At 38.7% G+C, this 57266-nt stretch carries 50 protein-coding genes and 1 riboswitch; of the genes, 25 read left to right on the forward strand and 25 right to left on the reverse strand.

Annotated elements, in window-relative coordinates:
- The coding region (locus tag AC27H3_RS15730) for a 2OG-Fe(II) oxygenase (protein ID WP_487107656.1) at positions 1-212 on the forward strand (212 nt) is incomplete at its 5' end.
- A gap of 10 nt (positions 213-222) precedes the next feature.
- On the opposite strand, the gene AC27H3_RS15735 is transcribed toward AC27H3_RS15730, so the two are convergent.
- Positions 223-903: a Fe2+-dependent dioxygenase gene (locus tag AC27H3_RS15735; protein WP_487107658.1), complete on the reverse strand. Its 681-nt coding sequence runs from the start codon at positions 901-903 to the stop codon at positions 223-225.
- A 60-nt stretch (positions 904-963) separates the two neighbouring features.
- The gene (locus tag AC27H3_RS15740) at positions 964-3306 is read right to left on the reverse strand and encodes a TonB-dependent receptor (RefSeq protein WP_487107659.1); all 2343 of its coding nucleotides are present in this window, start codon (positions 3304-3306) and stop codon (positions 964-966) included.
- A gap of 519 nt (positions 3307-3825) precedes the next feature.
- Between AC27H3_RS15740 and recQ the strand changes: the two genes are divergently transcribed.
- Entirely contained in the window at positions 3826-5622 is a 1797-nt protein-coding gene (recQ, locus tag AC27H3_RS15745) for a DNA helicase RecQ (protein ID WP_487107661.1), read from the forward strand.
- 227 nt (positions 5623-5849) lie between these two features.
- A complete protein-coding gene (locus AC27H3_RS15750) occupies positions 5850-7115 on the forward strand; it encodes an alpha/beta fold hydrolase (RefSeq protein WP_487107663.1) in 1266 nt (421 codons plus the stop codon).
- Between the two features lie 123 nt (positions 7116-7238).
- Here AC27H3_RS15750 and AC27H3_RS15755 read toward each other — a convergent pair whose 3' ends face one another.
- The 3 genes from AC27H3_RS15755 to AC27H3_RS15765 form a co-directional block, all read right to left on the reverse strand.
- Positions 7239-7808 (reverse strand): GNAT family N-acetyltransferase, encoded by a 570-nt coding sequence (locus AC27H3_RS15755; protein ID WP_487107664.1) that lies wholly within the window; start codon positions 7806-7808, stop codon positions 7239-7241.
- A 188-nt stretch (positions 7809-7996) separates the two neighbouring features.
- Positions 7997-8629, reverse strand: coding sequence for a hypothetical protein (locus AC27H3_RS15760; protein WP_487107666.1), 633 nt, complete (start codon positions 8627-8629; stop codon positions 7997-7999).
- Between the two features lie 268 nt (positions 8630-8897).
- Positions 8898-10082, reverse strand: coding sequence for an acetyl-CoA C-acyltransferase (locus AC27H3_RS15765; protein ID WP_487107668.1), 1185 nt, complete (start codon positions 10080-10082; stop codon positions 8898-8900).
- A gap of 290 nt (positions 10083-10372) precedes the next feature.
- Between AC27H3_RS15765 and AC27H3_RS15770 the strand changes: the two genes are divergently transcribed.
- The 10 genes from AC27H3_RS15770 to AC27H3_RS15815 all read left to right on the forward strand — a co-directional run bounded on the left by AC27H3_RS15770 (position 10373) and on the right by AC27H3_RS15815 (position 21165).
- Positions 10373-10765: a MerR family transcriptional regulator gene (locus AC27H3_RS15770; RefSeq protein ID WP_085305238.1), complete on the forward strand. Its 393-nt coding sequence runs from the start codon at positions 10373-10375 to the stop codon at positions 10763-10765.
- A gap of 72 nt (positions 10766-10837) precedes the next feature.
- Complete coding sequence (locus AC27H3_RS15775) at positions 10838-12007, forward strand: isovaleryl-CoA dehydrogenase (protein WP_487107670.1); 1170 nt, start codon at positions 10838-10840, stop codon at positions 12005-12007.
- A 238-nt stretch (positions 12008-12245) separates the two neighbouring features.
- Entirely contained in the window at positions 12246-13853 is a 1608-nt protein-coding gene (locus AC27H3_RS15780) for a carboxyl transferase domain-containing protein (RefSeq protein WP_487107672.1), read from the forward strand.
- 12 nt (positions 13854-13865) lie between these two features.
- The gene (locus AC27H3_RS15785) at positions 13866-14729 is read left to right on the forward strand and encodes an enoyl-CoA hydratase/isomerase family protein (protein WP_487107674.1); all 864 of its coding nucleotides are present in this window, start codon (positions 13866-13868) and stop codon (positions 14727-14729) included.
- A 5-nt stretch (positions 14730-14734) separates the two neighbouring features.
- A complete protein-coding gene (locus AC27H3_RS15790; protein ID WP_487107676.1) occupies positions 14735-16747 on the forward strand; it encodes an acetyl/propionyl/methylcrotonyl-CoA carboxylase subunit alpha in 2013 nt (670 codons plus the stop codon).
- Positions 16747-17664, forward strand: a complete 918-nt coding sequence (locus AC27H3_RS15795) for a hydroxymethylglutaryl-CoA lyase (RefSeq protein ID WP_487107678.1) — start codon at positions 16747-16749, stop codon at positions 17662-17664. Before AC27H3_RS15790 ends, AC27H3_RS15795 begins: the two co-directional genes overlap by 1 nt.
- A 101-nt stretch (positions 17665-17765) precedes the next feature.
- On the forward strand, positions 17766-18464 hold the full coding sequence (locus tag AC27H3_RS15800) for a CoA transferase subunit A (protein ID WP_487107680.1): 699 nt from the start codon (positions 17766-17768) through the stop codon (positions 18462-18464).
- A gap of 13 nt (positions 18465-18477) precedes the next feature.
- Positions 18478-19134, forward strand: coding sequence for a 3-oxoacid CoA-transferase subunit B (locus AC27H3_RS15805; RefSeq protein WP_487107682.1), 657 nt, complete (start codon positions 18478-18480; stop codon positions 19132-19134).
- Between the two features lie 157 nt (positions 19135-19291).
- A riboswitch (cyclic di-GMP riboswitch) is annotated at positions 19292-19385 on the forward strand.
- A 66-nt stretch (positions 19386-19451) separates the two neighbouring features.
- The gene (locus AC27H3_RS15810; protein ID WP_101685966.1) at positions 19452-19811 is read left to right on the forward strand and encodes a DUF3718 domain-containing protein; all 360 of its coding nucleotides are present in this window, start codon (positions 19452-19454) and stop codon (positions 19809-19811) included.
- 202 nt (positions 19812-20013) lie between these two features.
- Positions 20014-21165, forward strand: a complete 1152-nt coding sequence (locus AC27H3_RS15815) for a patatin-like phospholipase family protein (RefSeq protein ID WP_487107684.1) — start codon at positions 20014-20016, stop codon at positions 21163-21165.
- Positions 21166-21251: 86 nt separating this feature from the next.
- On the opposite strand, the gene AC27H3_RS15820 is transcribed toward AC27H3_RS15815, so the two are convergent.
- A complete protein-coding gene (locus tag AC27H3_RS15820) occupies positions 21252-23219 on the reverse strand; it encodes a monovalent cation:proton antiporter family protein (protein WP_487107686.1) in 1968 nt (655 codons plus the stop codon).
- A gap of 308 nt (positions 23220-23527) precedes the next feature.
- Between AC27H3_RS15820 and AC27H3_RS15825 the strand changes: the two genes are divergently transcribed.
- Positions 23528-24424 carry a GGDEF domain-containing protein gene (locus AC27H3_RS15825; protein ID WP_487107688.1) on the forward strand — a complete coding sequence of 299 codons (897 nt, stop codon included), beginning with the start codon at positions 23528-23530 and terminating at the stop codon, positions 24422-24424.
- A 196-nt stretch (positions 24425-24620) separates the two neighbouring features.
- Here AC27H3_RS15825 and AC27H3_RS15830 read toward each other — a convergent pair whose 3' ends face one another.
- From AC27H3_RS15830 to AC27H3_RS15850, 5 genes are all read right to left on the reverse strand, one after another.
- Positions 24621-25259: a hypothetical protein gene (locus tag AC27H3_RS15830; protein WP_487107690.1), complete on the reverse strand. Its 639-nt coding sequence runs from the start codon at positions 25257-25259 to the stop codon at positions 24621-24623.
- Between the two features lie 40 nt (positions 25260-25299).
- Positions 25300-26640, reverse strand: coding sequence for a DEAD/DEAH box helicase (locus AC27H3_RS15835; RefSeq protein WP_487107692.1), 1341 nt, complete (start codon positions 26638-26640; stop codon positions 25300-25302).
- 126 nt (positions 26641-26766) lie between these two features.
- Entirely contained in the window at positions 26767-28173 is a 1407-nt protein-coding gene (locus AC27H3_RS15840; protein WP_487107734.1) for an alanine/glycine:cation symporter family protein, read from the reverse strand.
- Between the two features lie 286 nt (positions 28174-28459).
- A complete protein-coding gene (pntB, locus tag AC27H3_RS15845; protein ID WP_487107694.1) occupies positions 28460-29863 on the reverse strand; it encodes a Re/Si-specific NAD(P)(+) transhydrogenase subunit beta in 1404 nt (467 codons plus the stop codon).
- Between the two features lie 11 nt (positions 29864-29874).
- On the reverse strand, positions 29875-31413 hold the full coding sequence (locus AC27H3_RS15850) for a Re/Si-specific NAD(P)(+) transhydrogenase subunit alpha (protein ID WP_487107696.1): 1539 nt from the start codon (positions 31411-31413) through the stop codon (positions 29875-29877).
- A 297-nt stretch (positions 31414-31710) separates the two neighbouring features.
- Here AC27H3_RS15850 and AC27H3_RS15855 point away from each other — a divergent pair, with 297 nt between their 5' ends.
- Positions 31711-32232 carry a gamma carbonic anhydrase family protein gene (locus AC27H3_RS15855; RefSeq protein WP_085305208.1) on the forward strand — a complete coding sequence of 174 codons (522 nt, stop codon included), beginning with the start codon at positions 31711-31713 and terminating at the stop codon, positions 32230-32232.
- Between the two features lie 253 nt (positions 32233-32485).
- On the forward strand, positions 32486-32767 hold the full coding sequence (locus tag AC27H3_RS15860; RefSeq protein ID WP_487107697.1) for a hypothetical protein: 282 nt from the start codon (positions 32486-32488) through the stop codon (positions 32765-32767).
- A gap of 290 nt (positions 32768-33057) precedes the next feature.
- On the opposite strand, the gene AC27H3_RS15865 is transcribed toward AC27H3_RS15860, so the two are convergent.
- From AC27H3_RS15865 to rnm, 11 genes are all read right to left on the reverse strand, one after another.
- Positions 33058-34899 (reverse strand): putative bifunctional diguanylate cyclase/phosphodiesterase, encoded by a 1842-nt coding sequence (locus AC27H3_RS15865; protein ID WP_487107699.1) that lies wholly within the window; start codon positions 34897-34899, stop codon positions 33058-33060.
- Positions 34900-34920: 21 nt separating this feature from the next.
- Positions 34921-36060: an FIST signal transduction protein gene (locus AC27H3_RS15870; protein ID WP_487107700.1), complete on the reverse strand. Its 1140-nt coding sequence runs from the start codon at positions 36058-36060 to the stop codon at positions 34921-34923.
- Positions 36061-36359: 299 nt separating this feature from the next.
- Entirely contained in the window at positions 36360-36908 is a 549-nt protein-coding gene (locus tag AC27H3_RS15875; protein ID WP_487107702.1) for a YcgN family cysteine cluster protein, read from the reverse strand.
- Between the two features lie 45 nt (positions 36909-36953).
- Entirely contained in the window at positions 36954-38009 is a 1056-nt protein-coding gene (locus tag AC27H3_RS15880; protein WP_487107704.1) for a lytic murein transglycosylase, read from the reverse strand.
- Positions 38009-38314, reverse strand: a complete 306-nt coding sequence (locus AC27H3_RS15885) for a YcgL domain-containing protein (protein ID WP_487107706.1) — start codon at positions 38312-38314, stop codon at positions 38009-38011. The genes AC27H3_RS15880 and AC27H3_RS15885 overlap by 1 nt, the downstream gene beginning before the upstream one ends.
- A 75-nt stretch (positions 38315-38389) precedes the next feature.
- Entirely contained in the window at positions 38390-39541 is a 1152-nt protein-coding gene (gene rnd / locus AC27H3_RS15890) for a ribonuclease D (RefSeq protein ID WP_487107708.1), read from the reverse strand.
- A 235-nt stretch (positions 39542-39776) separates the two neighbouring features.
- A complete protein-coding gene (rluB, locus tag AC27H3_RS15895) occupies positions 39777-40640 on the reverse strand; it encodes a 23S rRNA pseudouridine(2605) synthase RluB (protein WP_101685965.1) in 864 nt (287 codons plus the stop codon).
- 150 nt (positions 40641-40790) lie between these two features.
- Positions 40791-41354, reverse strand: a complete 564-nt coding sequence (gene scpB, locus AC27H3_RS15900) for an SMC-Scp complex subunit ScpB (protein ID WP_487107710.1) — start codon at positions 41352-41354, stop codon at positions 40791-40793.
- Between the two features lie 80 nt (positions 41355-41434).
- Complete coding sequence (locus AC27H3_RS15905) at positions 41435-42235, reverse strand: segregation and condensation protein A (protein ID WP_487107736.1); 801 nt, start codon at positions 42233-42235, stop codon at positions 41435-41437.
- A 152-nt stretch (positions 42236-42387) separates the two neighbouring features.
- Positions 42388-43008: an L-threonylcarbamoyladenylate synthase gene (locus tag AC27H3_RS15910; RefSeq protein WP_085305187.1), complete on the reverse strand. Its 621-nt coding sequence runs from the start codon at positions 43006-43008 to the stop codon at positions 42388-42390.
- A gap of 86 nt (positions 43009-43094) precedes the next feature.
- On the reverse strand, positions 43095-43985 hold the full coding sequence (rnm, locus tag AC27H3_RS15915) for an RNase RNM (RefSeq protein ID WP_487107712.1): 891 nt from the start codon (positions 43983-43985) through the stop codon (positions 43095-43097).
- Between the two features lie 358 nt (positions 43986-44343).
- Between rnm and AC27H3_RS15920 the strand changes: the two genes are divergently transcribed.
- Genes AC27H3_RS15920 through trpA form a run of 6 tightly spaced genes read left to right on the forward strand, consistent with a single transcriptional unit; the run spans position 44344 to position 51356 of the window.
- Positions 44344-46083 carry an anthranilate synthase component 1 gene (locus tag AC27H3_RS15920; protein ID WP_487107714.1) on the forward strand — a complete coding sequence of 580 codons (1740 nt, stop codon included), beginning with the start codon at positions 44344-44346 and terminating at the stop codon, positions 46081-46083.
- Positions 46083-46805 (forward strand): aminodeoxychorismate/anthranilate synthase component II, encoded by a 723-nt coding sequence (locus tag AC27H3_RS15925; protein ID WP_487107716.1) that lies wholly within the window; start codon positions 46083-46085, stop codon positions 46803-46805. Before AC27H3_RS15920 ends, AC27H3_RS15925 begins: the two co-directional genes overlap by 1 nt.
- Complete coding sequence (trpD, locus tag AC27H3_RS15930; RefSeq protein WP_487107717.1) at positions 46792-47892, forward strand: anthranilate phosphoribosyltransferase; 1101 nt, start codon at positions 46792-46794, stop codon at positions 47890-47892. Before AC27H3_RS15925 ends, trpD begins: the two co-directional genes overlap by 14 nt.
- Complete coding sequence (gene trpCF, locus AC27H3_RS15935) at positions 47892-49280, forward strand: bifunctional indole-3-glycerol-phosphate synthase TrpC/phosphoribosylanthranilate isomerase TrpF (RefSeq protein WP_487107718.1); 1389 nt, start codon at positions 47892-47894, stop codon at positions 49278-49280. The genes trpD and trpCF overlap by 1 nt, the downstream gene beginning before the upstream one ends.
- Before the next feature lies 1 nt (position 49281).
- On the forward strand, positions 49282-50529 hold the full coding sequence (trpB, locus tag AC27H3_RS15940; RefSeq protein ID WP_487107720.1) for a tryptophan synthase subunit beta: 1248 nt from the start codon (positions 49282-49284) through the stop codon (positions 50527-50529).
- Complete coding sequence (gene trpA, locus AC27H3_RS15945; protein WP_487107722.1) at positions 50529-51356, forward strand: tryptophan synthase subunit alpha; 828 nt, start codon at positions 50529-50531, stop codon at positions 51354-51356. Before trpB ends, trpA begins: the two co-directional genes overlap by 1 nt.
- A 195-nt stretch (positions 51357-51551) precedes the next feature.
- On the opposite strand, the gene glnS is transcribed toward trpA, so the two are convergent.
- On the reverse strand, positions 51552-53234 hold the full coding sequence (glnS, locus tag AC27H3_RS15950) for a glutamine--tRNA ligase (RefSeq protein WP_487107724.1): 1683 nt from the start codon (positions 53232-53234) through the stop codon (positions 51552-51554).
- 313 nt (positions 53235-53547) lie between these two features.
- Here glnS and AC27H3_RS15955 point away from each other — a divergent pair, with 313 nt between their 5' ends.
- Both AC27H3_RS15955 and AC27H3_RS15960 read left to right on the forward strand, forming a co-directional pair.
- Positions 53548-54477, forward strand: a complete 930-nt coding sequence (locus tag AC27H3_RS15955) for an alpha/beta fold hydrolase (protein WP_487107726.1) — start codon at positions 53548-53550, stop codon at positions 54475-54477.
- Positions 54478-54577: 100 nt separating this feature from the next.
- Complete coding sequence (locus AC27H3_RS15960) at positions 54578-55312, forward strand: substrate-binding periplasmic protein (RefSeq protein ID WP_487107728.1); 735 nt, start codon at positions 54578-54580, stop codon at positions 55310-55312.
- Positions 55313-55447: 135 nt separating this feature from the next.
- Here AC27H3_RS15960 and AC27H3_RS15965 read toward each other — a convergent pair whose 3' ends face one another.
- Entirely contained in the window at positions 55448-55804 is a 357-nt protein-coding gene (locus AC27H3_RS15965) for a DUF3718 domain-containing protein (protein ID WP_487107729.1), read from the reverse strand.
- A 166-nt stretch (positions 55805-55970) separates the two neighbouring features.
- On the opposite strand from AC27H3_RS15965, the gene AC27H3_RS15970 reads away from it, so the two are divergent.
- The gene (locus AC27H3_RS15970) at positions 55971-56459 is read left to right on the forward strand and encodes a VOC family protein (protein WP_487107731.1); all 489 of its coding nucleotides are present in this window, start codon (positions 55971-55973) and stop codon (positions 56457-56459) included.
- Between the two features lie 103 nt (positions 56460-56562).
- On the opposite strand, the gene AC27H3_RS15975 is transcribed toward AC27H3_RS15970, so the two are convergent.
- Positions 56563-57120 (reverse strand): DUF4136 domain-containing protein, encoded by a 558-nt coding sequence (locus AC27H3_RS15975; protein WP_487107732.1) that lies wholly within the window; start codon positions 57118-57120, stop codon positions 56563-56565.
- Positions 57121-57266 lie beyond the last annotated feature (146 nt).

The following is a 57266-nucleotide window of genomic DNA, read 5'->3' on the forward strand; positions in this document are numbered from 1 at the left end:
TGCGGCACAGTGATCCCGTGCAAAAAGGCCGTTATTACAAATTAAACTTTGTTTTAGTTCAGCCTAAAGCGGGTGGCGTGTTTGAGTGTTCAAACTGCATTTTAAACCTGTTTAACAGAGTTTATTTATTTCGTCCTGATAAGTATGAGCACAGTGTTTCAAAAATTGAATCGGGTAAACGCGTGTTGTTGAGTTTTGCTTTGAATATTTAACCAAAGCTTATTATAGCTGGGCAAACTGACGAATTAAGTTATGGTAAACATTATGCAAATTGTCTAACTCTGTACGTGAGGTTTTATTCTCTTTGATCAAGGCTTGAATAGTTTGATCTAACTGGTAGAGATTTTGGCGAATAGTGGCGTCAGATATCATGCTCTGCATCCAGGTAATGGCGGCTATTCTCTGCCCTTGCGTAACTGCGGTAACTTTATGCAAGCTACTTGAAGGGTATACCACCGCGTAACCTGCCGGCAATTTGATTGACTGCTGACCGAATTCAGTAGAAATAATTAATTCGCCACCTTGATACTCTTCAGGCTCACTTAAAAATGTGGTCATTGACATATCACTGCGCAATACTTCTGAGCTATCAGGCATTCTCATAATTGCTGCATCTACATGATAACCATATTCTTGAGTTTCGCTAAAGCGATTAAAGCAAGGTGGGAATATTTTATTAGGTAAAGCGGCTGATACTATTTTTGGCGTTTCACCAATACGCGACAACAGCTGATTAGCTAATTGGCGCACATTGGTATCATTGGCATCAGCCTGATTGTTATTTTTTACCGAAGCCGCCATACCCATCGCCGTTTTACTACCGTCACCCCAAGGGGCGTTAGTAAGTTGTTGACGAAAAGCACTTACGTCTTCTTTAGATAATATTTTTTCTATAACAATCATAACTACACTTTACCTATTTAACTCAATTTATATATGTTTCTTACATGAGTTAAGGTTTATTTAAAACTCATATGTTGCCGTAAGTTTTGTGCTTGAAGCGCTACCTAAGTACATAAATGCACCCGAACGATAAGCGGCTGTAAAGTATTCTTCATTAAAAACGTTACCAATATTTAATCTAAAGGTTAAATCGTCGGTTGCGTAATAATTAGCAAACAAGTTAACAACTTGATAGCTTGGTACAACAATGCTGTATTGTTCGTTTTCGCTGTCGTAACCTGCGGCTGTATCAGGTTGGCCTGCATACATTTCACTTTGATAAGCGTAATCGCCGCCAACAACAAACGATTCATTAAGTTGATATCTTAACTGCAAATAAACACTTTTTTCAGCAAAGTTACTTAATGCTAAGCCAATGCTTTCATCGTTTATTGAGTCTAACACTTCAGAATCCATAGATGTAGCAGAGAACTGAACACTTAGGTTTTCAGTAATATCGCCTACAAAGCCAATTTCAATACCTTTTACTCTATTCTCACCGGTATTTAATGTTCCTAATGTTGCGTAGTCATCATCACCTACACTTTCCATTACATCATCTTTTGTAATTTGGAAAATCGACGCGCTGAACATAAAGTTATCGTCTAACAACATTAACTTAGTACCAAGCTCAATGTTTTCAACACGCTCTGGATCTGAATCAGGAACTTGTGTCGCACTACCACAAACACCGCCATAGCCACAGTTTGCGCCTAGGTCAGTTTCACCACCATTAATATTGGTTGCAGTACTGTAATTGGCATAAACATTAACGTCTTCTGAGAAATCATAGATTATGCCAAAGTTGCCATTGTACATAGTATCTGAGTATGCATAAAGTGCTGATGTACCACCACTTGTTGCTTCATTACTGTAGTCAAAGTTATCTAACCTTGCACCGTAAAAAATATCAAGTTTATCGGTTAAATGTACTGTGTCTAACATGTAAGCTGAAATAGTTTCAATATCTAGCACCGCATCGTTATCGCCACGGCTATATGTTCTACCCATTAATTGATCTAAGTTATCAAGCTGTTGGCCTTCAGCGTCGATAATACAATAACCAGGGCTATCACCACGTCGACCCGATGTTATACAGTTTGTAGGGTTTTCATAATTAATGTCATACACACCATTTTTAACGCTTTCATCAGTGTATTCAACACCAAAAACAAAGTTATGTTCTAAATCTAAAACGTTGGTATTCCAGAACAAGTTAAACTGTGTGCTAGCATAAGAAACGTCTTGATAACCTTGGTGCGTACTTAAACCTATAGTTGCTGCACCAGGCGCTACCGGATCACTATCTGCACGTGTAGTACCACTTGCGCCGGTAGTTATATAACCATTTTTTGTATCGCCAAAACGCGTAGCATTATAAAGGGTAACATTGTCGTTAATTTCATATTCTGTACGTAAGGTAAAGGTTTTTACTTCAGAAGTTAAAAAGTCTGACTCTTGTGAATAAACCGGGATATCTTTAACAGGTTTACGTGCATCACGGTCGAAATAACTACCTAAGTCAGGTACATCTTCTGCATCTAAATAATAGCCATCTGCAGTAATCGATAAGGCTTGTGTTGGAAGATAAACAGCAGAGATTTGTACGCCATTTCTTTCATTAGAAACGCCTTCACGGTCTGGCTTATCTTCATCAGAAATTAACGCATTCAATCTAACCGCACTGTTCTCTGTTAACGGTAAGTTATAATCGAGTGTTACGCGTTTATACTCATCAGTACCTATACCGGCATCAACACGACCAAAGTTATAATTTACAGAAGCTTTCTTAGTAATACTGTTAACAGCACCGCCTGAAGAGCCTCGACCTGCAAACGTTGAACTTGGCCCTTTGGTAATTTCAACACGCTCGGTAGCAAAGCTTTCTCGCGTGCTCATACCGGGATCTCTTAAACCATCAACAAAAACATCACTGCGCGCTTCATGACCACGAATAATATAACGATCACCAAAAGCGTTACCGTTTTCGCCTGTACCTAAAGTAATACCCGCTTGTGCTGAAAGTATATCTTTAAGATCAGTTTTACCGGCTTCAATAATTTGGTCTTGCGTTAAAACGGTGATCATTTGCGGCGTATCAACAAGTTCAGCAACACGACGAATATCGCCAGACTCATCATGTAAATAAACAGAGGTTTTAGCACCATGAACTTTAATTAATTCAATTGCTTCATCTGACTTATTAATTTCTTTAGATTCGCAAACAACAGCACTGTCTTTATCACAGTTTTCTACGTTGTTTGCTGCATATGCGTTTGTACCGCTAAATACCAATGCCGCCGCTACTGCTTGAGCACCCAATGTCATTTTATTTCTTTGTTGAAGTTTTTGTTGAGAGTTCATGTTTTTTATACTTTTATTGAGAGTCTTAATTAGTGAGAACAAGATACTAACTAACAATAAAGACTAATGCAAATGATAATCAATCTTATTTGCGTTAGTTTTTGAGCTTTTTATGATGAATGTTGTATAGCTACTTAACTTGCTCTTTTTATGTGCAATTTTATAAGCACTTATCGACAATCTTTAAAGAGTAGCTCATGGTTAGCAAGCTATACACCACTAACTAAGCGATAATGGTTAACGATACTCCATTCATATGAACTTCAATTAACGGACTATAATTACGCTTTAAGCTTGGCTGTGCTTTATTGGCGAATAGATAACGCACAAGAACCTATGGTTTTTACGGAAAGGTTTTATTTGCATAAAACATATCTAAACCTAGTGCTTTAGATGTTTTACATCGCTATTAAATGATATAAAACAATGTAAAATCATATAAAACAATAACTAACTTATCAGTTTAGCTTTATTAATTAACTCGGCTACTAAACACTAATTAGCCCAAAAGGACTTAACGTGAATATCAATACCGCAAAATCAGTGCTACAAAATACTTTCGGTTATGCTGATTTTCGCCATCAACAAGCAAACATTATTAATGAATTACTCAATGGCGCTGATGTATTCACCCTCATGCCAACAGGTGGCGGAAAATCATTGTGTTATCAAATTCCAGCAATAGTATTGCAAGGTGTTGGCATTGTGGTATCACCTCTTATTGCCTTGATGAAAGATCAAGTAGATGCTTTAAAATTACAAGGGGTAAAGGCTGAGTTTTTAAATTCATCACAAAATTATGAAGAGCAACGCCGCGTTGAGCAGCTTATTGTCTCGGGTAATATCGACTTAGTCTATGTTGCGCCAGAAAGGCTCTTAAGTGACTATTTTCTTTCACTGCTTGACCAAGCCCCTATCGCCTTATTTGCTTTTGACGAGGCACATTGTGTATCGCAGTGGGGACACGATTTTAGGCCTGAATATCAACAACTATCCATCATAAGTACTCGCTACCCTAACACGCCAAAAATTGCGTTAACCGCGACAGCAGATCTAAAAACCCGTGAAGAAATCGTACAGGTTTTAAACCTAGCTAATGCGAAAATTTTTGTGCATAGCTTTGACAGACCCAATATTCAATATCGTATTAGTGAACATAAAAACAGTAAAGAACAGCTTTTAAAGTTTATTAATAGCGAACACGAGAACGACGCCGGCATTGTCTATTGCCTGTCACGCAAATCTGTTGAAACAACCGCTCAGTGGTTATGCGAACAAGGAAAAACAGCGTTACCTTATCATGCAGGCTTAGCCACTGAAGTTAAAGATAATAACCAGCAACGTTTCCTCAGAGAAAACGGCATTATTATTGTCGCCACTATTGCTTTTGGTATGGGTATTGATAAACCCGATGTACGCTTTGTAGCGCATTTAAATTTACCTAAAAGCATAGAAGCTTATTATCAAGAAACAGGACGCGCGGGCCGAGATGGTATGCCAGCTAACACTTGGCTGGCCTATGGAATGCAAGATGTTATAAAACTAAAGCAAATGGCGAGTCAAAGTGATGGTAATGAACAGTTTAAGTTTATAACACAACGCAAAATAGACGCCCTACTGGGCTACTGTGAAGTTAGCTCATGTCGCAGACAAGTATTGTTAAATTACTTCGGTGAAACCTTAGCTGAGCCTTGTGGCAATTGTGATAATTGTTTAACGCCTCCAACAACTTGGGATGGCACCAGCGCGGCTCAAAAAGCGCTTTCTACGGTTTATAGAACCGGTCAACGATTTGGTGTGGGTCATCAAATTGATGTACTTACCGGGAAAGTAACCCCGAAAATTACCAGTTTCAAGCACGATCAACTCTCTACTTTTAATATAGGTAATGAACTTAAAGCCATGCAATGGCAAACGGTGTTTAGGCAACTCATTTCCATGGGATTTTTAGCGGTTGAAATGGATTATGGCGTATTAAAGCTCACCGAGAAAGCAAGGCCGCTATTAAAAGGTGAATGTAGCATTGAGCTTAAAGTACAAAAATATAAAAACACTAAACCGGCTCAAAACAAAAAACAAAGTATTGAGAATGATTTAACAACATCAGAATTGGCTAGTTTCGATAAGCTTAAGCAACAGAGAGCACTTTGGGCAAAAGAGCGAAACGTACCAGCCTATGTGGTTTTTCATGATGCCACATTAATAGATATTGCCCGAACAGCCCCTAAAACCTTGAGTCAGTTACTTGCCGTAAATGGGCTAGGTAAAACTAAACTTGAGCTATATGGAGATAAAATTATTTCGTTATTAAGCTAAATGTTAAGCTAAGATTTAATATAAGTTTTAACTTTATTTGAACTCAAGTGTTAACCTTATTTGAATTCAAGATTTAAATAAGGTTATCTTCTATATGACGCTATCAATTTGTCCTGGCGATGTAAGAAGGCTTAACAGGCTGATAATAAACGAGCAAATTAAAGCTACTAATAACCTATAATTCAATAACTTGCTATTGAACCGATAACAAAAAGAGTAAATGATTTATGCATTATTCTCAGCTATTTAAAAACACAGGCATTTATACCAGCCCAAGAATAAATTTAAAGATATCTCTGGCTTCATACTTTAAGAATTCTGCAGCCTTTATCTGTTTAATATTGTTAACCGCTTGCGGCGGAGGCTCTGAAGAAAGACCTTGCGCTCGCTCAGAAGATGCATGCCTTATAATTGATCCGCCTCCAGTTGAAATATGGTGGGATGCACTAATAACTGACTTCTCTGAAGATCCCGACAGACCAATCATTAGTTTACTTGGCGAAAAAACTATCATACTTGCACTCGGTGATAATTATATTGAAGCAGGCGCCACAGCAATTGATCAACAAGATGGTGATCTAACAGCAGCAATTGAGATTAATGGCCAAGTAAATAACGCAGAAATAGGTGATTACCTTGTTAGATATTCAGTAACCGACAGCTCGAGTAAGTTGGCGATAGAAAAAATCAGGATGGTTCGTGTAATTGGAAATACAGCAGAAAACTTTTCTCGTCGCCCTATCGGTAGCACCATTGCAAACTTCAGTTACCTAGAACACCTACCTGTTGATTATGGCCAAACAGCTATGCAACCCCCCTTAATGATCTATTTACATGGCGGCGGCGGAAATTTAGAGTTTACCGATACTACAGATCCAACACTCGCACTTGAAGCCGTGATTGATAATTACGGTATTCCAAAACTTATTGAAGATGGTCAATGGGATAGCACGTTACCATTTGTCGTATTAGCCCCACATTTAGGTTCGGTGCCAAGCGCAGGATACAAAGAAAGATTAGACGCTTTTGTTGAATATGCTATTCGTGCCTACGATATTGACAGTGCGAGAATATATTTAACAGGCTATAGTCAGGGCGGTTTTTTAAGTGCAGCTTACGCTAAAGATTTTCCTGAAAAAATTGCCGCAGTTGCTGCAGTGTCGCCTGCTTTTGCTGATGAAGTAGATCCTTTAGCAAATAATTTTTGCGATATTGAACGTGTGCCTTTATGGCTGTTCCACGCCACTAACGACGAAGTCATTCCTTTTAATAATACCATTAAGGTTTACCGTGCTATTTTAGATAATTGCCAAGCACTAACATTACCCAAGCTATCACTTGTTATTGGCGCAGAGCACGCTATTCATCATGCTGTATTCAATCTAGAAGCATTAGAGGGCGGATTTGCTCAAGCGGTTTATGACCCTAGATTTGACACTTATGGTATGAGTATTTATCAATGGTTACTTAGCCACAATCTAGAAAATAGATAAAATAACCGACAAAGTAATAGTAGGAGTAGTAAGAGGAGAAACTAAGCAGTTTAACTCATGTGGCTTGCCTCAAAAGTCTTGAGAATATCTCTTGCGCATGAGTAACTGTTTTAAGTTAAAAAGTTACTTATCCTCATTACTAGAAATTTTTATTACTTTAGGGCGATAAAGAAACCCAAGCACACCGCCAAAAAGGTGCTTATACATAGCTTGAATTTCTTCTTGGTTGATATTGCCGTTAAGGGTTAGCATTTCAAGCCGCTCTTCAGGCTCTTTAACAATGTAGCCTGAAGCACTAAAACCATTTTTTTGATAGAAGGCTTTGCGCTTTACTCTTTGTTGGTAGTTTGCCGAGTCTTGGGTAAGCTCTTCTATATTAAGTACAATTCTATTTCTGGCGAACTTTTCTTTCATTGCATCTATAACTTTGCTGCCATAGCCGTTAGAACGATAATCTGCAGAGATCGCAAAAAAGTGCACAAACACTATATCTTTGTACGCTGTGATATAAAGCAAGCCAATCCATAGGTTATTTTCATAAAGCACGCTAAAGCCTGGTTTGCCTTTTCTCATCATAAATTTGAGCATCCATGATGGAACATGTCTAACCGTAGTAAAGGCTTCTTTATAAAGCTCGATTACCTCAGCAAAGTTAGCATCAGATTTAGAGAGCGGCTTAAATTTAATGCTCATGATTTTCCTTCCACTGTTTTTTCATTCCAACTTAAATAACTAATGCTGAACCCGTGCTGATTTAATGCAGAGTTAATGCCCAATTACCATTATAGGTTCGATCATTAAAGGTTGAAGAAGAGCTCGACTGTACACTTCTATTAATTCTAACCAAGCGCGAACCTTGTACATGAAATTGTGAGGTAATTTCACTCTCTGCAGTCATAGAGAAAAAGATATATGCACTGCCCACTTAAACGAGTTTCAACAGGCACACCTTGCGCATTAATCAATACTTTATAACTACCTTTAAATTTATCGACATAACCGCGAGTTTTCTTATCATCAATAAAGCTCTCTAATGGTAATTCAAAATCTAGTACCCTGACTTGTTGACCCAAATATTCTATTTCGGTCTCGCCTCTTAATTTACCTTTGGCAATAGCATCTAAAATTTTCTGTGCCGATGAAAGTATTGGAATTAAAGATGATGCTGACAATATTTCTGCGCCATTTAACGCCGGTGTATCTGCATTTTCGTCAGCTAATTTAAGTTTGTTTTCTTGTGCTATTCGCACTAAAACATCTTTTGAATATCGAATATCTAAGCCTGCATTACTTTCAGAAAGTGTCGATTTTATCGCGCCTGTTTTTAGTTTTTTATCTTTACCTTCCCCCCTAGATTCTTCAAACGAAACGTTAAGGTCGCCTGAAATTGGATGACTACCATCGAGTTTAACCAAGGCTTGTTGTAAGTCTGACAAACTATCGGCCCGAACATTCTGAGTAAAAGTAATGGCTAACAAGGCTAAAAGTGATGCTTGAATATAATTAAATCTCATAAATTCCCTATTATTAATTTGGAGCAGCGTATTTAATTAATACTCAGTGTTTATACCTAAATCTGCCTAAACAATTCAACAACTATTGCTTCAACAAATGTTACTAAGTATTTCTTTTTATTTAAAATGCTTGTTTAATGGCTGAGCTTAATAAAGGTTGGAGTACCAAAGTCAGTGTATTGCACTTTAGAATAAAGCACATTTTATTACATTTGGTATAAGATCAAAAAAGCCCACATCAAGTGGGCTTTTACAGTAAAACTAATGTTTACATCATTTCAACAGCAATTGCGGTTGCTTCACCGCCACCTATACATAAAGATGCAAGACCTTTACTTAAACCACGGTTTTTCAAAGCGTGAATTAATGTCACCATAATGCGAGCGCCACTAGCGCCTAACGGGTGTCCTAATGCACAAGCACCGCCGTTAACGTTAACTTTGTTAACATCTAAATCTAATGCTTTAATACCTAACATAGTCACCATGGCAAACGCTTCGTTAATTTCAAACAAATCAACATCTGCAGTAGTCCAGTTTGCTTTCGCTAATACTTTTTTCATTGCGCCAACCGGTGCAACGGTAAACTCTGCAGGTTTTTGTGCATGCATAGCATGAGCAACAATTTTACATAAAGGCGTTAAACCACGCTTTTGAGCTTCTGATAATTTCATCATTACTAAAGCAGCAGCACCATCAGAAATAGAGCTTGAGTTAGCAGCGGTTATCGTGCCGTCTTTTTTAAATGCTGGTCGTAAGCTTGGTATTTTATCTGGGCGCGCATTACCTGGCTGCTCATCAATTTCGAATACTGAATCACCGCGACGCGACTTAATCGTTACTGGTGAAATTTCGTTAACAAATGCGCCATCAGCAATAGCGGTATTTGCTCGTTCAAGTGAGCGAATAGCGTAAGCATCCATTTCTTCACGCGTAAATGCAGACTCATCAGCAGTAGCTTGTGCGAAACACCCCATAGCAACGCCGTCGTAAGCATTTTCTAAACCGTCAGTCATCATATGATCAAGCACTTGACCATGACCCATTTTAATACCTGAACGACCATTAGGTAATAAATGTGGTGCGTTGGTCATACTTTCCATGCCGCCAGCAATAGCAACATCAATAGAACCAGCTAATAAGGCATCGTGTGCCTGCATGGCCGCTTTCATACCAGAGCCACAAACTTTGTTAATCGTTGTACAAGCTGTTGTTAAGTCTAATTCAGCTTCTAATGCTGCTTGACGCGCTGGCGCTTGTTTTAAACCTGCAGGTAAAACACAACCCATGATCACTTCATCAACCTGATCATTAGATAATTTAGCTCCATCCATAGCACCACGAATTGCAGTTGCACCTAATGTAGTAGCACTAACTGCTGATAAACCGCCCATAAAACCGCCCATAGGGGTACGTTTTGCAGCAACAATAACGATAGGATCTTGAGTAGACATAAGCTCTCCGACAAAGTGTTGTTCGATAAATATTGGTATTAATCGATAAAATTTGCCAACACTTTACCGCAAAACTTAGTTTACGCCAACGTAAACTTTGTGGTTCTTTAGTGTTAGCGCTATCTTAAATCGCTAATCCGACAAGCGTTCTTTACAACAGCACTTTTCGTTACTCATTAACATTGAATAAAAAAGTTAAGATTAGAAATCAAGCTTACACTTTACGTTAACGTAAACTTATTGTAAGGTGTCATACAGATAACAATTACAAATAACTTTGAGCAATAATAATGAGCGATATTACCCCTGTTACCTACTCTATAGGTGAGTTAGCCAGAGAGTTCGATATTACTACCCGTAGTATCCGTTTTTACGAAGATCAAGGGTTAATATTGCCAACGCGTAAAGGTCAAACAAGAATATACAACCAAAGAGACAGAGTTAGACTAAAGTTAATTCTACGCGGCAAACGCTTAGGGTTTTCATTAGCTGAAACAGGTCGATTATTCGAGCTTTACGATGCTGATAAATCCAGTGCTACGCAATTAAAAACAATTATGGATTTAATTTCAAACAAAAAAAATGATTTGAATCAACAGTTAGAAGATATTCAAGCCGTGTTAATCGAATTAACCGGTTTAGAAACTAACTGTCAAAAAGCGCTCGAGTCAATTGATAAATAACGAGCGATAAATTAATTACACCGTACGCCAATATAAAGCGTTAAACGATAAACACATATTAAAGGTACTACTATGATTTCTACTTTCTCATCAATGAATTTTAACCTCGGTGAAACCGTTGACATGATCCGCACTTCGGTTAACGCCTTTGCTCGTGACGAAATTGCCCCTCGTGCAGCACAAATAGACATCGATAACGAATTTCCAATGGATTTATGGCGCAAGTTTGGCGATTTAGGTTTATTAGGTATGACCGTTGATGAGCAATACGGTGGCTCTGGTTTAGGTTATTTAGAACACATGGTGGCAATGCAAGAAATTTCACGTGCTTCTGCCTCTGTAGGTTTAAGTTACGGCGCTATGTCTAACCTTTGTTTGAACCAATTAAACAAAAACGGTAGCCACGAGCAAAAAGAAAAATACTTACCAAAACTCTGTTCTGGTGAACATATTGGCGCATTGGCGATGTCTGAGCCTAATGCAGGTTCTGACGTAGTTAGCATGAAGCTTTCCGCTAAAAAACAAGGCGACAAGTACATTCTTAACGGCAACAAAATGTGGATCACCAATGGTCCTGACGCTAACGTATTTATTATCTATGCAAAAACAGATACTAACGCCGGCTCGAAAGGTATTACTGCCTTTATCGTTGAACGCGACTACCCAGGTTTTTCTCGTCATCAAAAATTAGACAAATTAGGTATGCGTGGCTCTAACACTTGTGAATTAGTGTTCCAAGATTGTGAAGTACCTGCAGAAAACATTTTAGGTGAAGAAGGCAAAGGCGTTCGCGTACTAATGTCTGGCTTAGATTACGAACGTTTAGTACTTACCGGTGGCCCATTAGGCATTATGGATGCTTGTATGGACCTAGTTGTACCTTACATTCATGACAGAAAGCAATTTGGCCAAGCCATTGGTGAGTTCCAATTAATTCAAGGCAAAATTGCCGACATGTACACACAAATGAATGCCGCTAAATCTTATGCTTATTTATGTGCCATGGCAGCTGATCGCGGTGAAACTACCCGTAAAGATGCTGCAGGTGTAATTTTATACTCTGCAGAACTTGCCACTAAAATGGCCTTAGATGCGATTCAGTTACTCGGTGGTAACGGTTACATCAATGAGTTTCCAGCGGGCCGTTTATTACGCGATGCTAAGTTATATGAAATTGGCGCAGGTACCTCAGAAATTCGTCGTATGCTAATTGGTCGCGAGTTATTTAACGAATCAGTTTAATTTAACTTTTTATGGCCAATGCGCGTGACTTTAATACGCACGCCATTGGCTTTAAAAGCTGATTTAAAAGAATGAAAACAAGCTAAACCAGTGACTATTGCTATTGAACGCTCATAAAGTTGAGCATCAAATTAAATGTAAATTTTAAACATTAGTGCATCGACAACAATATCAATATGCTCTGTTAAATAGAAACACGCTAACGAAGCACAAGATTAACAAAAAATAAGGTTATAACGTGGCTAAGATAATATCGAAAATTAATCCCCGCAGCCCTGAGTTCATCGAAAACGCTGCGCATATGCAAGTGCAAGTTGATGACTTAAAAGTCAAACTCGAAGAAATAAAGTTAGGTGGCGGTGAACGTAGCCGCGAACGTCATTTATCTCGTGGTAAATTATTACCTAGAGATCGTGTATACGCCCTACTTGACCCAGGCTCAGCCTTTCTTGAATTATCACAATTAGCCGCTTACCAAGTTTACGACGATAACGTCCCTGCTGCCGGCATTATTACAGGTATTGGCCGTGTTGGTGGCCAAGAATGTATTATTGTTGCCAACGATGCGACAGTAAAAGGCGGTACCTATTATCCGCTAACGGTTAAAAAGCATTTACGTGCCCAAACTATCGCACAAGAAAATAACTTACCTTGTATTTACTTGGTTGATTCAGGCGGCGCAAACCTGCCAAACCAAGACGATGTTTTTCCAGATAAAGAACATTTTGGTCGTATTTTCTTTAATCAAGCAAATATGTCAGCGCAAAGTATTCCGCAAATTGCTGTGGTTATGGGCTCATGTACCGCCGGTGGCGCTTATGTTCCAGCTATGGCTGATGAATCAATTATTGTTAAAGAACAAGGCACAATATTCCTTGCAGGTCCGCCGTTAGTCAAAGCGGCAACGGGTGAAGTAGTTAGTGCAGAAGACTTAGGCGGCGCAGATGTGCATTGTCGTACGTCAGGTGTTGCTGATCACATGGCACAAAATGATCACCACGCGTTAGAAATTGCCCGCAGTGCAATCGGTAATTTAAACCGTGTTAAACCTGTTCAAATGGCAATTAAAGAAGTGGTTGAACCGGCTTATGCCACCGAAGAAGTTTACGGTATTGTGCCAAAAGATGCTCGCCAACCTTTTGATGTGCGTGAAATTATCGCGCGCGTTGTTGATGGCAGCGAGTTTGACGAATTTAAAGCACTTTACGGCACCACCTTAGTTTGTGGTTTTGCTCGCATCTTCGGTTATCAAGTCGGCATTGTCGCCAATAATGGGATTTTATTTGGCGAATCAGCACAAAAAGGCGCTCACTTTATCGAGCTTTGTGCTCAACGAAAAATACCGTTAGTATTTTTACAAAACATCACTGGTTTCATGGTAGGTAAACAATATGAAGCCGGCGGTATTGCTAAGCATGGCGCGAAAATGGTTACTGCCGTTGCAACTGCCCAAGTACCTAAATTCACCATTTTAATTGGCGGTAGTTTTGGCGCAGGTAACTATGGCATGTGTGGTCGTGCTTACGATCCTCGTTTCTTATTTATGTGGCCAAACTCACGTATTTCAGTCATGGGCGGCGAACAGGCAGCTGGCGTATTAGCGCAAGTTAAACGTGACCAAAAAGCTAAACTTGGCGAACAATGGAGCGAGCAAGAAGAAGCGAGCTTCAAACAACCTATTATCGATACTTACGAGCATCAAGGCCACCCTTACTATGCTTCAGCCCGTTTATGGGATGACGGTGTTATCGATCCGGCTGATACGCGCCAAGTGCTTGGCTTAGCTATTTCTGCATCACTTAACAAAACCATTGAAGAGACCAAATTTGGTCTGTTTAGAATGTAGGGTAAATTGAATATGATTTCACATAGCAATATAAAAAGCCCTAGCGAACAAGTGTTATTTGCGGTTGATGATGCTGGCGTTGCCACCGTTACCTTAAATAACGCTGAAAAACACAATGCATTTGACGATAGTATTATCGCTGCACTCGACAACTTATTTACCGCCATAGCAAAATGCGATGACATCAACGTTATGGTGTTAGCATCATCAGGTAAAAGCTTTTCTGCCGGTGCAGATTTAGGCTGGATGAAGCGCATGGCAAGCTATTCTTATGACGAGAATTTGGCTGATGCTAATGCTCTTGCTCAAATGTTAAAAAGCTTAAATTTTTTACCGCAAACCACGATTGCAAAAGTACAAGGTGCGGCTTTTGGCGGCGCTGTTGGCCTTGCTAGTTGTTGCGATATTGTACTTGCTAGTAACAAAGCCAGCTTTTGTTTAAGTGAAGTAAAGCTTGGCTTAATTCCCGCCACCATTAGCCCTTATGTGGTGAATGCTATTGGCCAAAAAGCCAGTCGTCGTTATTTTCAAACAGCCGAACGTTTCTTTGCTGATAAAGCGCAACAACTTGGTTTGGTTGATGAAATATACCCGTTAGATGAATTAGATAACGCGGTCTCAACAATGGTAACAATCTTATTAACTAATGGCCCGTTAGCGGTTCGACAAGCAAAACAATTAGCGTTTGATGTGGCTTATCAAGACATTAACGAAACATTAATAAAAAACACCAGCGAACGCATAGCTGCTATTCGTGTGTCAACTGAAGGTCAAGAAGGCTTAACGGCTTTTTTTGAAAAACGCCAACCTACTTGGCAAATTGCTAACCAACATTCTGCAGAGCCAGCTACATCAACAAATAAAGGCGAAGGATAATATTCATGTTTACTAAAATACTAATTGCTAACCGTGGTGAAATCGCCTGTCGTGTTATTAAAACTGCCCGTAAAATGGGTATATTAACGGTTGCCGTTTATTCTGATGCCGATGCTGATTCTTTGCACGTAAATATGGCTGATGAAGCGGTTCATATTGGAGGCTCGCCATCTCGCGAAAGTTACTTATTATCTGAAAAAGTTATTGAAGCGGCAAAACGTACGGGCGCACAAGCAATACACCCAGGTTATGGTTTTCTTTCTGAAAATGCTGACTTTTGTCGCATGTGTGCTGCAGAAGGCATTACTTTTATTGGTCCTCCTGTTGCGGCTATTGAAGCGATGGGCTCAAAGTCTGCCGCTAAAAATATTATGGAAAAGGCACAAGTACCTTTAGTGCCAGGTTATCATGGCGACGACCAATCTGAAGCGGTTATTAAAAAAGCAGCCGACGACATGGGCTACCCGGTATTGCTTAAAGCAACTGCCGGTGGCGGTGGTAAAGGTATGCGCCAAGTATGGAGTGAAGACGAATTCTCTGAAGGTTTTGCAGCGGCAAAACGTGAAGCTAAATCTTCATTTGGCGACGATACCATGTTGGTTGAAAAATACTTAACACAACCACGCCACGTTGAAATTCAAGTGTTTTGTGATAATCATCAAAATGCGGTGTATTTATTTGAACGTGATTGTTCAGTACAGCGCCGTCATCAAAAAGTAATTGAAGAGGCTCCAGCCTTTAGCATGAGCGAAGAGCTACGTGCGCAAATGGGTGAGTCTGCAATAAAATCAGCTCAAGCCATTGGTTATCAAGGTGCAGGTACGGTTGAATTTTTACTTGATATTGACGGTTCATTCTACTTTATGGAAATGAACACTCGTTTGCAGGTAGAGCACCCCGTTACCGAATTAATTACTGGCCAAGATTTAGTTGAATGGCAATTACGTGTCGCCGCAGGTGAAGTGTTACCGAAAACTCAAGATCAGCTTAAAATTAATGGTCATGCTTTTGAAGCGCGTATATATGCTGAAGATCCAAACAACGACTTTTTACCCGCAACCGGCACCTTAGACTTTTTACAACCGCCTGTTGAAAGTGAGTTTGTGCGTGTAGATACTGGCGTGCGTCAAGGCGACGATGTTAGCGTATTTTACGACCCTATGATTGCCAAATTAATCGTATGGGACGAAAGCCGTGAAAAAGCTTTACAACGTATGGCAAAAGCCTTGTCGGAATACCGCATTAGTGGCGTAACCACCAATATTGATTTTCTCTATAATTTAGCTACTTGTGCTCCGTTTGTTAATGCCGATATAGATACCGGTTTTATCGAAAAAAACCAAGCGATTATTTTCCACGACAATGAGCAATCCCTAACCGGTGAATTGCCAATGGCTGCGCTTTATTTAGTGTTAGCACAAGCGCAACAAGCACAATTAAACGCCGCTAACACTAACGACCCATTTTCACCGTGGAATATGACTAATGCATGGCGCTTAAACGAAGCTAATATTCATCATATGGTATTAGCGCATAATGGTGTTGAATACCCAGTTGTTGTTGAACAAAAGCGACAAGGCAGTGGCAGTTATTACTTAATCACGGTTGATGGTAAAACACTTGATTGTCAGGGTCGCATTGAAAACGATACTTTGCATGCCAGCATAGATGGTTACCGCAGCCATGCAACCATCGCTAAAAATGCCAATCAAATTAGTCTGTATCGTCAAAATGGCGTGTTTAATTTCACCCATATTTTACCTGATTGTGGCGATAACACCGCTGATGATAGCCACGGCGGTTTAGTTGCGCCAATGAATGGCACCATGGTGTCGGTATTAATCAAAGCCGGCGACACGGTTAAAGCTGATCAACCCCTAATGATCATGGAAGCCATGAAAATGGAACACACCATTCGTGCGCCAAGTAACGGCACTGTTGACGCTATTTATTATAACGATGGCGATATGGTTGACGGTGGTGCTGAACTAGTTGCTTTTAGCGCCGAGGAAGCATAATGACAAGTATATTTACACCAACACCGCCGTCTTCAGTAAAAATAGTAGAAGTTGGCCCGCGCGATGGTCTGCAAAATGAAAAAGTGCAAATAAGCGCCGAAGATAAAATCGCGTTAATTGAACAATTAGCCAATGCAGGCGTTAGCTATATTGAAAGCGGTAGCTTTGTGTCACCTAAATGGGTACCACAAATGGCAACCTCTACTGATGTTTTCAACGGTATTAAGCGCAAAGCTGGTGTTACTTATGCGGCACTAACACCGAACATGAAAGGTTTTGAAGCTGCTGTAGCGGTTAATGCCAGCGAAGTCGCTATTTTCGGCGCAGCTTCTGAAGCCTTTAGTCAAAAAAACATTAATTGCTCAATTGAAGAAAGCTTACAACGCTTTGAACCTATTATGCAGGCAGCCAAAGCCGCTAACATTCCTGTACGTGGTTATGTTTCATGTGTCGTTGGATGCCCTTACGAAGGTGAAATTGCTCCAGAACAAGTGGCAAAAGTTGCCGAAAAGTTATACCAAATGGGCTGTTACGAAATATCACTTGGCGACACTATTGGCGTAGGCACGCCTGCCAGTGTAAGCAAAATGTTACAGGCGGTTAGTACTAAGGTACCGGTTGAAAAACTAGCCGTACACTTTCATGATACCTATGGCCAAGCGTTAACCAATATTTACAGTGCATTACAAGCTGGCGTTAAGGTAGTCGATAGTGCTATTGCAGGTCTTGGAGGATGTCCATATGCTAAGGGCGCATCAGGAAATGTTGCAACCGAAGATGTGGTTTATATGCTCAATGGTTTAGGCATAACCACTAATATTGATTTCGACAAACTGCTTAAAGCGGGTTGGTTTATTAGCGACAAACTAGGTAAAGCTCCGATATCTAAAGTTTCGGTGGCATATCGCGCAAAATAAGCATGCGATATAGCACCAGTTAATTGTACTAACGTAAATAACAATAATATTTTCGTTGGCTTGAAAGTAAAAAGACATTAATTTTTATTGAGGATCAAACAATGGCAGGATTTGACAAAGTAGTGTCAAGCTATGAAGAAGCAATGGAAGGTCTAGAAGACAACATGACCGTTATTGCAGGTGGTTTTGGATTATGTGGTATTCCTGAAAACCTCATTAGCGAAATAAAACGTAAAGGTACAAAAGGTTTAACCGTTGTTTCAAACAATTGCGGTGTTGACGATTTTGGTCTTGGTATTTTACTGCCTGATCGTCAAATCAAAAAAATCATTGCATCTTATGTTGGCGAAAACGCAGAATTTGAACGTCAAATGATGAATGGCGAACTTGACGTAGAATTAACTCCACAAGGTACATTAGCCGAAAAAATGCGTGCCGGTGGTGCTGGTATTCCTGCTTTCTTTACGGCAACAGGTTACGGAACACCAGTAGCTGAAGGTAAAGAAGAACGTGAATTCAACGGCAGACATTATATTTTAGAGCCAGCTATTACCGGTGACTTTGCGATAGTAAAAGCATGGAAAGCTGACCGTTACGGTAACTTAGTGTTTAGAAAAACTGCGCGCAACTTTAATCCTATGGCCGCAACGGCAGGTAAAATAACCGTAGTAGAAGTGGAAGAAATTGTTGAGCCGGGTGAATTAGACCCAGATCAAATCCACACACCGGGTATTTATGTAAACCGCTTAATTTTAGGTACATTCGAAAAACGCATTGAACAGCGCACTATTCGCAGTTAGTAAGGAGTAATTTATGGCTTTATCAAGAGAGCAACTAGCACAGCGAGTTGCACAAGAACTACAAGACGGCTATTACGTTAATTTAGGCATAGGCATTCCAACATTAGTGGCAAACTATGTGCCTGAAGGTATGGAAGTTATGCTGCAATCTGAAAATGGCTTGCTCGGCATGGGACAGTTCCCTACCGAAGACGAAATTGACGCTGACTTAATCAATGCAGGTAAACAAACCGTTACCATGGCAAAAGGCGCATCGATTTTTGATTCCGCCGAGTCATTCGCTATGATCCGTGGCGGCCATGTTGATTTAACCGTTTTAGGTGCATTTGAAGTTGATGTAAACGGTAATATTGCTTCTTACATGATACCGGGTAAATTAATTAAAGGTATGGGTGGCGCAATGGATTTAGTTGCCGGTGCAGACAATATTATTGTTACCATGACACACGCTTCAAAACACGGTGTATCTAAATTATTAACTAACTGTACTCTGCCATTAACCGGTAAAGGTTGTATTAAAAAAGTACTAACTGACCTTGCTTTTATCGAAATTAAAAATGGTAAATTTTATTTATTAGAACGTGCACCCGGTGTAACAGTTGAAGAAATCATTTCATTAACTGAAGGTGAGTTAGTCGTTGAAGGCGATGTGCCTGAGATGCAATTATAAAAACTTTAATTATAACTAAATCAATAATATAACTAGGGGCGCAGGCCCCTTTTTTATACCTTAAATTTTAACGAACCAATTAAAAACTCTACAAAACTCATACAAAAAATTACAGTTGGGTTGCAATTTCAGTATATTTTAGAGATACTAAGCATTGACAAAGAAAAGGCAAAACACGCGAAAACGTGTTACGCAAAACCACCGGTCTAAGGGTAAATATACTATTTATCTATGACAGCGGAGTTACCGTGTTATTAGGTACATCCTGTGGTTTTTTCTTTTACTAACTCTAATTAATTATTAAAAAGGTTATTAAAATGAAAAAATTATTACTAGTTACAACCATTACTGCTTTAACGATGACGTCTATTATTTCTGCCCCGAAAGCGCAAGCTGCTAACATTGCACAAAGTGTATGTGAGTATGTTGCTGCTGACGACAAAAAGCGTATGCGCTCATTCTTAAAGACGAATAAATTAAAAATTCGCAATATTTTTACTGGTATTCAGTGTAATGGCCAAAACTTGTTAGAATTCGCTGCTAATAAAGGTTCAGTTAAAACGGGTTCTTTGATGATTAGTAAATTACCAAAGAAAACAGTTACAGCTAACCTGGCACTTATTCAAAATGGATCGCAACCATTAATCGACGCTGCAAACGAACGCGTTAGCAGCTAGAAATTTATTTCCTGATAGACGTTAGACTGCTCAAAGTTGTATGTTTTATTAGTTAATAATTCTTGTGTCATTAAAAAGGCCAGCATTAGCTGGCCTTTTTTTCATCTACCAATCCTCAAATATTAATTACCGCTAGCAACACTAATGAAAACTGATTAAAATCACCTCAATGCTTTTTTCCTCAATAAAATCGGTTTCCTGAATGTCCAACAAACGCAGCTATATTGACAGTAATAATGCCTTAGTTTTAACCGGAGGCGGTGCGCGAGCTGCTTATCAAGTAGGTGTATTGTCTGCCATAGCTAAGTTTATGCCACGAAACCATGGAGTACCCTTTCCAATTATTTGTGGTACTTCTGCTGGTGCTATCAATTCAACCGCATTAGCTTGCTATGCTTCATGTTTTCAATTGGCGGTTAAAAAGTTGGAATGGGTTTGGAAGAACTTGGACCCATGCAGAATTTACCATACGGATCCGTTTCGTGTGTATAGCCACATTATTGGTGGTTTTTTAGGAGGCTTTCAGGCTGACTATGCAAATAAAAATGCCCGCAGCTTATTAAACAATGCCCCACTTAGGCAACTATTAGAGAACGTAGTAGATTTTAACCGCATCGACACAAATATTAGGCGCCGTTACCTTTCGGCGGTATCTGTAACAGCTTCAAGCTATACAAGCGGCGACTCTATTAGCTTCTTTCAATCTGAAGATTCCATTTCACCTTGGTTTAGATCTAAACGACGTGGCGAACCAACACAATTAAACAGCCAACATTTAATGGCATCTGCCGCCATTCCGCTGGTATTTCCCTCTGAAAAAGTAAGAAGACACCATTTAGGTGATGGCTCAGTGCATCAATTGTCGCCATTAAGCCCTGCTATTCATCTGGGCGCTGAAAAAATATTTATCGTTGGTGTAGAACAACCTAAAGAGCCTTTGCATGCGCAAGAGAATAACCCTCACCCACCAACAACAGCAGCTATTGCGGGCCATTTACTCGATTCAATATTTTCAGATACCTTGCAAAGTGATATAGAGCGAATGGAGCGCGTAAATCATACCTTATCTTTAATTCCAGATGAAAATAAAAAGAATACATCAGGTTTAAAGAATATTGAATCTTATGTAATAAACCCAAGCCATAACTTCAACAGAATTGCCGTAAAGTATTACGATAAACTACCGATGTCGATTCGCTTATTATTACGCGGCATTGGTATAAGCAATGATGCAGAATCAAGCTTACTTAGTTATTTATTATTTGAGAAAACCTACTGTAAAGAGTTAATCAACCTAGGCTTTAATGATGCACTAGAACAAGAAACTCAAATACGAGAATTTCTTAATATTTAGCTTTGTTGGAATAATAATTACCCAATCTTTCAATAAGTAAAATACTTTTATTAATTTAAATATTGGGTATGATATCCCATTTATATTTAATGCCCTTCTTGCACAAAACGTTCTGCGCGCTCTACTCTTCTAGGCTTACCACGTACAATTAAAGTGTCTTGTGGTAAAAGCACGGTCTCTACGTCAGGCTCTTCGCTTTCAATATTGTTACGTCTAAGCGCTATAACAAACACGCGACGTTCATCTAATTTTAACGCACTAATCGTTTTACCTACGGCGAAAGAGTCGTCAGTCAATATAATTGCATGAGCAAATTCTATGCGGTCAATCTTGTCGGGGCTCAGATCGGTATGCTCGCCCTGGAAGAAACCATGCAGGTGGTTGTAATGGTTTTTACGCTCTTTTTGAACGCGTCGAACAATACGTGAAAAAGGTACACCAGATAATGACAACACTTGTGAAACTAGCATTAAGCTTCCTTCTAAGCTCTCTGGTACTACCTCGTTTGCCCCTGCAGCATGTAATTCATCTAATTGATCGTCGTTTCGGGTGCGAACTAAAATAGGTACGTTTGGCGCTAATGAACGAACCTTTTGAATAACGTCGAGTGACTGTTTGTCTTCGCCAAAGGCAATAACCACCAGTTTAGCTTTTGATAGTTTCGCTGCATGTAATAGCTCTGCTTGTCGAGATGAGCCAAAAAGCACGTTTTCACCAGCTTCTCGCGCTTTTGTTGTTCGCAATGGGTCAATATCTATGGCAACAAAATCAATTGATTCTTGTTTTAAGAATCGACTCACTGTTTGTCCAATTCGACCAAAGCCACAGATAATAACGTGATCATGTAAAGAGGTATTTTGTGGCAACTCTTCTAACGCTTGAGTATCGATTTGCTTTTCTTTACTAAGCCATAGTGCCCATTTTCTGGCGTTGCTGATCATATATGGCGTTATTGCCATACTTAATACACCTGTGCCTAATAAAATTGAAGCTGTAGTAGCAGATAGCACTTCTACCTGACTCGCTAAAGCAATTAATACAAAGCCAAACTCACCCATTTGTGCCAACATAATACCGGCCGCCCAAGCATCTTTTGAAGATTCTCCTGCCCGTTTAGCCAGTAATACAACTACGGCTACTTTAACCAGCATAAAGCAAATTAATAACGAAATAATAATGAAAGGTGACGAGAAAACCACACCAATATTGAGTTTCATGCCAACGGTTACAAAAAACAAACCCAGTAGAATATCTCGATAAGGTCTAATATCGGCTTCAAGTTGATGTTTATATTGGCTTTCACCTAGCATCATACCGGCTAAAAATGCGCCTAAGGCCATTGAAAGACCAAACCACTGTGTTAACGCTGAGGCAACAAGTGTTACGAGTAAGGTGGTTAATACAAATAATTCGTCGGTTCTTACTTGTGCCACCAAATTAAATAATCTTGGTAGTAACCATTTACCGGCTAATAATAATAGTGAAACAACAAACACGCCTTTAACTAAGGCAAATAACAACGCCATAATAAAAGATGAGTCGCCACCCTGCGCTAATAACGGAATTACAATTAATAAAGGTACAACAGCTACATCTTGAAATAACAATACGGCTACAGAGAGTTGCCCTGATTTTTTCTTCATGCCGCCACTTTCACTTAACTGCCGTATTACGATAGCCGTTGAAGAGAGCGCTAAAATGCCACCTATGGTGATTGCCGCTGCAAAGCTTTGGCCAAAAAACATCGCGACAACCATAAATAGCACAAGTGAAATTATAACTTGCAAGCTACCTACTGTTACTACTAAGTGTCGCATGGCGAGTAGTTTGGGTAATGAAAACTCAAGCCCGAGGGTAAATAACAAAAACACGATGCCAAGTTCTGCGAAATGGTCGTAATCTACATGTTCATGCGCTAAAGCTAAGCCATGCTCACCCACCAAAACGCCGGCAACGAGGTAAGCTAAAATGGCTGGCAATTGTAAGCGACGAAATAACCACACTATCAGTACAGCACTAGACAATATGGCGAGTAATTCAAGATGACTTGTCACGTATATTCCTTACAAAACGATGAATAAATAAAGGCAGACTTTTGAGCTTTGTTGAAAAATATTTTTAATATCAGTGTAGCCTTCTAGCCCCCCTTTTGTCTAAGTTATTTCTATTTTATTTAGGAAAAAACACATAAAAACGTAGACTTAAGGTATTCAAATATAATTACTTCCCAGTTATTCGATCATCGAATTTCAGTGTTTTCTATTTAAATTAGTAAAATCTGTGGTTTTCTTTTTATTTAGGTACGGTTATTGCTTTAGTTAGCTCAGAAAGTTTAAACGTCAAAATTAGCTGGGAAAAATTTATGCGAACAGTCAATGTTGTTAATCACCCTAACTCAAAATTTAATGCTTTCACTTTGTTTCAACATAGTGAACAACAAAGCCAACGTAATTTGGCTTTGCTTGAGCAATTACAAACTACATTAGATGTAAACGAGCTGATCAACATATTTGCAATTGAGGCTGCTAAGTACCTTGATTTTACTGGCTTATATTTTAAACATGCAGATGTAAGCGCTACAGCAAGAGGTAGTCGACAAGCAAAATCTGAGCGACAATTTGAATTGAAACTTAACGGTCAATTCTTTGGCATTATTACTTATGCTGTGAATATGCCGATTAGTATTGCAAACTTTAAAGTATTAACTGAACTGCATGATTTATTGATTAACCCATTAAACAATGCCGTTCAATTCCATCAAGCTATGCAGTTAGCCATGCAAGATAGTTTAACCAAACTTGGAAATCGACGAAGTTTTGACGAACAAATAAAACGCACTATGGCTCAAGCGAGTCGCCGACATGCGCGAGCGGGACTCATTTTGTGTGATCTTAACAAGTTCAAGGCTATAAATGACACTTTTGGTCACGACATCGGCGACAATGTATTAATACAATTTGCCAAAGCATTACGTAAAAGCGTGCGAGATACAGATTCGGTATTTCGTTTTGGTGGTGACGAATTTGCGATTATAGTAGCGGATGCTTCAGAGCAGTCCTTAGCGGTTATAGAACATCGGGTTTACCTAGCAATGTCGAAAGATGCTTTGCTAGCAAAGTATAATGTTACCAGTAGCTTAGGCTTAGCTTTTATGAACAGAGCTGACAATGCTAGCAGCTTTTTTAAACGTGCAGATAAAGCATTATATTCTCAGAAGATGAATATGCCACGTAAGTTGAGTATTGTTTCTCAAAGTTAATTTGATTTGACTTAATTGGCGATAAGTAAAAAAAGTAAGGTTATATTGAACAGTATTAATAAGTGCTAAATATAATTTCAGCAGAACGTTATCAACCGAATAAGCTAACTAAACTAACACCCGCTAGGGTGATTTAAAAAAACTAGTTAGCTCATATCTAAGGTTTCTTGAACTTCAAACTTATGGCTTAATCTATTTAATTAAATTCACGCAAAGCCTTTGATTTTTCATTGGGTGTTGCCCCAACATACAAGCGGCAAAACCTTACCGCTTTTGCAAATTGTTGTAGACCAATTTTTGCCAGTACTCGGCGAAGAAAATCACTATCTAATGAAAAGTTAAGGCTGTAGTGTTCAATTGCTTGGTCGATATTTGGGTAGCTTACGCCGTCAAAACAAAACTCTCGGTCTACCTCTTCATTAATGATCTCAACGCCGTTAAGCACTAATGGCCAGCCTCGAAAGTTAACTCGGTCTTTTGCAACTTGGTACATAAACCAAGCGCTTTTTTGAAAGCCGGCAAAACTGCCGCCTTCAAAGCCAGAATTTGCTAATTCTTCTTCTGTCCAATTTAATCCAATGGCTAAGTCTTTGCGGTATTTTTTAATTAAGTAAGTTTTAACACTTTGCTCTACTTGCCAAATTGAACGTACTGTCGCTTTGTTGGCCGCACGAGAGCACTCTAAACAACTGGGTATAGTGAGTACTTCATGCGGACAATCAAATATTAGATGTGCTGAATGTGGAAAAGTAAAAGAGTGTCCTGCTGGCTCTGAACAGAACCAACAGTGATGTCTAAAATTAAAAGGAACATCGATGTAACTTTCATCAAACATAAATAACCTAAATAACCTAAGCGCTTATATTCGAGAAAATCTATTTACGTTTTTTATTAACGGTTTTGCTTGCCGGTTTATTCTTTTTGTTTGCTTTTGCTCTACGCTGTGCTGCAGGTGTTGCATCCGCTTTTTTACGGGCAATTAATTGATTTTTTTCTTGCGTAGCTTTGTAACGACTTTTCTTTAAAGGGGCGTCTTCTTTAGCATCGTAATGCGCTGGCAAAGGTCGACTTAATTCGTAACCTGGCACTACAATTCGCTCAAACTTACGCTCAATTAAGGCTTCAATGTTATCAAGAAACTGCTCATCTTTCGGACTTACTAATGAAATAGCTGTGCCTGTCTTGCCAGCTCGGCCTGTACGGCCAATACGGTGAACGTAATCTTCAGCAAGAAAAGGTAAATGAAAGTTAACCACGTAAGGTAGGTCAGCAATATCGAGTCCACGTGCTGCAACATCAGTTGCCACTAATACACGAACGCTGCCGTCAACAAATTGCTCAAGCGCTTTATTACGTGCGCCTTGTGTTTTATCACCGTGACATAAGGCAGTTTTTATACCGTCGAGTTTTAGCTCTTTTGCTAAAATATTGGCACTTTCTTTAGTGCCAGCAAACACCAGTACTTGTCGCCAGTTATTTACACCAATTAACTCAGACAATAGCTCTGCTTTACGAGTTTCAGACACCCAATAAACAGATTGCTTTACTTTACCTGAAGTAGAGTTTTGACGTGCAACTTCAATAGTTTTAGGTGTTTTAAGCACTTTTTTAGCTAAAGTTTTTACTTTGTTTGAAAAAGTAGCAGAGAACATTAAGGTTTGATGCTTTGCTTTGATCATCGCTGCTATACGCTCAATATCGTTATAAAAGCCCATATCTAACATGCGATCAGCTTCGTCTAGCACTAAAAACTGTACTTGCGATAAATCTAAGTTACGTTGTTCAAGGTGCTCAATTAAGCGACCTGGGGTTGCCACTAAAACATCCACGCCACTCTTTAACATTTTGGTTTGTGGCGGCATATTTACACCACCAAAAATAACACCCGAGCGTAATGGCAAAAATTCACTGTAGGCTTTAACGTTTTTTTCAACTTGTGCTGCTAGCTCACGCGTTGGTGTTAAAATCAGCGCTTTAATAGTAGTTGTGGTGTCAAAACCATCGGCGTTAGGCCTAACTTTATTGGCTAAGCTATCTAAAATAGGCAAAGTAAAAGCCGCTGTTTTACCGGTACCTGTTTGAGCACTTGCTAAAACATCAACACCGGTACGAATAACAGGAATAGCTATTTGTTGAATCGGGGTTAAATTTTTATACCCGCAGGCTTTAACCGCTTTTAGTAAGTTAGCCGATAAACCTATTGAATCCACACTCATTACATCACCATTTCTGTATTATCGTAAACAACGCACTTACCTAAAAGTAGCACGCCAAAATATTAAGGCGCGCATTATAGCAGCTTTGTCAGTAGTTGCTTGTATTAAATATTAGCTGTTTAACGTCTACTTCTTAAGCCAAATGCCTTTGGTTAAATTGAGACGTTGTTCTTCGGCTGCATCTGGCTCGTAAGTTGGCAGCAAGCCTTTATCATGTTGGTTATGATAATCTTTAGTTATTTTAACTACCACTTTTGAAAGCATGAATAAGGCAGTAACGTTAAAAATAGTCATTAAACCCGTTGATAAATCAGCTAAGGCGATAACTTCAGGTAATGTTGCTACAGAGCCAAACACTAACATTAATAAAAAGCCTGTTCGTAAAAACCAGCGCCCTACAAAGTTGTCCATGTTTAAGTATTTTAAATTATTATCAGCATAGGCATAATTTGCCACGATAGAGGTAAAAGCAAATAATAAAATAGCGATAGTAATAAAATCACTGCCCCAAGATCCTACTTGATAAGCAAGCGCTTGTTGAGTTAATTGAATTCCTTGTGCTTCACCACCGGTATCTTTAAAGAGTAAAATCAAAATTGCCGTGCAAGAACAGATCACGATAGTGTCAAAAAACACCGCAAACATTTGAATATAGCCCTGAGAAACAGGATGTGGTGGAAAAGGCTCCGCTGCAGCTGCAGCATTAGGTGCGCTACCCATTCCTGCTTCGTTAGAATATAAGCCGCGCTTAATACCTTGCACAATCGCCGCCCCAACAAGTCCACTCCCTGCTTCTTTTAAACCGAAGGCAGAAGCGAAAATATCACTGATCACCATCGGTACTCTTTCAATATTGATCCAAATTACCGCAAAGCAAACCAGTAAATAAAGTAAGCCCATAAATGGTACGGTTAACTCAGCAAATCGGGCAATATTTTTAAGACCACCGAAAATAATTAAGCCTGCAAGTATTGTAATAATGATACCTGTATACATAGGATCAAAACCGTATGAGCCATTAAAAGCACTGGTGATCGAGTTAGCTTGGACCGCGCTAAAAACAAAGCCATAACCAAAAAACAGACATAACGAAAAGGTTATCGCTAATTTTTTATTTTTTAAACCTTTGCTCATATAATACGCTGGGCCACCGCGGAAGTTGCCCTTGCTGTCACGTTCTTTGTATAGCTGGCCTAAGCTACTTTCTGCAAATGCCGTTGCCATACCTACAAGCGCAATTAACCACATCCAAAATACAGCGCCTGCTCCACCTAATGAAATAGCGACAGCAACCCCCATTAAATTACCAGTGCCTACACGCGCAGCTAAGGAAGTACAAAGCGCTTGAAAAGAAGATATACCTTGGCTAGAGCTTTTACGACTGTTTTTTAACAAGCTGAACATATGAAAAAATCGTCTAATTTGCAGACCTTTCAATCGAAAAGTAAACCAGATACCACAGGCACTAAGGAGATAAATTAAAATACTGCCCCATAAATAACCATTAATAGTTCCTACCCACAATTCAATGATACTGGGTTCAATTACACTGGGTTCTACCACGTTACTCTCCGATGGGTTAACTGCTTATAGTTTTATGCTCAACACCTTAACAAAATTAGCGATGTTATATATAATTTTTTTCAATTGTTCAAAGAAAAATAGCGAACAAAATCAATAACAATTTGTAGCACTTTACGTTATCACTGCCCATTAGCACTATAGCGTTAGGCATAAAAAAGCCGACAATAATTGTCGGCTCTTTAACGTTCACTTTAAAACTGGTCTTGCAGCAGGTGAACCAAACTAAGTTGAAAAACTATAAGGCTTTAAATATTTCTTCAACCGAGTCTTTTGCATCACCAAATAACATTTGTGTATTGTCTTTAAAAAACAATGGGTTTTGTACGCCAGCATAACCTGTGCTCATTGAACGTTTAAATACAATTACGTTTTTAGCCTGCCAAACTTCTAACACGGGCATACCTGCAATAGGGCTTGTTGGGTCTTCAGCTGCGGCTGGGTTTACAGTATCGTTTGCGCCGATAACCAATACAACATCGGTTTCAGGAAAGTCGTCGTTGATTTCTTCCATACCTAAAACTATGTCGTAAGGCACTTTGGCCTCAGCTAGTAACACATTCATATGGCCTGGTAAGCGCCCTGCGACAGGATGAATAGCAAAACGAACTTCAACGCCTTTATCTTTAAGCGCTTGCGTTAATTTATAAACAGGGTATTGCGCTTGTGCTACAGCCATACCGTAGCCTGGCGTAATAATAACCGACTTAGCACCTTTTAGCATATCAGCAACCGCTTCAGCCTTAATTTCAACATGATCGCCGTAATCTGTGTCGGTATCGATAACAACATTAGTGCCAAAACCACCAGCAATTACGCTAATAAAAGAGCGGTTCATCGCTTTACACATAATATAAGAAAGAATGGCACCCGAAGAACCGACCAATGCGCCGGTCACTATCAGTAAATCATTGTTTAGCATAAAACCAGCTGCAGCTGCTGCCCAACCAGAATAAGAGTTAAGCATAGATACAACCACTGGCATATCGGCACCACCAATTGATGCAACTAAGTGCCAACCGAAAGCAAAAGCAATAAGTGCCATAATGTATAAAATACTGTCGCCACCGCCCTGCTTAACAAAGATAACCAGTAAGATAAATGCAATTACACCCGCTGCTAAATTTAACTTGTGACGGTGAGGCAACATTAAGGCCGCTGAGTTAATTACACCACGCAATTTACCAAAGGCAACAATGGAACCTGTAAAAGTTACCGCGCCAATAAATACACCAAGAAAAACTTCAACTAAATGAATATTAACCGCCATAAGCTCGCTTTTAGTGAACAAAGCGCCCATTGAATGATCCATTTCAAAGTAGCTATTAAAGCCTACCAATACAGCAGCCAAACCAACAAAGCTGTGCAATATGGCCACTAGCTCTGGCATTTGGGTCATTTCTACCTGCTTGGCTAGCCTTAAACCAATAACAGCCCCAATAACCATAGAAACTAAAATAATCCAAACGTTGTCTACACGTGGATCAGCAATCGTAGCAATTAGCGCTATTGCCATACCAACAATGCCATACCAATTGCCTGTTTCGGCCGTTTGTTGCTTGCTTAAACCAGCTAAGCTGAAAATAAATAATAACGCGGCAACAATATATGCTGCACTAATAAAACCTTGAGAAAATTCCATTACAGTGTCCCTTATTTTCTAAACATTTTTAACATACGTTTAGTGACAACAAAGCCACCAACAATGTTGATAGTGGCAATAAGTATTGCGACACCAGCAAGCAATTGTATTAACACACTACTATTGCCTACCTGTAAAATTGCGCCAACGATAATAATGCCTGAAATGGCATTAGTTACACTCATTAATGGAGTGTGCAGCGAGTGGCTAACATTCCAAACTACGTTGTAGCCAATAACACAGGCTAAAACAAACACAGTAAAGTGCGAGAGGAAATCAGCTGGAGCAACACTCGCCACCCAACCAAACAGTAAAGCCCCTGCAGCCATCATGCCGTATTTTTTAGCCGGATTCATTGGCTCTTCCGGTTTAACTTCTGCTGTTTTAACCGGTGCTGCTTTCGGTTTAGCGGGTGCTGCACTTACCTGAATTGGTGGTGGTGGGAAAGTAATTTCGTTTTGATTAACTACGGTCATATTGCGAATAACGACATCGTCAAAATCAATATTTATCGTACCGTCTTTTTCTTTGCACAGTAGTTTCGCCAAACTGACTAAGTTATTAGCATAGAGTTGTGATGATTGATTAGGTAATCGAGAGACTAAATCTGTGTAACCTATGATTTTTACGCCATTGGCATTAACGACTTTACCTGCTTCTGTTAATTCACAGTTACCGCCACCTGCAGCCGCTAAATCAACAACAATACTGCCGGTTTTCATCGATTCAACCATGGCCGTTGTTATAAGCTTAGGCGCTGGTTTTCCGGGGATCATCGCGGTGGTTATAATAATATCAACATCTTTAGCTTGCTCAGCAAATAATGCCATTTCTGCATCAATAAAGGCTTTACTCATTTCTTTAGCGTAACCATCACCCGAGCCAGTGTCTTCAGGCTCTTCATAGTCAAGCTCTAAAAACTCAGCGCCCATACTTTCAATTTGTTCTTTTACTTCAGGGCGAGTATCAAACGCGCGAACAATCGCCCCTAAGCTACTTGCCGTGCCAATTGCGGCTAAGCCTGCAACACCAGCACCAATAATCATAACTTTTGCTGGTGGCATTTTACCTGCCGCCGTTATTTGCCCCGTTAAAAAGCGACCAAAATGATGGGTTGCTTCAATAACAGCGCGATAGCCAGCAATGTTAGCCATAGAACTTAAAGCATCCATAGATTGGCTACGGGTCATTCTTGGCACCATTTCCATGGCTAATGAGGTGATGGATTTTTCTTTTAATGCCTGCAAAACATCATCATTTTGAGCTGGAGCAATAAAGCCGATGAGATAAGCACCGTCTTTCATTAGTGCTATTTCTTCAAGTGTTGGAGGGTTAACTTTAAAGATGATATCGGATAGCCAAACATTTTTTTTCGTTGTAACACTTGCTCCTGCATCAATAAACTGTTGATCCGTGAAACTTGCTTTCGTACCACAACCTTTTTGTATTTGTACTTCAAAACCAAGTTTGAGCAGTGAAGTTACCGCTGTTGGCGCACTTGCCACTCGGTTTTCTCCTGACAATGCTTCTTTGGGTATACCAATAATCATAAATCACCTTTATTTCATCTCAACCCTTTACTAAACAGCACACGCGTACACATAATTCTGTTAACTGTAGGTAAGAGTTTGATTCGACTGAACGTTAAAAATTATTATTATTACTAATTAGAATGACTAACTAGATTAATGTTCTACCATTAAATGTATGATTTTCATACATCAAGCTTGGTTATTTTCACTATAAGATAGTTAATATAGTTTTAAGTACTATAGCCCTAAGGTCTAGTTTGCGCTGTGTCGTAAATAGATTAATATGAGCTATAAATTTAATGGAAGGAACATTCGATGATTTATCGTTTAGCTGATTTAACCCCAAAGGTAAATGAAAGTAACTTTATTGCCCCTAATGCCACGCTAATAGCAGACGTTTCACTAGGTAAACAAACTAGCATTTGGTTTAATGTTGTTATTCGTGCCGACGTTGCCAGTATTAATATTGGTGAACAAACGAATATTCAAGACGGTTCAATCTTGCATGTTGATGCACAGTTTCCCATGACTATTGGTAATAAGGTTACTGTGGGTCATAAAGTTATGTTACATGGTTGTACGATAGGAGATAACACTTTAATTGGTATGAATGCGGTAGTGCTAAATGGTGCTAACATTGGCAAAAATTGTTTAATTGGTGCCAACAGTTTAGTCACTGAAAATATGCAAGTACCTGACGGACACTTAGTGATGGGTTCGCCAGCTAAAATTATTAAACCGCTTGATGAGTCAACCCGAGCAATGTTTACCAAGTCGGCTATGCATTATGTTGAAAATGGCCAACGCTATTTGCAAGAGTTAGTGCAAGTAGATTAAATCTGTGCGCTTTAACTGAATTCATTTAATCATAAATGAATTCAGTTAATGTTAGTTAGAGTTGATGGTTTAAATCCTATGAATAAAAATACATATAACTGACAGTAATGCTTTTTATACTTTTTACGCTTATTTAATTTATCTTTCAGCTCTCTTTGCAGTTCTCTTTTAAAATCCTAATTTAATAGCTCTGTTTGAATATTTTTCTTAAATAGCCGGTCTAGTTAGCTATAAGGTTATTTTTGAGGTTAATATGTGCAGTTCTCCCAAGCCAAGAATGAAAGCAAAAGGTAAAAGCAATTCCAGTGCCAGTATATTATCAAGTATGTCTGCTGAATCTAGGCAACGCTTTACAGAGCGAGCCAATGTTGCTCAAGAGCGCAGAGATCATATTAAAAAAGCAGAAAAAGTTAAACGTACTTTGCATCAAAGCCATATTAGAAGCCAAGGTACACCTGTAAAAATTGAAGCAACAAAGCACTTAAGTTATTGGTGGCTATTAATTAATTTAAAAGATCTATTAAATACCAATTGATATAAACAATCGATCATTCTAAAGCGGTTTAAATATCCAGTATCTACGTTGCTTTCAATCCTAATAGCCTGCTATTGCTCGACAATATGCTCCTGCATTGCTCTAATGACTTACATCCATGTAAGAATCAATCAAGCGCCTTGCTACTGAAAATTTATCCTCGTTTAAAATTGATCGATTCATTAAGTCAATTGGTATTATTTATTATTTTTGGCAATCGAGTGCTAGTGAATAAGCGAAAATAAAAGCTTTCGGTTAATATTTTAATCTACTATCTGAACGGTAATAGGCTAGAATAGTGTGTTAATTGAGCTATTTCTGCCATCTAACAGTTCGACAAAGTCATTAAATGGCATAGGTTTGCTAAAGTAAAAACCTTGATAGTTATAACAGCCTAGTGACTTTAAACAGGCTAACTCTTCTAGCGTTTCTACACCTTCGGCAAGCACTTTCATGTTTAACGTTTTTGCTAAACCTATGATCATACTTGCAATTGCTGCGCTATCTTTGCTTTTGTCGATATTAGTGACAAACGATCTATCTATTTTTAATACACTTGCAGGAATACGTTGTAGGTAGGTTAATGACGAATAGCCTGTGCCAAAGTCGTCGATTGCACAATCAATATTAAATGATTTAAAGTTAAGCAGTAATTCAATCGAGTGTTCAATATTTTCAACCAATAAACTTTCGGTTAATTCTAAAACTAAATGACTTGGGGAAATGTTATTTTCTTCAATTGTATTGAGTACTATGTTTTCAAAGTCATGCTGAATTAGCTGTTTAGCACTAACATTTATAGCGATATTTTTAAAATGTGTTGGTAGGCCAATTTGCTCTAATGCATAAATATCTCGGCATGCTTGCTCTAGCACCCACTCGCCAATAAATAAAATTAAATCGCTTTCTTCTGCAATAGGGATATAAACACTGGGCGATTCCATTCCATTTACGGGATGTAACCAACGTAACAAAGCTTCAGCTCCGACAATGTCACCATTATGATTATATTGTGCTTGATAATATAATTTAAAATCATTGTTAATTAAGGCATGCTTTATTTCTTCAACATAAGCTATACGCTTATTAATTTTATCCGACATATTTTCATGATATTTTAATCCAAGTAATGTTTTCGCGTTTTTAGCTTCATACATTGCTATATCAGCATACTTAATCGTATCGTTTACGTTTATGCTTTGTTCTGGATATATTGCATAGCCTATGCTGCAATTTAATTTATAAGACGCACTATTTACTTCAAATGGACGCGACAATAGTCGATTAATTTGTGTAATGCTCTGTTCAATAATGACTTGGTAATTTAGCGGAAGTTTTTTCAACAACAAAATAAACTCATCACCACCAAAACGAGCGACTACTTGGTTGTCGTCACTCAACGTGAGTAACCTGGTCGATAATGACATTAATATTTGATCGCCAACCGCATGCCCCATAGCATCATTTATTGGTTTGAAGCGGTTCAAATCAATAAAGATAACGCAACCAAAATGGTTATTTCTAATCGAGTCATCAATGTCTTCAGCTAAAAGCACATTTAAATGCTGTCGATTATAAAGTTTAGTTAACTCATCGTGTTGAGCCTGAAAAATAATTTTTTCTTCAGCAATTCGGCGTGACTCAACTTCTTGTACTAAAGAATCGTGCACAATAGAGGTGTAATAACTAATGGAGAGCTTTTGTAAAATAGGTGTGAGGGCTCTTTGTACCGACTCTTCAAGTAAATAATTGGTTTCAAATACCAATAGACCATGTTGTGGAATAATAAAACCGAATAGATATTTGTTTTCATCAGATTGAAATGAATGGTTTTTCTGCACTGTATCTAAGGTTTTAACAAATTGAATTAACATTTCATCGTCAGACCAATGCAGCCCTGATTTCATTTTGGGCATACTGAGTAAATGTTGGTAATTGGCGCTTTGCTGTGTTGCAAGCTTTATAGGTAAACCATTACTGTCGCAATAGGTATATATATGTGCACTTGTAAGGTTTAATCGATTAAAACACACCTTTAAAAATACCTTCAACATATCTTTAAGGTCTAATTTATTACCAATGGCCATGGCAAGTTCATGTTGTACCGATATAATAAAAAGTGCGTTGTTCATTGCCTTCCTTGACTTGTTAAATTACCACGATCCTATTACGGTTGATTTATTCAGTAACCTGATAGCTCCGCTCTCACTATTCACAATTTCACCAAAAGAAAGTACGCCAAATAATGTTTGTTCTTTGCAATGCTTGGCAATTAAGTTCAGTTCTTTGCTAAAGTTATCTTCTAGATATAAAACTCTACTAATACAGTCAAATACCATGGTAGCAGAAAAATCATTATCATCAATTTTCTTTGTGGCCAATATCGCTGCTTGCTCTGCAGAACAGAGTAATGAGTCTACACTGCCTTGCAGTAAATAAACCATGGAGTTAACCGGTATATTTCCGACACACTGTATGTTGCCTTGGTTTATTAAAATGGGATCACGGACAACAAGTTTACTGTTAATTCGCTCGATACCTAATGGAAAGTTTTTAGCGATTTCAAAGAAGTTACCTTCATTAAACCGGTATTCACTGCTACTTTCTATTAATGCTTTGTAGAGGTTTGATGCCGGTTGGTAATCTAAACTTATGATATTTTGCTGTTCAGCTTCAGAAACAAGAATTGGTCCCTGTAATATTTGCCAACCGTGTGTTGCCGAAGAGGTTATTTTCTTTTGTAAGTTAACTAATTGAATTGCATCAAACACTAGTCCTTGATTAGTAAAAATACAGGGTTTTTGTTTAAACTCTAAGTTACCTGCCCCTCCACCTATAATACCCACTTGATAATCTAAACATTCAAAAAGGTAAGCAATAAAATCTTCAACATTGCTAACAAGAGAATCGTAAAACATTAGAAAACTGCAATTATTTGTGATTGGGCTGTGTACAAGTAAAGCTTGATCGATAACTTGTTCTAATTGTTCATCTGTTACTAAGGTAGATAACTGCGTGATCAAATTAATTTCAACACTTTGCTCAAAGCCGATAATAATACAGCCTTGTTCCATGAGTTGATTTTTAAATATTAATTTAGGGTAAATGCCACCAAAAATAGGTACGGTAGCACACATTATGAGTGGATTTACTTGCTGAGCGGTAAAATTATTATCATTACAGACAAGAATTAACAAACTTTTTGCAGCACTTGCATATGCCAATTTCAAACCTTTTTCTAGGTCGTCAATTGAACTACTGTCGCATTGCCATGTAAATGAAATACTGCTCATAGTACTACTACATTGATTAGCATATAGATAAAAGCTAGCAAGTTTATAGTAATAAAACCAGAGCTGTTTGAATAAAGCTCTCAATGAGATAAAACAAAGCGGATGCTAGACAGTAAAATCTGCCATATTTAGGCACTGAAAATTGCGTTATTAAGACTTACTTTCTAGGAAATTACGAAAGGATGAAATTCGATGTGTACGGTTTGGTGGGCTGCATCACATTTAGCTTATCATCGTTACTGATGACTAAAAATAACGCAGAACAATGCCCTAATAGTACTGCGTTTTATTTTTCTAACTTAATCAATATCGTTCAGCGGCCAAAGTACGATATAGTCTTCAAAATCGTCTAGTTCAACATCGTTATCTTTAATAATTTTTCCACGCACTGACATGCCTGCTTGATGCATAGCTGATTTTTTACCATTGTGCAGTAATGGGTGCCAAGACGGCATGCCTCTACCTTCTTTTAAACGACGGTAAGTGCAACTGGGTGGCATAAAAAACACATCATCTAAATTCTCTTGGGTTAACTGCACGCAGTCTGGTACGAGCACAGTACGCTGCTCGTATTTAGAACACTGGCAGGTTTTATCATTAAGCAGATGACAGGCAATATTCGAGTAACTCATTTGCTCACCTTCAGCAATATGTGTGGTCGGCATTAACTCAGTTTCGTCAGTCGTGCTGTCGTCATCAATAAATTTATTCAGACAGCATTTAGCACAACCATCACACAACGACTCCCACTCTGTGCGAGTCATTTCATTAAGTGACTTAGTTTCCCAAAAACGCTCTACATTTACTTTTTTGGGTTTTGCGCTAGTGCGACTATTTTTTTTACTCATAAGGCTTCTTTTCGCAACTTAATGCGCTTTATTATCTAAGGCTATTTATTGTAATGCTGGATATTTAATGTGATCAGATAAATGGCCAACTGAACTGACAAAATAATAAGATAAATTCCATTGCATTAAACTTTTATAATTATCGTAGGCTAAGTAGGCACGGCCTTTTTTGCCATCGGGAAATACTAATGCAGCTTTAATATCAACGTTAGGAAGATTGCTGCCATCGGTGCGCCTTACACCTAAAGCTTGCCATTGCGCTAACGTTTTTTCAGTTTTGGCCCAAGCTTTTAACCAGTTTTTACGACCACCGGTATTGTTTGGAATAGCTAATGAGGTATCAAAGTCGCTGGGAAGTGTTACTTGTCGACCCCAAGTTATTTCATCGCTCCAGCCTTCTTTTTTCAGGTAGTTTGCCATAGAGGCAAAAACGTCAGCTTGGTTAGTCCAAATATCTTTTTTACCGTCGCCATCGCCATCAACAGCATAAGCCACAAATGAAGTCGGCATAAATTGATTTTGTCCCATAGCGCCAGCCCAAGAGCCTTTCATCTTATCTATACTTATATGGCCTGCTTTTAATATATTTAACGCAGCCCAAAGTTCCTTTTTAAAGAATGCTTCACGGCGTCCTTCATAAGCCATTGTTGATAACGCAGAGACAACATTATAGTTACCCATAATTTTGCCAAAATTAGTTTCAAGCCCCCAAAGCGCAACGATAAAGCGTGGTTGTACACCATATTCTTCTGCGACTTTATTCAGCAGAGCTTCATGCTCTTTATATTTCGCACGAGCACGTTTTATTTTCCAATCAGGTAAACGTTTTGGTAAATAGGTATCGAGTGTTTCAACGGTTTCAGGTTGGTTACGATCAGCCTTGACTGCACGTTGATGAAAAACCACATTCGCGAATGAGGTGTCAATTAGCGCTTGTTCAAAACCTTTAGCAAGCGCTTCTTGTTTTATCTTAACAATATATTGCTCAAAGCTAGGCTTAGCATCTGCAGTTGTTTTCGTATCGTTTGCTATCGTAGGTTGTGACAATAATCCAAGCGATAAGGTGAGTGCCATTAACTTAATCGATTTGATATAACCCATTATAACGTTTCTCCTGAATCTGCCTTACCAGCAGCACTGTTCATACTTGCTTTATGCGCTTTTAACATATCTTCTTCTTTTGGCGTTAACTGTAAGTAATAACCTTGCTCTGACAAGCTAGCTTTTACTTTTTCAAGATCAGCAAAGCCCAATTTAACTTTTGATGAGAGATTAAGTACAGTAACCATGATGGGTGTACCGAACATTTTCATTAACGCTTCAGGTACATCAGAAAAGTCATCTCTGTTATTAACATAAAGATAAGTTTGAACTTTTTTAGAACTTTTATAAACACTACACAGCATAATGCAGACCTATGAATAAATGAGTTTATCGAATATGGATGATTTGATTGTTAACATACCAGTAAATTAAATGCTTTATGCAAAGTCATTTTTAACAAATGCCAACAATTTATCACCGAATAATTGTTGGCGCCAACCGCGCATAATATCAACCAGTTGCGGCTGATTTTCAGCACCGTTTATTTTGAAGTGCCAAGACAGAAATTGATTTATTTGCTTTTTAGAGGCAAAATTTTCTGGTTGTAAATTAGTTTTCTCACTGTACTGAATAAGAATATTTTTCACTTTTTTGAAGTTTTGTTTGTAACCTGGGTATTCGTCAAGGCGAATAATAGGCTCAGGCAATAGAGGATTTTTTGCTTCAGCCGAACGTTTTAGTACGGTAAGCATAACATTACCTTTATGGCGAATATCAAGCAGTTCAACACCTTCAATGCTATTCATTGCACCGACACTGGTTGGGTTTACTTGAGCGAGCGCGAAAAGGGTATGATCTTTGGCAATAAAGCCAATAGGTCTATCTTTTAATTTCGCTTGTTGGAAACGCCAAATGGTTAACTGTTGCAGTCGATAAAGTTGTACTGGATTTAAACGCCAAGCCATTTTTAGATTCAGGTATAACTGACTTTCGTCAATAGCAGCGAACTTGCGCTCAACCATAATATCACTTTCTTCTTGTGCTGCGGCTAGCCAACCAGCCTTTTCAATGTCAGCAAACAATAACGGCAGAATATTAAACAAATGTTCAACATCAGCGGCAGCATAATCTAATTGCTTTTGAGTTAACGGTCTTTTCATCCAGTCGGTTCGCGACTCAGACTTATCTAACTCAATATTGGTGTAATGCGCAATCATGGCGGCATAGCCCATGGAAATGCCGTGCCCTAAAAACCCCATGATAATTTGGCTATCAATAAGGTTCACTGGACGACAATTGCCCGCCGTAAGAAAAACTTCTAAATCTTCAGAGCATGCATGTAACACTTTCTGAATTTTTGGGTTTTCTAATAATTGCCAAAATGGGCTTAAGTTTGCTACGGCAACCGGATCAATTAACGCTAAGGTTTTTCCGTCGTTTATCTGTATAAGACCTAACTTAGGGTAAAGTGTTCGCGTTCGAACAAATTCAGTATCGATAGCAAGAATACTTGCTTGGGCGTAGCGTTGACAAACTAGTTCTAATTGCTCGGGATCTTCGATATAAATTTTTTCAAGAGTTGCTTGCACGTAATGTCCTATATAAAACAAATAACTAATTTAATAGCGTTAACTAACCTAACTATTGCGACTAAAGGTAGTAAAGTAATATCTAGCTTGAAGCCGTTATAAATTCAAACTTAGGCATAACCCTATATTATTTTTTAACCAATACCAAAATGTAATTTAATGCTTAATACAAATAAAAATGACAAGTTCGTTAAAAATAGGAACTTGTCATTACTTGTATGTAAATATTAATGGTTTATGGGCGTCTACGTCTGGTTGCTTGTTGGCTGCGATGTTGATGCTTTTTCACTGACCGACGAATTCTGCGACTTTTCGCGTTATCCATCGCTTTCTCGTCAACTTTAACCTTACTTTGTGTTTCTGGCGCTAAATCAACAAGCTTTCGATAATAGTTTACATCTTGTAAGTTTAATTCCGTCCAACCACCTAGCGGCAACTGGCGTTTCATTTCCATATCGCCGTAGCGTACACGAATTAAGCGACTTACCTGTACATCTTGGCTTTCCCACAGACGACGAACTTCGCGGTTACGTCCTTCAGACAGCACCACATGGAACCAATGGTTACGGCCTTCACCACCTTTGTAAGTGATTTTTTGAAACTTTGCTGGCCCATCTTCAAGCTTTACGCCATGACGCAATGTTTGCAACATAGCTTCATTAACTTCACCGAATATGCGCACGGCATACTCACGCTCAACTTGTTTAGAAGGGTGCATTAAACGATTAGCCAGTTCACCATCGGTAGTAAAAAGTAACATACCAGAGGTGTTAATATCTAAGCGCCCTACAGCAACCCATCGACTACCTTCTAACTTAGGTAAACGATCAAAAACAGTTGGTCGGCCTTCAGGATCTTTACGTGTACACATTTCGCCTTCTGGCTTGTTGTACATCAAAACACGACATAAGTCGTCGGTTAAAGGCTTTAGCTTAATTTGGTGGCCATCAACACGAATAAGTTCGTTGCCTTCGACACGGTCGCCTAAATAAGCAGTTTTACCTTCAACGCTAACACGCCCTGCACTAATATAAGTTTCCATTTCTCGGCGTGAACCGGCACCCGCTCGTGCTAATACTTTTTGTAATTTTTCAGACATTGGTCTTAACTCTCTTACGTCAGTAACTTCACAGTGAATCCTAACTCATACCAAGTTGATAATTTGGCTTCACTTTTACGTCTCTGTCTCTTTAAGTTTAGGGTAAAATACCCTGTAGTTTTTTAGTTTAGCGTGTTTTTGCAAAAACAATTAACCGCTAAAATCTTCCATCGGCATTAATGCCGGCAGTTGGTCGAGTGATGTTAGCGAAAAGTAGTCAAGAAACTCTTGCGTACTCGCATATAATACCGGTCGACCGGGCACTTCCTTTTGACCGACTGTTTTTATCCAATTTCTGTCGCTTAGCGTTTTGATAATATTACTGCTAACCGCAACCCCACGTATATCTTCAATTTCACCACGGGTTATCGGTTGCTTGTATGCTATTAGCGCAAGCGTTTCTAAAATGGCACGAGAATATTTTGGTGCCTTTTCTTTGTATAAATGGGCTAAATCTTCACTCAGCTCGGCAGGTGTTTGAAAACGATAGCCAGAAGCGACTTTATTGAGTTCAACACCACGACCTTTATAGTCAGCCTGAATGGCGATAATGATATCACGAATACGCAGATTACTGACACGATATTCAATTAAAAAATCACGTTTAAGTAATTGTACCGATAACGGCTTCTCTGCAATAAATAATGCCGCTTCTACTAAACGTTTTAGTTTGGCGTCATCAATATCTTTGTGGCGTATTTTATCGGGATTCATTGTTACTGTTTTAACCTTTTTACATGTAGTAATTTTTTATATTTTTTAACTTTTATAAACGTAAACTTGTTTAAGCTTTTTTAAACCTGTTTAGGCAGACAAACCCGTATTTCGCCATAAACTTTTGTTTGCACACATTCAATTAATGACTCTTTAATAAGCTCTAATATAGCTAAAAATGTTACAACAACGCCTGACTTACCTTCTTTTATAGTAAATAAGTCACTGAAATCACAATAAGGTTGCTTTTTATCGGCATTTTTTAATTTTGCTAATATATGCGCCATTCTTTCTCTGGTTGATAACGACTCTTTTTGAATATGATGATGCTCATACGCTTTAGTACGTTTTATTATGCCATGCAGTGCGCTAACAAGCTCAGCTAGATCTACCTGGCTATTGAGAATTTTAGGGACAAAGTTTTCGGCTAGCTCAACTTTTGCAATAAAATTATCGCGGTCTAATCGAGGTAATTCGTCAATGTTCTCAGCGGCTTTTTTAATCACTTCATATTCTTGCAGCTTTCTGACTAATTCCGCTCTCGGGTCGCCTTCGTCTTCTTCTACGGCTTGTTTAGGTAATAACAGGCGCGATTTAATTTCCGCTAAAATTGATGCCATCACTAAATATTCAGCCGCTAACTCTAATTTAATATCTTTCATTAAATCAACATAAGCCATGTATTGCGTGGTAATAGGCGAAATAGGTAGGTCTAAAATATCAAATTTTTGTTTGCGAATTAAATACAATAAAAGATCGAGGGGCCCTTCGAACATTTCCAGAATAACTTCTAGTGCGTCAGGCGGAATAAATAAATCTTGTGGCTTTTCCACAATAGCTTCGCCGTGCAGTAAAGCAAAGGGTAATACTTGTTGAAGCATTACCCCTGAGTCAGCGCTATTCTCTGCTAGCGTAATTTTAGATGAACTAGCCCTATTTTCAGACATGGGCTTTCGTCAATATTTGCATACTTTGTTTCATAAATTATAGATAAGCTATTGTAACTATTTAGTCATTCGCCAAACACAAAGGATTATTGAAAAGGTGTTGGATCACCCTCGCCTACGCGTATAATTTCTACATCATCATTTGAAAAATCTATAACCGTGGTTGGGCGCTCGCCTAAATGTCCACCATTTATGATCAAATCAACCTGATGTTCTAAAATATCGCGAATATGCTCTGGGTCAAACTCTGCAGTTTCTGCCCCAGGCATAATTAACGTTGTCGACATAATGGGCTCACCAAGCTCCGCTAATAAAGCTTGAGCAATATTGTTATCAGGGACACGAATACCGATAGTTTTACGCTTTGGATTTAATAAGCGTTTTGGTACTTCTTTAGAGCCTTTGAAAATAAAGGTGTAAGGCCCGGGCGTGTTGTTTTTTAATAAACGAAAAGCACTATTATCGACGCGCGTATATTCAGACAGCTCAGACAAGTCGCTGCACATTAGCGTAAAGTTATGCTCTTTTGTAATATCTCGAATATTACAAATACGTTCCAAGGCTTTTTTGTCACCAATGTGGCAACCTAACGCATAGCCAGAGTCGGTTGGGTAAACAATAACACCACCTTGACTAATAATAGCAGCCGCTTGTTTCATTAAGCGACCTTGCGGATTATCTGGGTGAACATAAAAAAACTGGCTCATAAAAAACTCCAAGTGAATGTCAAGTTTGTCATCTTAATGTAATTATTCAATAAGACACTTTTGGCAGCAAAAATAAAACCGAAGGCTTAACGAATACCGTTAGCTTGCCAAAGTTGCCAAATAGGGTTGGCTTGCTCAGGCATAACTAAGTTCCTGCCTAGATCACTCCAACGGCTTGGCTGATGAAAGTCAGATCCCATTGAGGCATATAAATCGTATTCTGAACAATAGTTTAGCATGATTTTACGTTGTTCGTTGTTCATCTGCGGTAAAACAACTTCTAAACCGTCGCCTTGCGCGTCTTTAAAATCAACAATCAAGCGTCTTAACCATTTTGCCGTTAAGTCGTAACGAATAGGGTGTGCCATAACGGCGACGCCGCCGGCAGCATGTATTGTTGTTACCGCTTCTTCAATGCTACACCAATTAGGGTTTACATAAGCACGTTTACCTTTACCGATATATTTATCGAAGGCTGACTGCATTTTACTAACAACACCACGTTGTAACAGTACTCTGGCAAAATGAGCACGAGTAATAGAACCCTCGCCTGCCATTGCTTTAGCATCGCTGTAAACATCGTTAAAACCGCATTTTTCGAGTTTGTCACCCATGCTAGTTGCGCGATCTTCGCGGCGTTGTTGTTGTGCCGATATTAAACTTTGTAATTGCGCATGCTCGGGATCAATATTTAAGCCGACAATATGAATTTCAAAGCCTTGCCATTGGGTTGATATTTCAATGCCATTAATCAAGGTTAATGGAATGTTTTGATCTAAAATAGTTTGTTTAGCAATATCAAGACCTTTAACACTGTCGTGATCGGTAATAGCTAAAACGTCAATTTGGAAGTTAACCGCCCGTTCTATCAGCTCTTTAGGCGTTAATGCACCGTCCGAGCAATTGGTGTGGCTGTGCAGATCAACCCGTAAGTTTGAAAAATCTTTATCAATAGTAAAATCAGTGGTTGACATCATTACGTGAATCGGTTCTTCTATAGGGACTTAAAACTGCCTGACACAAATGCAAGTCGCTATTTAGGCAAGTGAATAAAACAATTTTACTGAGATAAAACAGATAATGATACAAGTAAAACAAACTATTTCTATGATTTGGTGGTGGCATAACTCTACATAAGTGGGTTGTGTTGTTTACTTGTATGTAAAAACGTCGAAAACCCGCACAATATTGCGGGTTTTTTGGTTTTAAAATTTTGAATAATCGAACAAGAGAATAAATATGTTACGCATTAAAGTTAAACGTTGGTTCTTATGGTGGCTTTTGCCTATTTACGCTGGATGACCGTTTTTAAATAGAATTTATGTAGGAATACCCATGAGCAATACTCAAGAAAATAGCACTAAAAATAACAACGAAAAAAAGCAACCAGACGCTGCACTAAACACTCAAGAAATAGGCGCAGTAGTTACTATAACTGATACTTTACGTTATCAAAGTGATCCGCTTGCTGTTTTTCATTCCCTCTGCGCAGATAAAGAAAACACCCTGTTACTAGAATCAGCAGAAGTCGACAAAAAGCACCAACTTAAAAGTTTACTGCTTAGCGATACCGCCGTTAAAATTGTCTGTTATGGTAATACCGTAAAATTTAGCGCTTTAACTAAAAATGGTGAAAATGCACTTGCCTTTGCTAAACAAGCGTTAGCTGCACATGCTGAAATAACTGATGACGTAACTAGCCCTAATAAAGCGTTTACTGCGACATTTTCAGACATTGTTGAACAATTAGATGAGCGCTCTAGATTACTTGCTATTAATCCTTTTCAAAGTTTACGTTTATTTAGCCAATTAACTAACACAAGCCAACATCCGTTTGCGGTATTTTTAGGTGGTGCTTTTGCGTTCGATATGATGTCGATGAGTGAAACATTACCCGACGTTGCTGATGGTGAGAATACTTGCCCTGACTTTGTTTACTATCTCGCTGAAACCTTGATTATTATTGACCATGAACAACAATCTAGTGAAGTAATAACCAACCAATTTACTGGCCCAGGTTATGCTGAAGCTAAAACAGCCGCACTGGCAAACATTAACGCCATTAAAAGCCGTTTAAGCGCCGATATAACCGCTTCATTCGAACCGAAAAAAGCAAGCTCAGATACTAAGACACCTTCAGAAGAAAAGACTCTATCGACTTTAACTTGTGATATTAGCGATGAAGCATTTTGTCAGATAGTTAATGATTTAAAAGAAAACATATTGGCCGGAGATATTTTTCAAGTAGTACCCTCTCGTACTTTTAGCTTAGCGTGTTCAAATAACCTTAACGCTTATAAAGCTTTAAAGCAGAGCAATCCAAGCCCTTATATGTTTTATCTGCAAGACAGTGATTTTTGCATTTTCGGTGCTTCTCCAGAGTCGGCACTAAAATATCAGCAAAGTAATCGACAAGTCGAAATTTACCCCATTGCAGGAACACGGCCTCGTGGTTTTAACGCTGATGGTACCTTATCGCCTGATTTAGATAGCCGGATAGAATTAGATTTACGCTTAGACAAAAAAGAATTGGCCGAACATATTATGTTGGTTGATTTAGCGCGTAATGACATCGCACGAGTTAGCCAACCGGGTACTCGCCATGTGGCTGACTTATTAAAAGTTGACCGATATTCTCATGTTATGCACTTGGTTTCTCGGGTATGCGGCACGTTAGAGCTAGAGTTAGATGCCCTGCACGCTTATCAAGCCTGTATGAATATGGGCACGTTATCAGGCGCACCAAAAGTAAAAGCAACCACACTTATTCGCCAAGTTGAAGGGAAACGTCGTGGCAGTTATGGCGGCGCAGTGGGTTATTTAACCGGCAATGGCGATATGGATACCTGTATTGTTATCCGCTCTGCCTTCGTACAAAACAACCGAGCACAAATTCAAGCAGGTGCAGGGGTGGTATTTGACTCTGATCCGCAATCTGAAGCCAACGAAACTCGACAAAAAGCCCAAGCCGTGATCAACGCCATTAAAGAAGCTGAAGGTAAAGTACTGGTGATTGCTCATCAGGAAAGTCAAGATATTAACCCGAGTAGCGAATTAGAAAAGGAGACGAAATAATGACATCAGCTAATGCTTTATCTAAAGACTTATCTCAACAAGCACAAAACGCATTACCCGAAATAGTTATGCTAGATAATCTTGACTCGTTTACCTACAATTTAGTTGATGAATTTCGTTGTTTAGGCTACCAACTAACCATTTACCGTAATACGCTCAGTGCTGAGTTTGTTTATAATAAACTTCGAGAAAAACAGCAGAATAACATGGCAGGCGTTATTTTAGTGCTTTCTCCTGGACCAGGCGACCCAACGCATGCAGGGTGTTTAATGCCATTAATTACCTTGTGCGCAGGACAATTTCCTATTTTAGGCATTTGTTTGGGTCACCAAGCATTAATTCAACATTATGGTGGTGTAATTGCTCGCGCGCCTGAAGTTGTGCATGGAAAGTCATCGAATATTACCCATAACGAGCAAGGTGCTTTCACTCATATTGCGAGTCCGTTGCCTGTTGCTCGATATCATTCACTTGTTGCTAGCTCAATGCCACAAGCATTAACTATGACCGCTTATGTAAACTTAAACACTGATAGCGAAGAAATAACCTTGCCTATGGCCATTGAGCACAGTAGCGATGCTGCTATTGGGTTTCAGTTTCACCCTGAATCGATATTAACCACATACGGCACCAATTTATTAGCGCAAAGCCTTAAACATTTATCCGCTTTAGCTAGTCAGACTATTTATAAAGATCAAGGGCATGCTCATGAACAGCACTGAAATTAATAGCAACAGTTCAGCACAACACCAGCCAGTGAAAAATGATGACATTACTCACAGCGCACTAAATACTCTAGTGGATGGACACTCATTAACTCAACAACAAAGCCATGATGTTTTTGAACAAGTGATCAACGGCTTTGTTGCGCCAGAGCGCTTAGCAGCAATCCTTACCGCCTTAAAAATTAAAGGTGAAACGCCAGCTGAAATAGCCGGTGCCGCCATTGCTATTCGCGCCAATGCTAAAGCATTTCCAGAGCAAACATTTACTGTCGCTGATTGTGTAGGTACCGGTGGTGACGGCGCAAATACCATTAATATTTCGACTACCGCGGCTATTTTAGCGGCAGCATGTGGTTTAAAAATGGCAAAGCATGGTAATAGAAGTGTTTCTAGTATGTCAGGCTCTGCCGATTTACTTGAAGCGCTAGGGGTAAATTTAACTATGTCGCCCGAAGTAGCCAGTGAATGTTTAGCAAAAGCTAACATTTGCTTCTTATACGCTCCGGCCTACCATACTGGCTTTAAACATGCTGCGCCGGTTCGAAAAGCCATGGCCATTAGAACTTTATTCAATATTTTAGGACCATTAGTTAACCCAGCAAAACCCGACATTATGTTGTTAGGTGTTTATATACCAGAATTAATTACCCCAATCGCGCAAGCCTTAATGCTAACCGGCGTCAAACAAGCTTGGGTAGTACATGGTAGTGGTTTAGATGAAATCGCCTTACACGGTAAAACACTAGTGACTGAAATCGATAATGGCGAATTAATTAAGAAAGAAGTAACGCCAGCCGACTTTGGTATAGACAGTTATACCTTAGAAGATATCAAAGGTGGAACGCCTGAAGAAAATGCCGAATTTATTAAAGCTATTTTAGCAGGTAAGGGCCAAGCGGCTCACAATAGCGCGGTTATTATTAACTGTGCAGCGCTGTTATATCTTCATCGCGAACAATTAAATGGCAAAGCCGATACCTTATTGTTAGCGGCTCAACATGCTAAATCGGTTCTTGCTTCAGGCGTGGCAAGCAAAACCTTAGCAGATTTAGTACAAGTTTCACATTCGGGAGTATCAGTATAATGGCCAACATTCTTGAGCAAATCGTTGCCAATCGACGTATTGAGATAGAACAATTAAAACTAGCATTACCGTTAGCAAGCTTTATTGATGACTTAACACCATCAAAAAAAGACATGTATCAAGCGCTAACACGTACCGCTGAAAAGCCTTACGCTGGTTTTATTTTAGAATGTAAAAAAGCATCACCATCAAAAGGTTTGATCAGAGCTGACTTTAATGTTGCAGAGATAGCCGGTATTTATGATAACTACGCGGCGGCAATATCGGTACTGACTGAACATAAGTATTTTCAAGGCGATTTTAATTACCTTAAAACGGTGAGTGATTCTGTAAAATGTCCGGTATTAAATAAAGATTTCTTTTTTGATACCTACCAAGTTTATTTGGCCAGACATTATGGTGCTGACGCCATATTACTTATGCTGAGCGTACTCAACGATAATGAATATAACGAATTAGCGGCGGTTGCTAACTCTTTAAATTTAGCGATTTTAACTGAAATTTCTAATGAAGAAGAACGCGACCGTGCAATCAGCTTAAATGCCAAGCTTATTGGTATTAATAATCGTAATTTACGTGATCTTTCAACCGATATTTCACGTACCTTTGATTTAGCACCGACACTACCTGATGACCGAATCGTTATTTCTGAATCAGGCATTTATAATAACGCACAGGTTAGAGAGCTAGCCCCTGCTGTAGACGGATTTTTAGTCGGTAGCTCAGTCATGGCAGAGCCAGATATCGACTTAGCGTGTCGACAATTAATATTCGGTCACAATAAAGTGTGTGGTTTAACAAAGCCTGAACATGCTGAATTTGCCATTAAAGCAGGTGCCGAGTTTGGCGGACTTATTTTTGCTGAAAAATCACCACGCTGTGCTAACAAAACCCAGGCAAAATCTATTGTCAGTGAAAACCCAAGTTTAAAATATGTTGGCGTTTTTGTTAATCATTCACAAGACACTGTGCTTGAAATAGCACATGACTTACAACTATCGGCAGTACAATTACACGGTCAAGAAAACCAAGCGTACATTAATAGTTTAAGAGAAAAACTGTCACAGGATTGTCAAATATTTAAAGCACTACCTGTTGAAGACAAAGTGTTAGCTTTACCTAATAATGTCGACCATATCGTACTAGATGGTAAAAATGCAGGCAGTGGCCAAGCTTTTAGTTGGCAAGCGTTAGCTGAAAGTGAGCAAGACTTATCTCGTTGCTTTTTAGCTGGTGGTTTGCAATTAGACAATATAAACCAAGCTTGCGGGCAAATGAACAACCATGAATTATTTGGCTTAGATATCAACTCTGGCGTTGAATCTAGCCCAGGCATTAAATGTCGCGAAAAACTCAATGCAGTTTTCGCCCAAATACGGAATTATTAAGATGTTAAAATCTACAACTGAAAATCAAGCTAAGAAAACTTTACCTGCCTACTTTGGTGAGTTTGGTGGTATGTATGTTGGTGAATTGTTAGTACCTGCTTTAGAGCAGTTAGAACAAGCGTTTATTGAATCTCAAACTGATGAAGCTTTTTTAGCTGAGTTTAATAAATTGCTGACCAGTTATGCTGGCCGACCAACACCACTAACACTGTGTCGTAATATTGTTAAAAACCCATTAGCTAAAATTTATTTAAAGCGTGAAGATTTACTGCACGGTGGCGCGCATAAAACCAATCAGGTTTTGGGCCAAGCTTTACTGGCTAAACGCATGGGTAAAACTGAAATAATAGCAGAAACAGGTGCTGGTCAACATGGTGTTGCTACTGCTATCGCATGTTCATTATTGGGTTTGAAATGTAAAGTTTATATGGGCGCGGTTGATTGCCAGCGTCAGCAACCTAACGTGTTTCGTATGCAACTAATGGGCGCGGAAGTTATTCCAGTTACCGCGGGTAGCGGCACACTTAAAGATGCGGTGAATGAAGCGCTACGTGATTGGTCTGCTAATTATGAGAACGCACATTATTTATTAGGCACGGCTGCAGGTCCTCACCCTTTCCCGACGATTGTTCGTGAGTTTCAAAAAATGATCGGCGAAGAAGCTAAACAACAGTTACTCGCAGAAGAAGGTCGCTTACCTGACTATGTTATAGCTTGTGTTGGTGGCGGTTCAAATGCCATTGGTATGTTTAACGACTTTATTGGCGACGATGGTGTAAAACTTATTGGTGTTGAAGCCGGTGGTAAAGGTATTGATACTATACATCACGGCGCAACGTTAGTCGCAGGTACTAAAGGAATGCTGCACGGCAACTACACCTATATTATGCAAGACAAGGTTGGCCAAATTGAAGAGTCATACTCTGTATCAGCGGGTCTAGATTACCCTGCTGTTGGTCCTCAACATGCACAATTAAAAGATTCTGGTAGAGCGCAATATGTGCCAATTAACGATGATGAAGCATTAGAAGCGTTTCAATTACTTGCGCGTAATGAAGGTATAATTCCTGCGTTAGAGTCGTCTCACGCGTTAGCACATGCGTTAAAAATGGCAGATAAAGTCACTGAAGAAACTATATTTTTAGTGAACTTATCAGGCAGAGGAGATAAAGATTTAGCGCATGTAAACGCGATTATATCGCCAGAAACAGCAGAGAAAAGCGATGTTAAGCACAGAGGAGAAGCATAATGAGCCAAGTAACTAATATAAAAACTCGTTATGACCAGGCGTTTGAGAAATTGGCAGCAAAAAAAGAAGGGGCATTTATTCCTTTTGTGATCATCGGCGATCCAAATCCTGAGCAGTCTTTTGAAGTTATTAAAACCTTGATTGATGCAGGTGCTGACGCCTTAGAGCTAGGCATTCCATTTTCAGATCCTAGTGCTGATGGCGTAACCATTCAAATGGCGGCACTGCGCGCACTCAAAGCCAATACTAATACTGATATTTGCTTAGATATTTTAGCTAGAATTCGTGCTTATGCTCCTGACATGCCCATTGGCTTATTACTTTACGGTAACTTAGTCTTTGCTCGCGGTATTAATAATTTTTATCGTGATGTAGCTACTGCAGGTGTTGATTCAGTGCTTATTGCTGATTTGCCTATTCGTGAGAGTGAAGCTTTTAGAAAAGCGGCAGAGGCTAATGGCGTTGCGCCTATCTTTATCGCCCCGCCTAATGCCAGTGAAACAACCTTACAAAAAGTCGCTGATTATGGTTCGGGTTATACTTATGTTCTAAGCCGCGTTGGTGTTACCGGTACTGAAACTGAAGCTGAAATGACCGGCCATAAGCTAATTGATATTTTAGACAAATACCAAGCAGCACCTTCTGTTATTGGTTTTGGTATTTCAAAGCCAGCACAAGTTACTGCCGCATTAGCTACCGGAGCAAAAGGCGCAATTAGTGGCTCTGCTGTGGTTAAAATTATTGAAAACAATCTTGATGACAATGACAATATGTTGCGTGAATTAACCGAATTTGTTAGCGCGATGAAATTGGCTACTAAGCTTTAACAAGCAAGACAACTATTAGCTGTCAGCTTTAAGTTTTGTGCTATCAGTAAATGAATAATAGCTTTTAGTTCAAAGAAATAGTTTATAAAAAAAGCTCATAAGATAATACTTATGAGCTTTTTTATTGCGGCTTAGTTAATTAACAGCTTATAACTAATCACGCATCGCTTTTCATAAATGACTTTCATGAAATGCCTAGGCTGACTTCTTTTCCCAGGTATCACGTAAACCCACTGTGCGGTTAAATACTAACTTGCCAGCGGCGGTGTCTTCTGCAGTTATTTTATTATCTAAACAAAAGTAACCTTGGCGTTCAAACTGAAAAGCTTGTTCTGGTTTGGCGTTCGCTAAGTAAGGTTCAACTTTCGCATGACTAATAATAGTTAATGAATCCGGGTTAATTACCGAATGAAAGTCTTCTGCTGCACCTGGGTTTGGCACAGTGAATAAACGCTCATATAAGCGAACTTCAGCATCAAGACTTTGTTCAGCACTCACCCAGTGAATTACACCTTTAGGTTTAGTGCCATCAGTAGGGTTTTTGCCTAATGTTTCAGGATCATACTGACAATAAACCGTAGTAACATTACCATCTGCATCTTTATCACAACGCGTAGCTGTTACCACATAGGCGCCACGTAAGCGTACAGCTTTGTCTAAAACTAAGCGTTTATACTTTTTATTCGCTTCTTCACGAAAGTCTTCGGCTTCAATGTAGAGCTCTTTTGAAAAAGGCACAATACGTGAGCCTTGGCTTTCATCACTTGGGTGATTTTTAACATCAAGGTTTTCAACGTTATCGCTAGGGTAGTTTTCAATCACTAATTTAATTGGATCTAACACGGCCATAGCGCGCGGTGCATTATCATTTAAATCTTCGCGAATACAAGCCTCTAACACGCTCATTTCAACGGTATTATCCATTTTAGTTACACCAATACGTTTAGTAAACTCACGTAATGAAGCGGGTGTAAAACCTTTACGACGAAAGCCTGCAATCGTAGGCATGCGCGGGTCATCCCAACCATTAACTAACTTGTCTTCAACAAGGTTATTTAATTTACGCTTGCTCATTACGGTATATTCTAAGTTTAAACGCGAAAACTCGTATTGATGCGGAGTGGTTTCAATTGAAATATTGTCGATAACCCAATCATATAAACGACGATTATCCTGAAACTCTAATGTACATAATGAATGCGTAACGCCTTCAATCGCATCTGAAATACAGTGAGTAAAATCATACATTGGATAAATGCACCATTTATCGCCGGTTTGATGATGATGAGCAAACTTAACACGATAAATAATCGGGTCACGCATACACATAAAGCTCGACGCCATATCGATTTTAGCGCGCAGAGCACACTCACCTTCTTTAAAGTCACCTGCTTTCATTTTTGCAAATAATGCCAAGTTTTCTTCAACAGAAGTATCTCGATAAGGGCTATTTTTACCCGGCTGTTTTAATGTGCCACGATACTCGCGAGTTTCTTCAGCGTTTAAAAAACAAACGTACGCTAAACCTTTTTCGATCAACTCAACGGCATAGCCGTATAGGCGGTCAAAGTAGTCAGAAGAATAATGAATATCACCGGCCCACTCAAAACCCAACCATTTTACATCAGCTTGAATAGAATTTACGTAGTCAATATCTTCTTTTTCAGGGTTAGTATCATCAAAACGTAAATTACATAAACCCTGATAATCTTGAGCAATACCAAAGTTTAAGCAAATAGATTTAGCATGACCGATATGTAAAAAACCATTCGGCTCAGGCGGAAAACGTGTTTGTATTTGGTTATGCTTGCCACTAGCTAAATCAGCATCAATAATTTGACGAATAAAATTGGTAGGACGGTTTTCTACTTCCGACATCCACAAAGCCCCTAAAATAATAAAAATGTAAAAATATAATTAGAGATATTATATCAATAGAATTAACTCAAGCGCACCTAAAGAATATAAATTCTGTCATTAAAGCGAAATTTAATTCAATTTATTGTATTCAAATGCAAATTGCATTTATTAGTTGCCCTTATACCAAGTAAGGTTTCATCTTATTAAAATACTTTTAGATATCAAAATAACCATTCACATCAGACCAGTATATTGATATGTTATTTATACTTTCCCATTTACTTGAACAACTAAAATGTCTCAATGTTCATCTTCTAATGTAAATACCCATATGAATAATAATAACAGTGCTAATGCCAACATACTTTCGCTGGATAATTTAAAGCAATGGCAACAAAAGTCTAAGAGCGGCAATACAATCAACGGCTACTATCGCGCTGGCGCTAAAAACGCTAAACGCATTCACTTTTTGCATGGTACTGGGTTTTCTGCCATGACCTTAGCGGCAATGGCATCTCAATTACCCACAGATTGGTCGGTATGGTTAACTGATGTGCCGGGTCACGGCAACTCTACACAGCCTTCAACCCGCATGCCTGATTGGCAAAAAATGGCTAATAGTGTTGCAGATGCTATATATCAGCAGGCAAATGTTAAAGAAAATGGTCCGTTGATCGGTGTTGGACACTCTATGGGCGGTGTTCTAACCTTATTTGCTGCGGTTAAATACCCTGATTTATTTAGCGAAGTTATTTTACTTGACCCTGTTTTATTCCAAAATGAAATGATAATCGCCCAGCAACTTATGCGCTTTACCGGTGCTTGGAAACGAAGTGCTTTAGTAAGGTCGGTTGCGAATCGTACCCATATATGGCCAAACTTAGTGGCGATGAACGAAAATATTGCCAGCAAGCCTTTTTATAAAAAATGGCATCCTCAAGTTATTAGCGATTACTGTAAATATTCTTCAACCGCAGGCTTAGATAATACAGTTCAGCTAAGTTGCAAGCCTAGTTGGGAAGCTTCTATTTTTGGTTCCTATCCAAGGGGGCTTTGGCGGGCAATCTATAAAGTGAATATACCGGTAGACATATTAATCGCCAATAATAGTTATTTTTTTATACCTAAAGCGGTAAAGAGAGCAGCAAAACTCAATAAAAATATTCAATGGCAAACCTTTGGTAACAATCATTGTTTTCCCATGGAAGAGCCAATTGATACAGCAAAGAAGCTTACTGATGTTATTAGCGCGAGAAGTTGATATCATACGCCTAGCTGAACGATAGTTGCTCTTTAAAGGATCTATACAATTATAGTTATTTCATGTTTTAGAATTTAAGTCTTATTTGTTGAGAATCCTGTTGTTAAAATTTATCCCTAGCCTATTAACCTTGTTTTTTATATCGAGTATTCAAGCTAAAGAACTATCCTTAGAGGTGGTAAGTGAACATTGGCCACCTTTTATTATTCAAAATTTTGATAAAAAAAATGATATTTCAGCGCAAAAAGTCTCAGGTATAGTAACCGAAAAGATTCACCATATTTTAAGCACTTCTAATATTAATTACACAATTAAAACTTACCCTTGGGCTCGAAGTTATTATGTAGCTTTGAACAAGCCTAACGTACTTATTTATTCGATTTATAAAACTAAAGAACGAACACCGCACTTTGAATGGTTTTGTCCTGTTCATGAAAAAACGCCGATAAATATTTATAAATTAAAAAGCAACAAAAGTGATATTTCTTCGCTATCAACCTTAGGTAACAGCATTATAGGCGTGCTAAGAAGTGATAACAGCCACACCTTCATGTTAAAGCATAATTTTGTCGAAGGAGAGAGTTTAATAGTTTCTTCCAGCGAAGAAAGTAACATTAGAAATTTACTCAATAAAAGAATAGATGCCATTATTCAGTCTAAAGAGAGTTTAATTTATCGATTACAAAATACTAGATTTACTATCGATGATTTTGACGTTGGCTTTGAGTTGCACCAAAACAAGAATACTGAGCATTGTATGGCCTTGAGTAAAAGCTCGTCGCCGGAAATGATTGCCGCCGTAAAGCGAGCTTTTAATTTATGGTTAAATAAATAATACCAATTTAACTGTTCGACTTTTCATGAACATTCTCTGGCTAATTACTGGCAATAGAAGATTAAAATATCGTTACAGATGAGTCCTTTCTGGCTTACTACCAATTATTACGCGTATTGATACTTGTACGATGTATCACCCTCTAGTGCGTGCTATTGCAACCTCAGTTAAGGGTGCGGATAATCCAGATAAATTCTCTATTTCTTTTTCTACAACACTTCTAGGCAACTTCTTTATCAAAAGTTCACCGATTTCAATGGCATTATTTTTCGCAGCAAAAACTAAAATATTGTTATTGTCACAGCTAACATCTTTAAATACAGTTCTTAACTTTAATCGCTTCGATTTGAGTAACTTCCTTAACCTTCCCTTGTCATCAACAGCGATATATTCACAAATATTTTGTGCGAGATTAACAGCATAACTTTGAGGTACAAAAAGACTTACATTTATCAGTAGTAAAAAAATAAACAGTTGGCAAAATAATTTCATAGATACACGCTTAATTAAGAATTCATGATTTAATAAGCTTAGCCTGAATTATCAAAAAAGTTTGCTAAACGAATTTATTAAAGATTTATTCATTTAGCATGAATGCCTTTTCCCCCCTTACCGGTCAATACACATAAGCAATCAACCTTAATTTAACGAGAAATCTATGTTCCTTCGCATACCTTTAATCAATATATTATTTTTTTCATTATTGTCATTCACAATTAACGCAAACAATTATGATGACAAGGTGATGACTTCAGGATTGAATCATTTGGGCTTAACGGTTAAAGATTTAACTGCATCAAAAGATTTCTTTATTGACACCTTAGGGTGGAAGATTGCAGGTGGGTATCCTGATTACCCATCAGTTTTTGTTACCGATGGCAAAATTTTTGTCACTTTATGGCAAACTAAAAATAAAGATAAGGTTGTCACCTTTGACAGAGCAAATAATGTTGGCTTACATCATTTAGCGCTAACGGTTAATAGTGAAAATATCCTTAATGAATTACATCAACGCTTTCTATTATTACCCAATATCGTTATTGAGTTCTCCCCTGAACTCAATGGCGAAGGGCCAACAATACACATGATTATTCGTGAACCTAGTGGTAACCGTATCGAATTTGCTTATACCCCAAACTCAAAGTAATACATAAAGAGAAATTTACAGTCAAGTTTGCCATCATAATTTAAAAACAAAAAAGCGCAGATGATCTGCGCTTTCTAAATTATATCATTGCTACAAACTATAGTTAAAACTGAGCTACAACTTCTTCAACAACAATTTTTATAGCTTTGCTCGGGTTATCTTGCTCTGAGGCTTTAATGCGTTTTACAGCCCATCCATGCCATACTGGCTGATGACTTTTAACATCGTAAACATCTATGGCTAGCTTGCCTTCAGTATAGTTACGCACATGCGTATCAGAACCAATGCCTATACCACCATAATAACGGTGACCCCATAAGAAACTGGTGCGATACATCATAGGTAAAGCATCAACTTTTACTTTATCTCTACTGCCCATAGTGTATGAAATAGTAAAGTCGGCTGTCTCTGCATCACTGACTAATGTATAACCTTTCGCAATAAAAGCTTGTTCAATTGCATTATCAATTCTAACTTTCATAACGGGGTTTGCATCAATAGACTCAGCTAAAACCTTGTTTTCATCTAACCATGCAAATGTTTTATAATGCGATGTTGATATCTCACTATTACGGTCAAAATTAACTCTAGCGTTTTGTGTTGATGCACAACCAGCAATGACTAAAAGTGTTAACACTATGATTAGTTTATTTTTTAACATAAATCCTTCCTATCAACTTCGGGTACTTAACTTACCGTACAGGTTATCATAAATACTAAGTTAAGCCGCTTAAAAATTTAATACCATTTATTTATAAAACTTTTTGCTAGTTATATGACCGCTGAAATAAGTAATTTATGACAATA

The organism is Colwellia sp. NW0002-52-1, assembly GCF_057550865.1.

Bases quoted from the DNA above. Each gene is read 5' to 3' on its own strand.
- AC27H3_RS15735 (WP_487107658.1), bottom strand. From the start codon at position 903: ATGATTGTTATAGAAAAAATATTATCTAAAGAAGACGTAAGTGCTTTT.
- AC27H3_RS15740 (WP_487107659.1), bottom strand. From the start codon at position 3,306: ATGAACTCTCAACAAAAACTTCAACAAAGAAATAAAATGACATTGGGT.
- AC27H3_RS15750 (WP_487107663.1), top strand. From the start codon at position 5,850: ATGCATTATTCTCAGCTATTTAAAAACACAGGCATTTATACCAGCCCA.
- AC27H3_RS15755 (WP_487107664.1), bottom strand. From the start codon at position 7,808: ATGAGCATTAAATTTAAGCCGCTCTCTAAATCTGATGCTAACTTTGCT.
- AC27H3_RS15760 (WP_487107666.1), bottom strand. From the start codon at position 8,629: ATGAGATTTAATTATATTCAAGCATCACTTTTAGCCTTGTTAGCCATT.
- AC27H3_RS15765 (WP_487107668.1), bottom strand. From the start codon at position 10,082: ATGTCTACTCAAGATCCTATCGTTATTGTTGCTGCAAAACGTACCCCT.
- AC27H3_RS15770 (WP_085305238.1), top strand. From the start codon at position 10,373: ATGAGCGATATTACCCCTGTTACCTACTCTATAGGTGAGTTAGCCAGA.
- AC27H3_RS15775 (WP_487107670.1), top strand. From the start codon at position 10,838: ATGATTTCTACTTTCTCATCAATGAATTTTAACCTCGGTGAAACCGTT.
- AC27H3_RS15785 (WP_487107674.1), top strand. From the start codon at position 13,866: ATGATTTCACATAGCAATATAAAAAGCCCTAGCGAACAAGTGTTATTT.
- AC27H3_RS15790 (WP_487107676.1), top strand. From the start codon at position 14,735: ATGTTTACTAAAATACTAATTGCTAACCGTGGTGAAATCGCCTGTCGT.
- AC27H3_RS15795 (WP_487107678.1), top strand. From the start codon at position 16,747: ATGACAAGTATATTTACACCAACACCGCCGTCTTCAGTAAAAATAGTA.
- AC27H3_RS15800 (WP_487107680.1), top strand. From the start codon at position 17,766: ATGGCAGGATTTGACAAAGTAGTGTCAAGCTATGAAGAAGCAATGGAA.
- AC27H3_RS15805 (WP_487107682.1), top strand. From the start codon at position 18,478: ATGGCTTTATCAAGAGAGCAACTAGCACAGCGAGTTGCACAAGAACTA.
- AC27H3_RS15810 (WP_101685966.1), top strand. From the start codon at position 19,452: ATGAAAAAATTATTACTAGTTACAACCATTACTGCTTTAACGATGACG.
- AC27H3_RS15815 (WP_487107684.1), top strand. From the start codon at position 20,014: ATGTCCAACAAACGCAGCTATATTGACAGTAATAATGCCTTAGTTTTA.
- AC27H3_RS15825 (WP_487107688.1), top strand. From the start codon at position 23,528: ATGCGAACAGTCAATGTTGTTAATCACCCTAACTCAAAATTTAATGCT.
- AC27H3_RS15830 (WP_487107690.1), bottom strand. From the start codon at position 25,259: ATGTTTGATGAAAGTTACATCGATGTTCCTTTTAATTTTAGACATCAC.
- AC27H3_RS15835 (WP_487107692.1), bottom strand. From the start codon at position 26,640: ATGAGTGTGGATTCAATAGGTTTATCGGCTAACTTACTAAAAGCGGTT.
- pntB (WP_487107694.1), bottom strand. From the start codon at position 29,863: ATGGAATTTTCTCAAGGTTTTATTAGTGCAGCATATATTGTTGCCGCG.
- AC27H3_RS15850 (WP_487107696.1), bottom strand. From the start codon at position 31,413: ATGATTATTGGTATACCCAAAGAAGCATTGTCAGGAGAAAACCGAGTG.
- AC27H3_RS15855 (WP_085305208.1), top strand. From the start codon at position 31,711: ATGATTTATCGTTTAGCTGATTTAACCCCAAAGGTAAATGAAAGTAAC.
- AC27H3_RS15860 (WP_487107697.1), top strand. From the start codon at position 32,486: ATGTGCAGTTCTCCCAAGCCAAGAATGAAAGCAAAAGGTAAAAGCAAT.
- AC27H3_RS15865 (WP_487107699.1), bottom strand. From the start codon at position 34,899: ATGAACAACGCACTTTTTATTATATCGGTACAACATGAACTTGCCATG.
- AC27H3_RS15870 (WP_487107700.1), bottom strand. From the start codon at position 36,060: ATGAGCAGTATTTCATTTACATGGCAATGCGACAGTAGTTCAATTGAC.
- AC27H3_RS15875 (WP_487107702.1), bottom strand. From the start codon at position 36,908: ATGAGTAAAAAAAATAGTCGCACTAGCGCAAAACCCAAAAAAGTAAAT.
- AC27H3_RS15880 (WP_487107704.1), bottom strand. From the start codon at position 38,009: ATGGGTTATATCAAATCGATTAAGTTAATGGCACTCACCTTATCGCTT.
- AC27H3_RS15885 (WP_487107706.1), bottom strand. From the start codon at position 38,314: ATGCTGTGTAGTGTTTATAAAAGTTCTAAAAAAGTTCAAACTTATCTT.
- rluB (WP_101685965.1), bottom strand. From the start codon at position 40,640: ATGTCTGAAAAATTACAAAAAGTATTAGCACGAGCGGGTGCCGGTTCA.
- scpB (WP_487107710.1), bottom strand. From the start codon at position 41,354: ATGAATCCCGATAAAATACGCCACAAAGATATTGATGACGCCAAACTA.
- AC27H3_RS15905 (WP_487107736.1), bottom strand. From the start codon at position 42,235: ATGCTTCAACAAGTATTACCCTTTGCTTTACTGCACGGCGAAGCTATT.
- AC27H3_RS15910 (WP_085305187.1), bottom strand. From the start codon at position 43,008: ATGAGCCAGTTTTTTTATGTTCACCCAGATAATCCGCAAGGTCGCTTA.
- rnm (WP_487107712.1), bottom strand. From the start codon at position 43,985: ATGATGTCAACCACTGATTTTACTATTGATAAAGATTTTTCAAACTTA.
- AC27H3_RS15920 (WP_487107714.1), top strand. From the start codon at position 44,344: ATGAGCAATACTCAAGAAAATAGCACTAAAAATAACAACGAAAAAAAG.
- AC27H3_RS15925 (WP_487107716.1), top strand. From the start codon at position 46,083: ATGACATCAGCTAATGCTTTATCTAAAGACTTATCTCAACAAGCACAA.
- trpD (WP_487107717.1), top strand. From the start codon at position 46,792: ATGAACAGCACTGAAATTAATAGCAACAGTTCAGCACAACACCAGCCA.
- trpCF (WP_487107718.1), top strand. From the start codon at position 47,892: ATGGCCAACATTCTTGAGCAAATCGTTGCCAATCGACGTATTGAGATA.
- trpB (WP_487107720.1), top strand. From the start codon at position 49,282: ATGTTAAAATCTACAACTGAAAATCAAGCTAAGAAAACTTTACCTGCC.
- trpA (WP_487107722.1), top strand. From the start codon at position 50,529: ATGAGCCAAGTAACTAATATAAAAACTCGTTATGACCAGGCGTTTGAG.
- glnS (WP_487107724.1), bottom strand. From the start codon at position 53,234: ATGTCGGAAGTAGAAAACCGTCCTACCAATTTTATTCGTCAAATTATT.
- AC27H3_RS15955 (WP_487107726.1), top strand. From the start codon at position 53,548: ATGAATAATAATAACAGTGCTAATGCCAACATACTTTCGCTGGATAAT.
- AC27H3_RS15965 (WP_487107729.1), bottom strand. From the start codon at position 55,804: ATGAAATTATTTTGCCAACTGTTTATTTTTTTACTACTGATAAATGTA.
- AC27H3_RS15970 (WP_487107731.1), top strand. From the start codon at position 55,971: ATGTTCCTTCGCATACCTTTAATCAATATATTATTTTTTTCATTATTG.
- AC27H3_RS15975 (WP_487107732.1), bottom strand. From the start codon at position 57,120: ATGTTAAAAAATAAACTAATCATAGTGTTAACACTTTTAGTCATTGCT.